The following is a 41,236-nucleotide window of genomic DNA, read 5'->3' as shown; positions in this document are numbered from 1 at the left end:
TCCCGAACCGGCTCGACGGGCGCGGCCGGAGCCGGAGCCGAGGCCGCGGCCGGGGCCGAGTCAGGTCCCGGGGCCCCGCGCACGGCGGCTCGAGCCGCGGCAGGCCCGCCCCCTGGCGGAACGGGAGGAGCGGAGGGACCAGAGGAACCAGGCGGAGCAGACGCAGCGGAACCACCCTGCGCCCCCGCATGAGCATCGGGCCCAGGCACGTATCCCATGGCAGGCCCGGCGCCCGCCCCGGCGAAGTTGACGCCCCGCTCCAACCGGTCGAGCCGGGCCATGACGGACCGCTCGTCGCCGTACGCCGCGGGCAACATCACCCGCGCACAGATCAACTCGAGCTGAAGCCGGGGCGAGGTGGCCCCCCGCATCTCCGTCAGCCCGTCATTGACGAGATCGGCGGCACGGCTCAGCTCGGCCGCGCCGAAGACGCCCGCCTGCGCCTGCATCCGCTCCACGACATCGGCGGGAGCATCGATGAGCCCCTTCTCGGCGGCATCGGGCACGGCCGCCAGAATCACCAGATCCCTGAGCCGCTCCAGCAGATCGGCGACGAATCGCCGTGGATCGTTGCCCCCCTCGATGACCCGGTCCACGATCTCGAAGGCGGCGGCCCCGTCCCCCGCGGCGAAAGCCTCCACGACCGAGTCGAGGAGCGACGCTTCCGTGTACCCCAGCAGGGCGGTCGCCATGGCGTACGTCACGCCGTCCGCACCGGCCGCGGCCAGCAGCTGATCCATGACGGACATGGAGTCACGTACGGACCCGGCCCCGGCCCGCACCACGAGCGGAAGCACCCCGTCCTCGACGGGAATGCCCTCATGTCCGCAGACCTCGCCCAGATACTCCCTCAGGGTCCCCGGCGGCACGAGCCGGAACGGGTAGTGGTGGGTCCGCGACCGGATGGTCCCGATGACCTTCTCGGGCTCGGTCGTGGCGAAGATGAACTTGAGGTGCTCCGGCGGCTCCTCGACCACCTTCAGCAGGGCGTTGAACCCCGCCGAGGTGACCATGTGCGCCTCGTCGATGATGTAGATCTTGTACCGGCTGCCGGCCGGCCCGAAGAAGGCCTTCTCGCGCAGGTCACGGGCGTCGTCCACGCCACCGTGCGAAGCGGCGTCGATCTCGATGACGTCAATGGACCCCGGCCCGTTCCTCGCCAGGTCCCGGCAGGACTGGCACTCACCGCAGGGCGTGGGTGTGGGCCCCTGCTCACAGTTCAGACACCGCGCCAGGATCCGCGCACTGGTCGTCTTCCCGCATCCGCGCGGCCCACTGAACAGGTACGCGTGATTGACCCGGTTGTTGCGCAGCGCCTGCTGCAGCGGGTCAGTGACATGCTCCTGCCCGATGACCTCGGCGAACGACTCCGGGCGATAACGGCGGTACAGCGCGAGAGACGACACACATACGAGGTTATAGGCGCCCACTGACAACAAGGACCGCCCACGGGAACGGACCTCAGGCTCACCGCGACCGAACCCCTGGCTCACCCGGGCTTCCGGCCCCCGAACCCGGCGCCGAACACAAAGCGCCCCCCACGCACCCGCCAGAGCCAACCTACCCTTGCTGCCTTCCGGCCCTGGGGGAGTTCAGTCAGATAGCGCCACGTGAGGGGCTCCGCACAGAGTACCTGATCCGACCGGCACGAACGAGTTCGCGACCACTCCCCGCCGTCATGTAATGTTTCCGGCGGAGGATTCGCCTAGAGGCCTAGGGCGCACGCTTGGAAAGCGTGTTGGGGGCAACCCCTCACGAGTTCGAATCTCGTATCCTCCGCCAGTGCCTCACCGGGCACGATGTCGAAGGGCCCCACCGTTCGCGGTGGGGCCCTTCGACGGTTTCCGTCTCGGTTTCCGTCTCAGTTGGTTTTCCGTCCCAGTCAGCCGTCGGCGTCCGCACCGGCGGGGCTCACATGGGAGCGGAGTGCAGCGCGCGTACCAACTGCGGGGTGAGCAGTTCGCCGGCGCGGTCGGCGAGGACGGCCATTTCGTAGCCGACCAGGCCGACGTCGCATCCTTCGGCGGCGAGGACGCCCAGGCAGCTGCCGTCGCGAATGCGGCCGACCATGAGGAAGCCCCCAAGCATTTCGATCATGACGAGCTTCATGCCGTGGAAACCGTGTGCCGTCGCCGCGTTCTGGGCGAGGCTGGTGATGCCGGAGACGACGGCGGCGAGGTGGTCGGCACGATCTCGGCCGAGGCTGTCCGAGGCGGCCATGAGCAGGCCGTCGGAGGAGACGGCGACGGCATCGGTGACGCCGTCGGTGGTGCGCACGAACTCCGAGACGAGCCAGCCGAAACTCTGGACGGCGGTGGTCACGATGACGCTCCTTGGGGGGTTCTGGCTTCAGCGCGGGCGACACCCGCTCGGAAGCCGTTGAGCAGGGAGGAGACGGCGGGCCTGGCGGGCGGGGGTGAGGCGGAGGAGTCGTCCTCCACGGGGGCGAGCAGACGCCCGGGGAGGGCGAGGAGTGCGGACAGGCCGCCGCCGGTGGTGTCGAAGAGGTGGACTTGGGTGCCTTCACCGAGGCGGTGGGCCAGTCGGCCGATGACGAGGTGGCCGAGGAACCGGGTGGGTGCGGCGAGGAGGGCCTCCTCGCCGGAGTGGGAGAGGCGGGCGCCCGCACGTACTTTGTCGGCTTCGGACATGCCGATGCCGTGGTCGACGACGGCGAAGCAGTACGTGTCGTCCTCGGTGTCGTACCAGCCGTGCACCTCGACCGGTTCGGTCGGGGGCGAGAAATTCAGCCCGTTCTCGATGAGTTCGGCGAGGAGGTGGGCGACATCGGCGACGGCGTGCCCGCGCACCCGCACCGGCTCCACGGTCGCGATCAGGACCCGCCGGTACTGCTCCACCTCGGCGACGGCGGACTGGACGACCTCCAGGCCGTCGGCGGGTGCTGCCGTGGGCCGCGGCGGATTCTGCCCGGCCAGGACCAGCAGGCTTTCGGCATTGCGCCGCATACGGGTGGCGAGGTGGTCGAGTTCGAAGAGCTCGGCGAGAGCGTCCGGGTCGAGTTCCTGCTGTTCCAGGCGGGTGATGAGGCTGAGCTGGCGACGCACGAGGTTCTGGTTGCGGCGGCCGAGATTGGCGAGCGATTCGGTGGTGTTGCGGCGCAGGCCGGCCTGCTGGGCGGCCAGGTGGAGGGCGGTGTGTTCCACCTGGTGCAGGGACGCTGCGACCTCGGCGATCTCGGCCGCGCCGCCCAGCAGCCGTGCATCGGGATTCTCCGGGGCGTCCGCCGGCGCGAGGAGTTCTCCATGGTCCTGCGGGGACTGCTGGATACGGGCGACGGTTGCGGGCAGCCGATGCCGCGCCACGTCGTGGGCGGCCTCGGCGAGCGCGCGGAGCGGGCGCGTGAGGGAACGGGACGCGAAAGCGGCGAGACCCGCGACGAGGGCGGCCATGAGCATTCCCCCGACGAGATCGGCGGCGAGGTTCCGCTCGGCGTCGTGGCTGAGCCGGTCGGCCCGGTCCCGTACGTCGTCACCGACCGACTGCTGGACGGCGTACAGATCGTCGACGAGTACGGTCATCGCGTCCCACCAGGTGCCGACATCGGCGCTCAGCCGGGAGCCGTCGGCGGCGCCTTCCGCCTGTTTCTCGTAGGCGGTGGCGCGTTCGGCGTCCTCGGTTCCGAAGGCTTTCCTCAGGGCCGCGCGCTGAGGTGCGGTGGCGACCTGCCGGAAGCGGGCGAGGGCGGCGACACGTGTGGCGCGTATCTCGCTGAAATCGATGTACGCGCGGCCCTGGAAGGCGCCTTGGGCGAACACGCCGTTGAGGAGTCCGCGTTCGAGAGCGACGGACTCCTTGGCCGCAGCCAGCTCCCGCAACGCGGCCAGCCCGTCGCGCAGTTGACGGTCCGCGCCCGTCGCGGTCTCCGCCACCGGATCGACGGTGTTCAGGGCATCGACGGCGCCTGTGTAGAAAGTGAGGGTCGCGGCCTGGTCGGCTGTGCCTCTGTCGGCGGCGGCCCGGATGTCGGCGAGGCGCCGCAAGTGCCGCTGGACGACGTCCTCGACCGCGCTTTCGCTACGCATTCCACGCAGCGCCGTGTCCACACGCTCGCGCGTGGTGGAGAGCGGTGGACGGAACTCCTCCGCACCGCCCAACAGACCGTTGGTCAAGCCGCGTTCGCGCTGCAGCTGGTGCACCAGGGCCTGGATGCGCAAGCTGAGGCCGACCTCGCCCCGGGTCGTCCGGGCATCGCCGAGGGCCTCGGCGCGGCCGTGTACGGCGAGACCGGCCACCGCCAGCAGCAGGCAGATCGGGACCGCGATGACCACCGCCACCCTGCCCCTGATGCTGCGCCAACCAGGCATCGGCCGTCGGCCAGGAGTCGTTCGGCCCCTGCGGCGCACTGAACTGCCCGTGCCGAAGCCGCCCTTGCCGATTGCGGCAAGCCTGCCGTGCAGCGACCGTACCGGCATCCACACCCTCATGCTGACGAAGCTAGTCCGACCGCCGGAGCGCCCGGTTTCCGACCTGTTAGACCACGTGAGAAGTTCCGTTGCGCCGCTCTCACACCGCAGGGTCAGAGACTGTGACCGCAGATCGGTCCGCGCCCGTCGTAGAGAATGCCCAGCTCCCGGTAGGTGTCCAGCTCACCGGGGGCGAACTCGTAGCGGGCGTCGAGGTCGTCGTAGTAGGTGGCGGGGATCTCGAGCAGGTCCGTGCCGGCCGCACGAAGCCGGCGGGCGGTGTCGGCGATGAGCCGCTTCGGGTGCGGTTCGGTGACGACCGGTTCGATGCCGAGGCAGGACAGGATGCGGGCCGGAATCCCACGCCATGGTGCCCGGGCACGCCGATCGGGTACTGCCGGCAGACGCGGCCCGTGGACGGTGCCGACGACCCGCTGGTCCCGTCGCATCGCGCATCCCGCCGGGCTGAAGAGCCAGGACGCTCCCCGGGGGCGCTGTCGGCCCGCCCCCATCGCAGCCGATGGGGGCGGGCCGTGCGACGTTCCGTCCGTACTGCCCTACGGCCGTGCGGGAGTATCGTTCCGCCGGTCCTTCCCCGGGCCGGAAGCGGAACCGATCCGCTCACGAACCAGCGCGATTGCCACGACGAGCGCCGCCACCAGCAACGACAGCAGCACGGTCGTCCGTCCGCTGCTCTCGCCCTCGGTGTCGGTCAGCATGTACCCGAGGACGAAGACGATCAGCGCGGACGTCGCCCAGGTCAGGTACGGATACAGCCACATCTTCACGACGAGCTTCTCCGGCGTCTCCCGCTGGATGACCCTCCGCAGCCGCAGCTGCGAGAAGCAGATCACCAGCCAGACGAACAGTGCCACGGCGCCGGACGAGTTGACGAGGAAGAGGAAGACCGAGTCCGGGTAGGCGTAGTTGAAGAAGACCGCGACGAACCCGAAGACGACCGAGGCCAGGACCGCCGCGAGCGGCACACCGCGCGAGGTGGTCCGGGCGAACGCCTTCGGCGCGTCCCCTCGCTCGCCGAGCGAGAACGCCATCCGGGAGGCCGTGTAGAGGCCGGAGTTGAGGCAGGACAGCACGGAGGTCAGCACGATGAAGTTCATGATCTGGCCGGCGTGCGCGATCCCGAGGGAGTCCAGCGCGGCGACATAGCTGCCCTTCTCCGTGACGGAGGGGTCGTTCCAGGGAAGCAGGGAGACCACGACGAAGATCGAGCCGAGGTAGAAGACCGCGATCCGCCAGATCACGCTGTTGGTGGCCTTGGTGACCGCCTTCTGCGGATTGTCGGTTTCCCCGGCGGCGAGCGTCACGATCTCGCTGCCCATGAAGGAGAAGACGACCAGCAGCACACCGGTGAGGATGGCGCCCGGCCCGTTGGGCAGGAAGCCGCCGTGGTCGGTGAGGTTGCCCAGCCCGGCCGTATCGCTGTCCGCGCCCGGCAGCACCCCGAAGACGGCGAGCCCGCCGATGACGATGAACGCGGCGATCGCGACGACCTTGATCCCGGCGAACCAGAACTCGAACTCGCCGTAGGAGCCGACCGAGACCAGGTTGGTGGCGGTCAGCACCATCATCACGATCAGCGCCCACGCCCACTGCGGCACGGCCGGCATCCAGCCCTCCAGGATCACCGCACCCGCGGTCGCCTCGACCGCGAGCACGACGACCCAGAAGAACCAGTAGAGCCAGCCGATGGAGAATCCCGCCCAGCGGCCGAGCGCGCGGTCGGCGTGCGCGGAGAAGGAACCCGAGGTCGGGTTGGCGGCGGACATCTCGCCGAGCATCCGCATCACCAGCACCACGAGGGTGCCCACCAAGGCGTAGGAGAGGAGGATGCCGGGGCCTGCGGTGGCGATACCGGAACTGGAACCCACGAAGAGACCGGCGCCGATGACACCGCCGATGGCGATCATCGAGAGATGACGGTCCTTGAGACCGGCCTTGAGACCGTCCGCGGGAGCGGTCTGTTCGCGGGTGTCGGACGACACTTTGTTCTCGCTCGTCGAGCTCATGGACATCCTTGACTAGGGGTTCAAAGATTCGGCGTTCTGACTCGCCCGGCCGGAGCCATGGGGCAGGGCGATGGGAAGGGTGCGGCTGTGCGGGTGCGACGCCGTGGACGCACTGGCCGATACCAGTCCGCTGCGGCAGTTCAGCGGCGGGAGCACACCTGCGTGCTCTTGTGGAGGCAGGCGAGGTGCGGATTCCGCACCATTGGCGATTCTTCGAGAGCGCCCGGGGCAAGCCGGAATGTGGGGCTGCCCGGATGTCTCATGCGCAGCAAGGCTAGGGACGGACTTCGAAATCCGTACATGCTCCACCATGGACAGCGACCGTCCGCTTGTTGTCCGGAGCGGAACTTGCGCACAGGGCGGAGTCCGCGCACCCAGCGTCCATCGCCGGCAGACGGCCACAGCTGATCCCAGACGCCCCCGGACGCTACTTCCGCGATCACCTCGAAGCCGTTCTGCATGCCCTGCCCAAAAAGAGCGCACGCGAGCTGCGCGCCATCCAGGTCCACAGGCGAGCGCGCGCCGGTTGCACTGCCGGATCACAGAAACCCTCGCGCAAGATGGTTACAATGGCGATAGTATCTCTGTCGATACTATCTCCTGCAGGAGTGTCTCCATGCTTCGTTTCATCGGGCGGGACCGCGAGCTGGGCGTGCTCCGCAGCGCCTTGCAAGCGGTTCGCGATGCCGCAGGGTCGGCGAAACCAGGGCAATGCATCCTCATGCGAGGGAGGCGGCGGGTCGGCAAGTCCAGCCTCGTCGAGGAGTTTCTCCGGCGCACCGAGGCGCCGTACCTCTTCTTCACCGCGGCGGGCGGCACGGCGGAGGACGAACTGACGGAGCTGCTCGACGCCGTCGCCAGATCCACCCTGCCGGAGCGGGGACTGTTCTCGGAGGAGACCCCGGAGCAGTGGAACGCGGCATTCAGGCTGCTTGCGGAGGTCCTGCCCGACGACAGCCCGAGCGTGGTCGTCATCGACGAGGTCCCGTATCTCATGGACCGCGTCGACGCCTTCGAGGGCATGCTCCAGCGGGCATGGGACCGCCTGCTCAGCCGCAAGCCCGTACTCCTCCTCCTCGTCGGATCCGACCTGTCGATGATGGAGGCGCTGAACAGCTACGACCGCCCCTTCCATCAGCGCGGCCGGGAAATGGTCGTGGGGCCGCTGAACCCGGCCGACATCGGCGAGATGCTGGGACTTCCGCCGGCGGCCGCCTTTGACGCCGCCCTGATCACGGGCGGTCTCCCGCTGATCTGCGCGGAGTGGCGGGCGGGAGCGGACATCTGGGAGTTCCTCCGCGACTCGCTGGACAACCCGATCTCGGCGCTGCTGGTCTCCGCCGAGCGCTCACTGGCCGCGGAGTTTCCACCGCAGGCGATGAGCAGGGAAGTCCTGCGGGCCATCGGAACCGGGGAGCGAACCTTCACCAACATCGCGCGCGCCGCCGGCGGCATCGCCCACACCACTCTCACCCGAGCCACGGAAGTCCTGACCGAAAAACGGGTGGTGGCAGCGGAGTTGCCACTCTCCCTGCGGCCGTCGAAGGAACGCCGCTACCGAGTGGCCGACCCTTACGTGCGGTTCTGGCTCGCGTTTCTGGATCCGCACATGGCGGAGATCGAGCGGATGCGGGGAGATCTCACTCTGAGCCGGATCAAGGAGCAGTGGACGAGCTGGCGGGGCCGCGCGATCGAGCCCCTGGTCCGGGAATCCCTCGCCCGTCTCCTGCCGGACGGGCGCCTGCCCGCCACACCGGCGATCGGCGGGTACTGGACCCGCAGCAACGACGTCGAAATCGACCTGGTGGGCGCCGACCGGCAGCCGGTGGCCAAGCAGTTGCACTTCCTCGGCTCGGTCAAGTGGCTGGAGAACTCCGCGTTCGACCACCATGACCTGGCCGCGTTGCAGAAGCACCGCGCGGCGATCACCGACGAGCCCGTACCGCTCGTGGCGGTCTCCCGCAACGGGGTCAGCTGTTCCGGGCTCCAAGCGACCTACGGCCCCGAGGAATTGCTGAGCGCCTGGCGCGGGGCGTGAGCAGGGGCTGGGCTCCTGGGAGTCGCCGGCCACCGCCGCCTGACCGTAGGCCGACTTGGGATCATTTCTCGTTGTGCGGTCCGCCGACGTGGCTCAAGAACCGTGCGACTGGCACTGCGGGCACCACACCGTGCTGCGGCCCGCCATGCGGGACCGGCGCAGGGGGGTGCCGCAGCGCGGGCAGGTCGGGACGGGGGCGTCGCGGTGACCGGTGAGCCAGGAGTTCCGCGGTGGGACGCAGCCGGCGGTGACCGCGGAACGCAGGGTGCGGCGCATGTGTGTGTACAGGCGACGGCGGTCGGCCTCGGTGAGATCGCTCGCCCGGCTGGTGGGGCGCAGCTTCGCGCGCCACAGGATCTCGTCCGCGAGCAGATTGCCGAGTCCGGCCAGGACGGTCTGGTCGGTGAGGACGGTCTTGATGCTGCCGCGGTGTGACGAGAGCTCGGCCTCGAACTGCTTGCGGTCCACCGCCATCGCGTCGGGGCCCTGGCGGTCCAGCAGCCGTGCGACCTCGGAGTCGTCGTGGGCCAGCCAGAGGCCCTGGAGCTTGCGCTGGTCGCGGTAGCGGAGCTGACGCTCGCCGCCCACGGTGAACAGGACGCGGTCGTGGGCTTCGACCGTATCGTCGGGATGGGCGCAGAGCAGTTGACCGGTCATGCCGAAGTGCAGCACGAGGGTGGGGCCGCCGGTGTGAGCGAGCAGCCACTTCCCGTGCCGCTCCGGCTCGGTGAAACGCCGGCCTTCCAGGGCGTCGCGCAGCCGCCGCGTGTTCACGCCGTGCAGTACGCCCGTGTCGCGCACGTCGACCCGCCGGATGACCCTGCCCTTCGCGCAGGACTCGAGCACCTTCCGGAATCCCTCGACGTCTGGAAGTTCAGGCATGGTCACCTCCGCGGGAATGGATGGCTCGGACCGTGACGGCCGCGCGGCCGGGGGGCGCGAGTTCGCCGACGCTCACCCGAGCCGACGGTCCAGGTTGTAGGCGGCGCTGATCAGCGCCAGGTGCGTGAAAGCCTGGGGGAAGTTGCCGAGTTGCTCGCCGGTCGGCCCGATCTCCTCCGAGTACAGCCCGACGTGGTTCGCGTAGGTGAGCATCTTCTCGAAGGCCAGCCGTGCCTCGTCGAGCCGCCCGGCCCGGGCGAGCGCCTCCACCCACCAGAAGGAGCACATCGAGAAGGTCGCCTCCTTTCCGGCGAGCCCGTCGGGCGACGCCTCCACGTTGTAGCGGTAGACGAGGCTGTCGGACACCAGTTCCGCGGTGATGGCGTCGAGCGTGGAGACCCAGCGCGGGTCGGTGGGCGCGACCAGCTTGCACAGGGGCATCAGCAGCAGGGAGGCGTCGAGCACGTCGGTGTCGTAGTGCTGGACGAACGCCCGGCGGGCGGGGTGCCAGCCGCGCTCCATGATCTGGTGGTAGATGCTGTCCCGGACCGTCATCCAGCGGGGGAGGTCGGCGGGCAGGCCGCGCTGGCGGGCGATCCGGATCGCCCGCTCGACCGCGACCCAGCTCATCAGCCGGGAGTACGTGTAGTCCCGTCGGCCGCCGCGCGTCTCCCAGATCCCCTCGTCGGGCTGGTCCCAGTGGTCCATCAGCCACTCGAGGTTGCGGGTGAGCTCCATCCAGCCGTCGTGGTAGAGGGGCGTCCCGTACTTGTTGCCGAGGTAGACGGAGTCCATCAGCTCGCCGTAGATGTCGAGCTGCAGCTGGGTGGCCGCCCGGTTGCCGATCCGCACCGGCGCCGAGCCCATGTAGCCCTCCAGGTGCGGGAGTTCCTCCTCGGGCAGGTCCTCGCGCCCGTCGATGCCGTACATGATCTGCAGCGGGCCCGACTCGCGGTCGGCGGTGTAGCGGTAGCGTCCCTCCAGCCATCGCATGAACGCGTCGGCTTCCTCGGTGAACCCGAGCCTGAGCAGCGCGTAGAGCGAGAAGGCGGCGTCGCGCATCCATGTGTAGCGGTAGTCCCAGTTGCGCCCGCCGCCGAGCTCCTCGGGCAGGCTGGTGGTGGGGGCGGCCACGATCGCGCCGGTGGGCTCGTACGTGAGCAGCTTGAGCGTGAGCGCCGAGCGGTGCACCGTCTCACGCCAGCGCCCGCTGTAGCGGGAGCGGCGCAGCCAGCGCCGCCAGAACGACACGGTGGCGTCGAACTCGGCGTCGATGTCGGCATCGGAGTACGGCGTCCGCGTCCCGCCGGACTCGACACGGTCGAGTACGAAGGTGGCCGTCTCCCCGGCCCGCAGGGCGATACGGGTGCGGACGTCGCCGCCGTCCACGATCTCGACCGGGCAGCGCGTCGAGAGGCTGAGCGCCAGGTCGGGAGAGCGGAAGAGCGCGCCGTGCGGGGTGGGCGCGACCTCGTGGCGGGCGCGCGCGTAGTCGAAGCGCGGGGCGACGTCGACGACGAAGCTCATCTGCCCGCGCACGGCGACCACCCGGCGGATCATGCGGTGGCGGTGCGCCGCCTCACCGGTGCGCGGTGGGGGCATGAAGTCCTGCACCTCCCCCACGCCGTCCGGCATCAGGAAGCGGGTGACGAGGATGTTGGTGTCGGGGAGGTAGAGCTGCTTGGAGGTCCAGCCCTCGCAGTCGGGCGAGATGCGGAACAGGCCCCCGCGGTCGGCGTCGAGGATCGCGGCGAAGACGCTCGGCGAGTCGAAGTGCGGGCAGCAGTACCAGTCGATCGTCCCGTCGGTGCCGACGAGTGCGACGGTGTGCAGGTCGCCGATCAGGCCGTGCTCGGCGATGGGCAGGTAGCGCGCCCGCGAGGGCCGGCGCGTCGGCGGCGAGGGCCGGCGCGTCCGCGACGCCCGCCGAGCTCCACCGGACACGCCCCCGGCAACCTGGTCGTCAGGGCCGTCGCGCACCATCGGCGAGTGTCCTCCTCGGCTCAGGGCACGAGCACGAGCTTCCCCTTCACCGCCGAGCGCTCGAGCATCTCGTGCGCGCGACGGGCGTCGGACAGAGGCAGCCGCTCGGCCACGACCGGATGGATCCGGGCCTCACGGAGCAGCTCGAGCAGCGCGCGGAAGTCCTCCCGGAAGCCGTCCGGGTCACGAGGGCCTCCCCCCACGGGAAGCGCTCGGTGGCCGCCGGCCACGGGCAGCACCTGGTGACGGTCGCGCATTTTCTGGATCCGGTAGGCGAGCACCCGCCGACGGGTCGAGAGCAGGCCCCAGAGCCAGAGGGTGGCGGTCGCCGCGTACCACTCAACCCACGCTCGCCGGCTCTTGTGCCCGTGCGAGAGCGTGGCGTAGTGGCCGTACAGGACAAGCCTTCCGCCGGGCCGCAGGGCGCGGAAGGAGCGCAGCGACACCGCGCCGCCGAGCCCGTCGAGCACGACGTCCACGCCTTTCCCGGGGAGCTCGCGCACCCGCGCCAGAAAGTCCTCGCCGCGGTAGTCGATCGCCTCCGCGCCGAGCCGTTCGACGGCGGCGCGGTCGTGTGCCGAAGCGGTCCCGTAGAGGCGGAGCTCGGCCTGCGCCCCGAGTTCGAGGATCGCGGTGCCCACCCTGCCGGCCGCACCGTGCACGAGCACCGTCTCGCCGCTCCTCACCTTGGCCACACGGTGCAGCAGCTGGTAGGCGGTCATGTAGGTGAAGACGAGGCTCATGACCTCCGCCGGGTCGAGGTCCTCGGGCACCTTGACCGCCTCCGCCTCCGGCACGCAGACGCGCTCGGCGTCGGCGCCCCACACCGTCAGCGCGCCGATGCGGTCTCCCTCGCTCAGCCTCGAGCAGCCCGGGCCCAGTTCCTCGACGACGCCGACGAGCTCGTAGCCAGGCGTGAACGGCGGCTTCGGTACGCCGAGATACGTGCCCGCGCGCAGCTGGGCATCGGTGAACGACACTCCGGCGGCCAGGACCCTGACGCACACCTCGCCCAGCCCCGGTCGGGGATCGTCGTCCTCCACGACCCTCAAGACCTCGGGCCCGCCGAAATGATCGACGACAACGCGCTTCACTCCTTCAGGCTATGCGGGGCGCGCCCACCACGCATCGCGTGAATCCCGCGGCCTTCGATCAGTCGCCTGTCTCTCACGGTTCCACGGTCAGTCGCTCGTCTCTCGCGGTGCCTGACGCCCGTCCTGACGCCTGTCCTGTTGGTGGTCGCACCGGACGGCGTGCGGCCACTGGGTGCAGGTTCCGTTCGCGCTCCGCACCAGGAGCCGTCTGCCGTGTGCGAGCACTCCGCTCGGCTGCAGTCCGGTCAGGCTCGCTGTCGTGTACGCGGCGGTCAGGCTGGCGAGGTCGCGGACGATGCCGATGCTGAACAGGGACTGGGTCTCGGCGATGGCCTCGTGATCGCCCGCCCGGATGACGACCCGCAGATCGGGTGCTACGGCTCGTGCGGCCACGGCGACCGCGATGTTGTCCAGGTCGTCGGAGGCGACGGCGGCCATCGCCTGGGCCGTGTGCAGGCCGAGCTTGCGCAGGACGAACTTGTCCCTGGCGTCGGCCATGACGACGGGGATCCCCAGCGCTTTGGCCAGCCGGAGGTTGGGGGCCGCGGGGTCGCGTTCCACCGCGATCACACCGAAGCCGAGGTCCTGCAACCGGGTGCACAGCCGGAGCCCGATCTGTCCGAGCCCGACGACCACGACGTGGCCCGTCCGGGGAAGTGTCCGGGGGCCGATCATGCCGATCGAGCGTGGGGCCAGCAGGCGGTCGACCATTCCGGCGGTGAAGACGGCGGTGAAGGCGATGGTGGTCAGCATGGCGATGCTGGCGAACACCAGGTAGACGGTTGATCCGTGCGGGTTTGCGGGGCCGACGGCCGCCACCGTTCGTACCGCTTCGAAGAGAGCCTCCACCGGCGGCCGGTGATTGAGGGTCACGGACCAGATCCAGTCCGCCAGGAGCACCGCGAACAGCCCCGCAAGGCCGGTCAGCATGATCCGTGAGCTGCCGTCGTGCGGTCGCAACTGGCCCCTGATCTTGCCCAGCAGGGCCTGGTATCTCAGGGAGCGCGGCGGCCGGTACGTTTCGAGGCGCACCTCGCCGTCCTCCCAGCGGGCGCCGACATGCCCGGAGGGTGTCCGGTCGAGTGCCAGCAGGCCGGGATGGAGACAGGCGGCCAGCAGGACGGGTGCGGCGACATCGGCCGACGAGGTGACCTGGCAGTTCGGGACCACGCGCGCGAGTTGCTCGGCAACCGTACGGTCGAAGACCGACACGACCAGGGTGACGTTGGGACGGATGTGCTCGACGGCGAGCGCGTAGCGCAAGGATTCGGCATCGTCGTCGAAAAGGACCGCGACGCCTGCCACTTCCCGGTTCAGGGCCCGGCGCAGATCTTGGTCCGTGGGATGCGTCAGATGGCACACGAGGTGTCCCTCCGACTGGAGGAAACCGCAGACCCTGCGCGCCACGTCGCCGCCGATCACGACGTAGTACCGCTGTGGTGCTTCGTCCCCGGGGGGCGGGGCTTCACCGGCTGTGTCCGGCGCGTGCTCAGAGATCGAAGGCGCAGTCATCGGACCGGTAGGGGTCGCAGTCGAGGCAACGGGGGGTCTGGCAGCCACCGCATCGGACGAACAACCGGCCGCAGTGGCACCTGAGGTCGCCCGGATCACCGGGCTCCTTCTCCATGACCGCTCGGCTACGGGTGAGGGCGGTACGGGGCTCGGGGGAACGACTGCTTGCAGCACTCATGGGTGTCCTCCGGTCGGATGAGAGGCGGCGGCCGGGAAGGCTTGAGGCCCAGGCAGGAGACCGAGAGCCGCACGGGAGTCAGGGCTCGTCCGCTACGGAGAGGGCCGGGCCGGCCGGCGAAGAACGCCGAGGATCGCCCGACGCGGAATCTCGCGTACACCGAACGTAGGGAGCTCTCTCCGGTCGCACCATGGACAGATGTCAGACTCCCGGCCCCGCGGGTTCCGACACATGCTCAAGAACGGCAGCGCCCCGCAGGTGGACGGGACGGTGCCGGCGACGAGTCCCTACTGGTCCTCGTCCCCGAAGGGCAGCGCGTCCAGGTCTCCGTCGAAGCCCTCCGTGGAGAGGAACATCAGGTCCAGGGCATCGGACGGCTTCTCCCCGCGCCTGTCCGAGCCGAGGAGGGCCTGCTCGGCCCAGATGCACTTTCCGGTCGCCGTGTAGCGCGTTCCCCAGCGCTGGGAGAGTGCCGTGATCAGTTGCAGGCCGCGGCCTCCCTCATCGGTGTCCGTGGCGCGGCGGATGCGGGGCATCGTGAGGCTGCCGTCGAAGACCTCGCAGGTCAGCTCGGTGCTGTGCAGCAGACGCAGGCTGACCGGGCCCTTGGCGTGGCGTACGACGTTGCCCACCAGCTCGCTGGCCAGTAGTTCCGTGGTGGGTGTCAGGTCGTCCAGGCCCCAGACGGAGAGTTGCTCGCGGACATGGCGGCGGGCCTGGCCGGCCGCCCTCGGGTCCTCGGCGAGCGGCCAGGAGGCCACCCTGTCGCCGGTCAGGGCGTGGAGGCGGGCGACGAGGAGCGCCGCGTCGTCGGCGGCCTGGTGCTCCGCGGGGAGCAGGCCGCCCGTCAGGGTGTCGCAGAGGTGCTCCAGGTCCGCGCCGGTGCCGTCGTCGTGGGCGGTGCGCAGGAGCCGGGCCAGTTCCGCCATGCCTTCGTCGATGTCGCGCTTCGCCGACTCGACGAGTCCGTCCGTGTAGAGCACGAGCAGGCTTCCCTCGGGCACCGTCAGCTCGACCGTGTCGAACGGCGGCTCCGCCGCGCCCAGCGGCGGGTCGGGGGCCAGCTCCGGGAAGTGCACGGTGCCGTCGGGGTGGACCAGGGCCGGGGGCGGGTGTCCGGCGCGGGCGATGGAGCAGACCTGGGTGGTGGAGTCGTAGAGCGCGTACAGGCAGGTGACGTACGACTCCTCGCCCATGCCGCCGACGATGTGGTTGAGGTGGCTCATGATCTCGTCGGGCGGCAGTTCGAGGTCGGCCAGGGTGTGGACGGCTGTGCGCAGGCGGCCCATGGTGGCCGCCTCGGGCAGGCCGTGCCCCATGACGTCGCCGACGACGAGGGCGACCTGGCCGCTGGAGAGCGGGATGATGTCGTACCAGTCGCCGCCCACGTCCATGCCCTGTCCCGCGGGGAGATAGCGGGCGGCGGCCCTGCACGCGGGCAGCTCGGGCAGGCCCCGGGGGAGCAGGCTGCGCTGGAGTTCGCGGGACCGGGTGTGCTCGGAGTCGTAGAGCCGGGCCCGTTCCAGGGCCTGTGCGACGAGGGCGGTGATCGTCGTGAGCAGGATGCGTTCCTCGTCGGTGAGGCGGCGCGGCTGGTCGAAGGCCACGACACACACCCCGAAGGTGTGGTCGGACGCGGTCAGCGGCAGGAACGCCCACGCCTGCTTGTCGGCGCGTGCGGGCAGGTCGGCGTGGTCGGGTGCGTACTCGGCGTACTCCCGCGGCGAGGACAGGAACACCGGCGTATCGGACGTGATCACGTTCCAGGCCGGGCTGCACGCCGTCTGGGAGCGGCCGTTCACGAGGTCGAGGAAGTCGTCCGAGTAGCCGACGGCTCCGACGTTGCAGAGCCGGTCGCCCTCGATGACCTGTACCAGGAGTCCGGCGGCGGCGAACGGCGGCAGCACCCGCCGGGCGACCGCGTCCACCACATCCTGTGAGGTCGACGCCTTGGCGAGCGCCGCGGTCAGCTCCGCGATCCGGTCCGAGCGCTCGGACGCGGCGCGCTCTGTCGCCCGGCGCTCCTCCTCCAGGCGCCGTCTCTCGGTGACGTCGGCGAAATAGAGGGTGTGGCCGTCGGGCCCCGGGACCATCCGCAGGTGGTAGCGGTGCCCGCCGTCCGACGTGTGCACGTCGAAGCCGGCCGGCTTCCCCTCGGACGCGGCCTTCCGGCAGCGGATCTCCAGGCCGGGTACCTGACGAGCGGACGGCAGATCCCACAGCACGCGCCCGAACAGCTCCTCCTCGGACAGGCCCAGCGCGCGTTCCGCCTCCAGGTTGGCGAAGGTGATCCGCCACTCGTCGTCCACCGCGAGGAAGCCATCGCTCATATGGCGCAGGGCCCGGCTGAGCGCGTCACGGGCGGACCGGGACTCGTTGCTCTCCCACCCCACGCCGATCATTCGCTGGGGCTCGCCCTGCTCGTCGTAGGTCGCCCTGCCACGGGCCTGCGTCCAGCCGTACGTGCCGTCCAGGCGGCGTACCCGGTACTCGGCCTCGAAGACGGAGTGGTCGCGTATGGCCCTCTGCGCCGCGGCCAGCGTCGGCGCCAGGTCGTCGGGGTGGACGATCCTCATCCAGTTCTCGACCTTGCCGGTGAAGTCGTCCCGTCTGGTGCCGTAGAGATCCAGGGCCGCGTCGTCCCAGATCAGGTCGCCGGTCCGGATGTTCCAGTCCCACGAGCCGACACTGACCTCCTTCAGGGCCTGCCGCAGGCGCTCACCGTTCAGCTCCGTCTGTGCGGGTCCGGACGGTGGCGGCGCCTGGACCATGCGCTCCTCGGTCCAGGCGACGACGCTCCGGAGGAAGTCCCACTGCTGCGGGGTCGGCTTGCCCCGTTCGCCCGTCAGGACCGTGAGCGCGCCGATGCTGCGGTCCCCGTTGAGCACCGGTAGCGCGGCCAGACCGGTGCCGGGCCAGGTGATGTCCGCCGCTTCCGCGGTATCCGCGGTATCCGCTGTTTTCGCCGCTTCCGCTGTTTCCGGCGCTTCCGGCGCTTCCGGCGAGGACCCGGCCGGATCGGTGTGCCCGGCGGAGTTCAGGGGCACCCACACGCCACTGCCCTGGTGCAGAGCGCGGGCGGGGGCCAGCGGGCCCTCCTGGTCGATGATCTCCCAGGAGCGGGTGAGGGCGGGAGGGAGCCCGGTCACCGACACCAGGCACAGCGCGGACATGGGGCCGCGCAGATGAATCGTTCCGCCAAGGGCACCCAGCTCTCCCACCGCATGCTGGAGCGCCAGCCGGAAGACCTCACTTTCCGCGACACCGGGATCCACCGTGCCGAGCAAGGCCAGCCGCGCGTTCATATGACGAACTTTAACGTTCCTGCCTCGGCAGAGACCGTCCCTTGCGGGAATCCCGCCGTCCGCTCCGCCCTGCTGCCCACGAGACTCAACCGCCCGGCACCCGCCCGGAACCGAGGCCGAGTTACCTCGGGTTGCCCTGAGGGTTCACCGGGCACGAGGACCGGAGCCCTTGCTGATCGATCGCACCGGGGGCTCGTCCTGAACGTGCGGACCGACGCCTCCGTACGGCCCACTGGCATGGCACTTCTTCCCCGAGAGACACCCCCGACCCGCTGAGGAGCAGCATGGACATCGGCGTATTCATCCCCATCGGCAACAACGGCTGGCTCATATCGAAGAGTTCTCCGCAGTACATGCCGACCTTCGAGCTGAACAAGGCCATCGTGCGGAAGGCCGAGGAGCACGGGCTCGACTTCGCACTGTCGATGATCAAGCTCAAGGGGTTCGGCGGCGAGACGGAGTTCTGGGACCACAACCTCGAGTCGTTCACGCTGATGGCGGGCCTGGCCGCCGCGACGGACCGGATCAAGCTGTACGCCTCCACGCCCATCCTCGCGCTGCCACCGGCGATCGTCGCGCGCATGGCCGTGACGGTCGACTCGATCGCTCCCGGCCGGTTCGGCGTCAACATCGTCACCGGCTGGGCACCCGGCGAGTACTCCCAGATGGGCCTGTGGCCCGGGGACGAGCACTTCGGCAACCGCTACGCCCGGGCCGCCGAGTACGTCACCGTGATGAAGGAGCTGTGGAGCGAGGGCGTCAGCGACTTCAAGGGCGAGTTCTACGAGATGGACGACTGCGTGTTGTCTCCCCGCCCGGAGAACGGGCACATCGACATCGTTGCCGCCGGGCAGAGCGGCACCGGAATGAGGTTCGCCGCCGAGCACGCCGACTACAGCTTCATCCTGGGCAGCGGGGTCAACACCCCGCTCGCGCTCTCGGACTCCACGGCCACGCTCATGCACGAGGCGAAGAAGACCGGCCGCGACGTCGGAGCGCTCTCGCTGTTCATGGTCATCGCGGACGAGACCGACGAGGCCGCCCGGGCCAAGTGGAAGGACTACCACGACAACGCCGATCTCGCGGCGCTGGCGTACATGGCGGGTGAATCGGCCACGGACAAGACCGCCGACGACTCCTCGACCGCCAGGACCATCTCGCTGCCCGAGGGCGCCGTGAACTTCAACATGGGCACGCTCGTCGGCTCGTACGAGACCGTCGCGAGGATGCTCGACGAGGTCGCCGAGGTGTCCGGCACCAAGGGAATCATGCTGGTCTTCGACGACTTCCTCGAAGGCATCGAGAACTTCGGTACGCGCATCCAGCCGCTGATGAGGTCCAGGCCGGACCACTCGACCGTGGCATGAGTCCCCGTCGGGCCCGGACGGGCGGGCAGGGCGGCGGGTCAAGCACCACTTGTGGTCCGCGCAATCTCTCATGCAACAGAGAACAGAGAACTTACTCGACGCCTTTTTCCAGCCGTTGCAATTTTCCGCTTGCGGTAGCGCTCATTCCTCGTTGACGGCTCCTCTTCCCGGGCGTAGGACGCTATAGACAGTTCCTCAAGCACCTGTGGGACAGTGATCCGATTCTGGGAGAGAATTGCATGGCGATCAATCAGAAACAATTGATGCAAGCGGTCTACGACGCGATATTCGACGCGTTGACGACCACGCCTCCGGCAATCGGCGGCGGTCGGCCGATCCTCCCCAAAGCGACGACCTTCATGTCGTTCCAGCTGCCCGGAAATCCCATTGATCCGGCGCAGTTCGCGAATCCCTGGTCGCCGACCAACACGAACGGCTCGATCGCGACGGCGGAGAACTTCGCCACCCTGGTGGATCCTGTCCCGGTCCTCAGCCCGGGCTACGTGGCGAGCGGTTCCAGCATCGACGGCATGTACGGCGAGATCGTCCGCGCGAACGTCAAACCCCCGCCGCCCGACCCGGCCGGCGAGGAGGCGTTCAACAAGGCGTTCAACCTGCTCTACGTCGACGGCGTGGACTACGACGAGAACGGCCTGCCCGTCACCGTCAAGGTGGAGTCCCCGCTGTACCGCAACTACAAGAACAAGATGCTGGCCTACACGGCGGCCCTGACCAGCTACCTCACCAACTACCTCCAGTACGACCTCAGCAAGCCCGAGGACGCCCGGAAGTGGGCGATCCTCGCCCCCGTGCTGCAGGCTCCCGTCGACATGGCCTACAAGGATCTCCAGGCGGCGCGCCCCGGTGTCGTAGAGAACGCGGTGGCCACCCTCGGCCAGTACCAGCAGTCCACCCTGGCGAACATCTTCTCCAGGGCGCGGCAGACGTACGAACAGACACGAAAGGGCAGCCTCGGCAACCCCGGAGTCTTCTGGCATCCTTGCGAGGCGTTCCCGGGAAACTGGTTCACCGAGTCCGGCGCGGCGAATTTCGCCTCGCAGACCATTCAGTCGAACCGTATACGCATCAACGAAAGCTCTCGTTTCTCCCGCTACGGGGCGGGCGGCGGCGTGAATTTCGGGCTCTGGCGGGTCGGTGCCTCTGGCTCCAGCGAAAGGCGCCAATACGACCTCAGCACGTCGACGAGCAATATCACCATTTCCTTCCGCTACGGCAGGGTCGAAGTCCGCCGTCGGTGGCTGGACACGGCGCTTGCCTCCCTGCACGGCTGGAGCACGGCAGGCCGCCGGCCCGGTGATTACTCGACCGGCCAGGTGGACAAGAACGAGGGGGTTTTCCCGCTCCTGACGACGTCCTTCATCGTCGCCCGCGACATCAAGATCAGCGGTAACTGGAGTACCAGCGACCTCCAGCTCGCGTCTCAGTCGACGTCGGCCGGCGCCTCCGTCGGATGGGGACCGTTCTCCCTGTCGGGCAGCTATACCAACAGCTCCTCGACCCGCCGCTTCTCCTCCACCTTCGACGGCACGACGATCACCGTGCCGGGCGCCCAGATCATCGCCTGGCTGAGCAGCGTCGTCCCGTACTCGCCCCCGACCGACGGACCGCCCTCGGACATGGCGACCGAGGCGGAGGCGGCGGAGAGCCGCCGGCAGATCCACCGCAGGAACGTCTACGCCATCCCCTACATGAGGCAGGCCGACAACGGCTTCGAGACGGCGGAGGCCGGGGGCGACTACGGCCTCGCCGAGGACAACGGCCGGAGCCGGTTCCTCGACCTCGACTCCGAGGGAGGAGACGGCGAAGGCGGCACTGTCCGGAGGTCACCGGACGCACCGACCAGCCAGTTCATCAGCGCGGAGAGCTGATCCGCTCCCGCACGTTCCGGGGAACCCCTGTCCCGCCCGGCGACCACCGGGCGGGACAGGTACTGATCCGCCGGCGTCCTCAGGCCGCGGTGTAGCCGAGCTGACGCCTCATGTACGGGGTCATCAGGGTCTTCGCCTTGGCGAGGGTGGTGGTGCGGTTGCCGAGGACCGCGGTCTCGCCGCCCGGCACGGGCAGCACCGTCAGTCCGTTGGCCGGGCCGAAGGGCACGATGATCGGGGTGCGGTGGATCGGCCGGTAGAAGCGCGGCTCCTTGCGGTGCTTGCCTGAACTGTGCAGGTACGAGCGGATGTTGTGGGCGGCGAGGTCCGCCTGGGCGATCGCGACGGGTGTGATCTTGAGCTCGCTGACGTCGTTCACGTCACCGACCGCGAAGACGTCCAGCCGGCCCTCGACCCGGAGCATCCGGTCGACCCTCACGTGGCCGGCCCGGTTCAGCCAGTCGCTGTGCCCGGCCAGTCGCAGCCACAGGGTGTTGGGCGTGGTACCGGTCGCCCAGAAGGAGAGGTCGGCGTCGATGACGCTGCCGCGGGCGTCGCGATAGGTGCCGAAGTCGTTGCCGGGGGACATGAAGGAGTCGAGCCGTACCTCCACGTCGTGGGACTCCAGCCAGGCGCGGGCCTTGTGCCCGGCCCGCGCGCTCCCCGTGTTGTCGAGCAGCGCCGAACCGGAGTGGGCCAGCGTCACCCGGGCGTCCGGCCGGGCCAGGCGGATCTCGGCGCTGAGCTCGACGCCGGAGGGGCCGCCGCCGACGACGAGGACCTGATCGGCGGTGGCGATCTTCTGCTGGTGTGCGGCGAACGACTTGGCCGCCTCCTCGGTGGTGGTGCCGGTGAAGCGGGCCGGTTCGGGGTAGTCGGCGCCGGTGGCGATCACCACCACGTCGTAGGGCAGCCGCTCGCCGGTGGCGAGCACCACCTGCCGCTCGGTGGTGTCGACGCGCACCGCCTTGCCCACGGCCACGCGACCGTTGCGCAGCAGCCGGTCGTACGGAATGAAGGGGGTCGCCGTCCAATCCGCGTGCACGCCTGCGCGCAGGGAGGCGATGCGATGGAAGAAGACCTCCTTGCGATCCACGAGCGTGACCCGCGCCATCCCGTCCAATCGTTTCGCCAGACGGACGCCCGCATAGCCGCCGCCGATCACCACTACATCGCCTACATCGCCGTCACGCACACTCATTCTCCTGTGCCTTGTGGGGGGTGCGAGTGCCGCGGCGGCTGAGCCGCTCCCGGACTCGAATGCCGGGGAGCGTAACGCTTTAAACCTAAAGTTTTAGCTGCGACTTCGTGTGAGTCCTGTGAAGTGACAGCGCGGGCAGGCCCCCGTAGGCCAGGGGCTTTGTCTGTCCCCGTGCCCCTCCGTCAGGCGGAGGGCGCCCCGGTGAGGACCTCCACCTGGCCCGTGTCGAGCGAGTAGTAGGCGCTGACCACGGCCAGGTCGCCCTTCTTCACCAGCGGGCCGAGGTCTTTGTTGGCCCGCAGATCGGCGGAGGTCTGCTTGACGTGGATGCGGATCATCGCGTCGACCGGGTCCTTGGCCTTCTCCTTGACCGTCTCCTCGTACGCCGGCCGCAGGGCGTCGGCGATCGCCTGCAGGTTGCCGGGCAACTCCTTGCCGTCACGCATCGCTTCGTACGCCGCCTTGACGGCGCCGCAGCGCTGATGCCCGAGCACGACGATCAGCGGGGTCCCCGACGTCATCGGCCCGTACTCGACGGAACCGGTGACCACCGGTCCGACCACCTGGCCACCGGTGCGCATCACGAACAGGTCGCCGAGCCCGGTGTCGAAGAGCAGCTCGGGCGGCACCCGGGAGTCGATGCACGAGAGGATCACGCCGAAGGGATTCTGTTCCTCGGCGACGAACTCGCGTCGGCGGGGGTCCCGGTCGGGGTGCTGAAGATTCCCGTCCACCCAGCGCTTGTTGCCGTCCATGAGCCGCGCGAAGGCCGCCCAGGGCGAGTCCGGTCGCTGGCCCGCGGAGGGTGAGGGCGTCTTCGCCGCCCCGGCGGGCGCCGTCTTCTCCGTCCCGGCGCCGTCCGACTTCGACGAACAGCCGGTGAGCAGGGCCGCGGTGGCCGCCAGCCCGCCGGTCAGTATGGCCCTGCGCTGCGGTGGCACAGCACTACGCATGAATCTGTCCCTTCCTGCGACGACTCGTCGGCCCGCTCTCCCGGGGGAGAGCGGGTGGTGCCACTGTGGCGAGACGTCGGTTAGCGCCCGTACAGCGCTGATGAAGCGCGGGAGAAGCGCCGATCCAAAACACGAAGGGGCAAAGCGATGTGACGTTGCGTCACATGACTAGAGGGAGACGGCTACCCCGTTGAACGTCGTGTCGGGCGTCTGAGGGCTGGTGAAGCGGGCGTTGACGAGGTAGAGGCGGTCGCCCCGGCGTGCGACGGTGGTGGGGACGTCGAAGCGGGGGGCGGTGATCGTGCGGCGCAGGCTGGCGGAGCGGACCTCGGCGTCGAGGTCGAACACGCTGATGAGATTCTGCCGGTTCTGCACGACGTACAGAGCCCGGCCGATACGGAGGAGCCCGTCGCCGAACGCGACATTGTCCGCTCCGTTCAGCGCGATCTCGGTGGCGTGCCCCGTCCCGAGGTCGACGCGGTAGAGCTTGCCGGGCGTGCTGCTGACGACGATCAGTCCTCGGCCGTCGGGGGTGGAGACGACGCCGTTCGCGTTGTTCACGTCGGACGTCTGCACCCAGTCGCCGCCGAGAGGCAGAGCACGGACCTCGCCGCGTGCCCGCGCGGTACGCCGTAGAGCACGCTGTCGCGCGAGTCGGTGAACCAGGCGCGGCCGCCGAGCAGGATGACGTCGTTGATGAAGTGCCCGGTCGTCCCGGTCAGTTGGTACGTCGTCACGAGCCGGCCGGTGCGGGAGTCGACGACCCGCGCGGTTCCTCCGCCGCCTCCGGCGATGTAGAGCAGGCCGTCATGGTCCGCCTTCAGCCCGATGGACGCCGTGCCGGTGGCGCCCTCGTGGATGACTCCGCCCTCGCCGGTCCGCAGATCGGTGCGGTAGACGGCGCCGTTGGCGCGCGAGCCCATGTAGGCGTACGGCTTCCGGCCGATGGTGATCCCCTCGGGGAGGAAACCGTTGGGCAGCGGGAACTCGGTCGGCCAGGTGCCGGCCGGGGCGGAGGCGGCGGCGTTCGCCGTGCCGGTGCCGCCCGCCACCGCGGTGAGCGCGGTGAGGACGACACCTCCGAGGAGTTGGCCGAGTTCGACTTCAGGCTTCAACTCACCTGCGAATACCCCTTGTTGTCCCCGCCGCCGAGCCGCAACAGCACCTTGCTGCTCCCGCTCGCCGGGTCCGCCGCGACGGACAGGGCCTCGTGCGCCGCCGCGAGGGGGAAGCGATGGGTGATGAGGGGGGACACGTCGAGGCCCTCGCGCATCGCGCGCAGCGCGTCGTCGATCTCCTCGACGAAGCGGTAGGAGCCGATCCAGGTGATCTCCCGGGTCACCAGGTCGCCGAGGGCGGCGGAGACGGCCGCGCCGGGCAGGTTGCCGACCTGGACGATCGTGCCGCCGCGCGCGGTGGACCGCAGGACGGGGCCGAGGGCGGCAGGGGCACCCGACGCCTCGAAGGTCACTTCCACATCCGTGGGGAGGACCTCGCCCGCGGCGATGTCGACCGTCTCGTCCGCGCCCATCGCCCGTGCGACCGCGAGCGACGGCGGCGACAGGTCCGCCGCGATCACCGCCGCCGCCCCGCCGTACTTCGCCGCCGCCACGACCAGCGAACCGATCGGACCCGCGCCGTTGACCAACACGGTCCTGCCGCGGATGTCCCCGGCCCGGTGGACCGCGTGCATCGCCACCGCCAACGGCTCGGCGAGGGCGCCGTGTTCGGTGCTCACGCCCTCCGGGAGCGGGCGTATCCGGTCCGCGCGGACCACCCGGTACTCGCTGAACCCCCCGTCGGTGTGCGGGTCGAAGGCGGCCGAGCCGAAGTAGCGGACCTCGGGGTAGAGGTTCGTACGGCCGGCGATGCGGTCGGGAAGACGGCCGTCGCCGACGAGTTCGGCGGGATGGACCGTGGCCGGCTGACCGGTCTCCAGGCGGCCGCCGGTTCCCGCACCCACGGCGGCGACGCGACCGGCGACCTCGTGTCCGAGGACCAGGGGGTGCCTGAGCGCGGCCGTCCCGGACGCCCCGTGCTTCCAGTACGCGACGTCGGAGCCGCAGATCCCGCCCCACTCCATGGCGAGGAGGACCTCACCCTCCCCCGGTACGGGACAGGGGCGTACGTCGATCCGGACGTCCTGGGGGCCGTGGACGACGACCGCCCGCATGGCGCGGCCCGCCTCCGGTGTCATACCGCGTCCTCCAGCCGGACCAGGTCCCGTCCACGGGTCTCGGGGGCGAGGAGCGCGGAGACCAGGGTGATCAGCGAGTAGACGACGAGCATCGCCGCGATCGGCCACCAGCTGCCGGTGACGGCGGTGAGCGTCGCCGCGAGGACCGGGCCGATCGCGGTGGCGAGGATGCCGCCTATCTCTTTGGCCAGGGCCAGCTGGGTGAAGCGGGTCCGGGAGCCGAACAGCTCGGCCATCGCGACGCTCTCCAGCGAGAACAGGCCCAGGACACCGATGTTGAGGCCGAGGACCATGCCGAGCGTCAGCGCGAACGTGCTGTCGGACGTGATGAGCAGCATCATCGGGAAGGCGAAGGCGATGGTCAGCAGGGAGAGGCCGATGTACATCGGACGGCGGCCGAAACGGTCGCCGAGCAGGCCGATGAGGGGCACGGTGGCGAAACCCAGCAGGGAGCCGTACACGATGGCGCTGGTCGGGACGGACTTCTCGGCGTCCAGCGTGGAGGCGATGTAACCGACGAGGAAGGTCTGGATCAGGCCCGAGTTGCCGGCCTGGCCGAACCGCAGCCCGAGGGCGAGGAAGAACGCCTTGCCCTTGCGCTGCCGGATGCCCGCCTCCAGGACGCTCTCGCGCTTCTCGTCGGGCTTTCCGCCGGGCTTCGTTTCGGGTGTCGTGTCGCGCTTCACGTCGAGCTTCTCGTGGGACTTCTGGTCCGGGGTCCCCTCGATGACCTGCTCGATCTCGGTACGGGTCATCGCGACCCCGTCCACGACGTCGGCCCGCTCCTCGAAGACGGGGCTCTCCTTGAGGTTCCGGCGCAGCCAGACGGCGAAGAGCATGAGCAGGAAGCTCAGCAGGAACGGCAGACGCCATCCCCAGGCGAGCAGCTGCTCGTCGCTGAGGGTGGCGAGCAGGATCGCCCACAGGCCGGACGCGGCCAGCGTGCCGGAGTTGGTGCCGAGCGACACCAGCGAGGAGATCAGGCCGCGGCGCGGGACGGGGGCGTACTCGGCGAGCATGACGGTGGCCCCGGCGATCTCCGCGCCGGCGCCGAAGCCCTGGATGAGACGGAGCACGACCAGCAGCACCGGAGCGAGGATGCCGATCGTCGCGTACGTCGGCAGGACGCCGATCAGCGTGGTCGACGCGCCCATCAGCAGGATCGTCAGGAACAGCACCTTCTTGCGGCCGATGCGGTCACCCATCCGCCCGAAGTAGACGGCTCCGGCGAGCCGGGCGACGTATCCGACGCCGTACGTCGCCATCGCGGCGATCAGCCCGATCGCCGGGCTGACGTCGGGGAAGAAGATCTTGTTGAAGACGATGGCCGCGGCCAGGGAGTACAGCTGGAAGTCCATGAACTCCATCGCCGTACCGAGCCAGCCGGAGACGGCTGCCCTGGTGAGGTCGCGTGTCGTCCTCCTCACGGCGGTCTCGGGCTCCGCCGTCCTGCTGTCCGACATGGTGAACTCCGTTGTTCGGGGCGGTACTTGGGGAGGGGGATGTGGGGAGGGGGATGTGCGGGGTGGGCTGTAGGGAGGTGAGCCGGGGGGGGGGGGAGGTGGGAACGTCAGATCTCGATGCGGCCGGCCCGCAGGGCGGGCAGCCGCGCGGCGACGGCGGTGACGAGCGTGCCGTCCTCCGCCAGGTCGGCCGCGCCGAGGACACGGAGCAGGCGTCGCACCGTGGCCTTGGAGTCCGTGTCCTTCACGTCTTCGTCCCTGAAGCCTTCGTCCCTGGGGTCTTCCGGTAACCGGCCCCAGCAGGAGGCGAGTTCGGCTGCTGCGGGGTCGGTCGTGCCGAACAGCTGGCCGCCGTCCGCGGCGGGGCGGGTCGCGTTCGCCCAGGCCGCGAGGGCCAGTTCGAGCACCGGAGCCGGTGCGTCGGCCGCGCGCAGCGAGCGGAGTGCGTCGAGCCACCGTTCCGGCAGCTTCAGGGAACCGTCGCAGCCGATCTGCCGGAGCAGGTGCCGCATCCCGGGGTTGGCGAACCGCTCGACCAGGTCGCCCGCGTACGCCGCCGGGTCCGGGCCGCCCGGAGGCAGGGTCGGCGCGACCTCGGCGCACAGCGCTTCGACCAGCCGCTCGCCCCAGCCGGCCGCCATGGTGTCGGCGATGGTCGTACAGCCGGCCGCGGCGCCGAGGTAGGCCAGGGCCGAGTGGGAGCCGTTGAGCATCCGCAGCTTGGTGAGCTGGTACGGCACGACGTCGGGGACGAACAGGGCGCCGTCGAGCTCCCACTCGGGGCGCGGTCCGGCGAAGGAGTCCTCCAGGACCCACTGCCGGTACGGCTCCCCGACGACCGGCATCCGGTCGCGTACGCCGAGCGCGCCGTGGGCCGCCGCCCGGTCGGCGTCGGTGGTCGCGGGCACGATGCGGTCGACGACCGTCGCGGGGAAGGCGACGGAGTTGGTCATCCAGTCGAGCACCGCTTGGCGGTCGGGCCAGGACGAGGCCGCCACGAAGCCGCGGACGACGGTTTCGAGCGCGGCACCGTTGTCCGCCATGTTGTCGCAGGACACGACGGTGAGCGGGGCGCCGCCGGAGCGCATCCGCGCGGCGAGCCCGGCGGCGATCCGCCCGACTACCGTGACGGCGCCTCCCTCGACGGCGCTTCCGGCGCCGCCGCTCCCGCTGGAGGAACTCCGGCAGGCGGCCAGGTCCGCGGCGATCCCCGGTGCCGCGAGGTCCAGCCGACCCGTGTCGGGGCGGCGGTGGTAGCCCTTCTCCGTGATCGTCAGGGTCAGCACCGTGACGTCGGGAGAGGCGAGGAGTGCGTCGACGCGCGCGCCGTCCGGGCCCAGCCCCAGCGCCTCGACGACCGACCCGACCGCGCGGGTGACCGTCCCCGCGGGGCGCCGCTCGGTCAGCGAGTAGAGGCAGTCCTGGGCGCGCAGGGCGGCGACCGCATCGACGGAGCGCGGGGCGACGGCGGCGATACCCCACGGCTCGCCGGAGCGGGCGGCGGCGTGCTCCGTGTAGACGGCCTGGTGCGCGCGGTGGAAGGCGCCGAGGCCGAAGTGGACGACGCGGGGCCGCAGTTCACGGGGGTCGACGGCCGGGCGCCGCTCTACCGCGAGTCCGCCGAGCGCCGCGAGGCTCAGCGAGGAGGACAGCGAAGGGTTCACGGCGCTCACCAGTCGTGCACCGAGCCGTCGAGCCGCCGCGCCACGGGCAGATAGCGGGGCTCGTAGGGGAAGCGCTCGGCCGCCTTCTCGTCGTACTCGACCCCGAGGCCCGGCTCCTCGGAGGGGTGCAGCATGCCGTCGGCGAAGGTCACCCCGCTGCGGAAGACCTCCCCGGTCTCGTCGACGTGCCCCATGTACTCCTGGATGCCGAAGTTGGGGACCGTGATGTCGACGTGCACGGCGGCGGCGAGGCTGACCGGCGAGAGGTCCGTCGCGCCGTGCGAGCCGGTGCGGACCTGGTAGAGGGCGGCCAGGTCGAAGATCCGGCGCAGATGCGTGATCCCGCCGGCGTGCACGACGGTGGTGCGTACGTAGTCGATGAGCTGCTCGGTGATCAGGTGCTGCACGTCCCAGATCGAGGTCAGCACCTCTCCGACGGCGAGGGGTGTCGTCGTGTGCTGCCGGATCAGCCGGAACGCCTCCTGGTTCTCGGCGGGCGTCGGGTCCTCCATCCAGAACAGCTGGGCGTCCTCGACCCGCTTGCCGAAGCGGGCGGCCTCGATCGGGGTGAGCCGGTGGTGCACGTCGTGCAGGAGGTGGAAGCCGAAGCCGAAGCGCTCGCGGACCGCGTCGAGGTAGGTCGGCGCGAACCTGAGATACGCCTCGGTGTCCCAGGGCTGCTCGTCGGGCAGCGTGCTCGCGGCCGGCTCGTAGACCGTGCCCTTGCGCACGCCGTAGGTACCGCCCACGTCCGGGACGGCGGCCTGGGCGCGCACGGCCTTGTAGCCCAGGTCGAGGTAGCGCTGGACGTCGTCGAGCAGGGACGGGACGTCGGTGCCGCTGGCGTGCGAGTAGACCATCACGCCGTCCCGCGAGCGGCCGCCGAGCAGCTGGTAGACGGGCAGGCCCGCGACCTTGCCCTTGATGTCCCACAGGGCCGTGTCGACGGCGGAGATCGCGGTCATGGTGACCGGACCGCGCCGCCAGTACGCGCCCTTGTAGAGGTACTGCCACATGTCCTCGATGCGCGCCGGGTCCTTGCCGATCAGCAGGGGCACGAGGTGGTCCTGGAGGTAGGAGGCGACGGCGAGTTCACGGCCGTTGAGCGTGGCGTCGCCGAGTCCGGTCACCCCGTCCGAGGTCGTGATGCGCAGGGTGACGAAGGTGCGCCCCGGGGAGGCGACGAACACTTCGGCTCGCTCGATCGTGCTCACAGATCCCACTCCTCGGCCGCCGCCCGCTCGCCGCCACTGGTTCCGCCGACTGGTCTATCAGTACTGGTATACAAGCAGCGGTCGGCCAGAGTTGCAATACCTGTGTCAGCAGTGGGCAACGGCCTGTACGGGCCCCCGATACGATGAGTGCATGGCTCGATCGAACCGGCAGCCGAGCCGGGAGCGGACCAGTCGCACCACCGTCTACGAGACGCTGCGCCAGAAGGTCCTCACGCTGGAACTACCCCCGGGCGCCGCCCTGTCCGAGAACGAGCTCGCGGCATCCCTCGGCGTGAGCCGCACACCGGTCAGGGAGAGCCTGATCCTGCTGTCCCAGGAGGGCCTGGTCCAGGTCTTTCCGCAGGTCGGCTCCTTCGTCTCACGCGTCGACCCGGCCAAGGTCGCCGACGCGCAGTTCATCCGCGAGGCCGTGGAGCTGGCCGCCCTGGAGGACCTTCCCGCCGGCCTCGCCCCCGAGCTGGTCCAGGAACTGCGCGCCAATCTGGAGGAGCAGCGCCGTCCCGACCTGGGTCTGGAGGAGTTCTTCGCGCTCGACGAGGCCTTCCACCAGGGGCTTCTGCGCCTGAGCGGACACGGGAACGCCTGGGCGACCGTGGTCGCGGCGAAGGGCCACCTCGACCGGGCCCGTCGCCTCGGCCTCTACGAGAACGCCTCGCCGGCCCGCTTCGCAGCCCAGCACTCAGAGATCTTCGACGCGGTGCTCGGCGGGAACGCCGCACTGGCCCGCACGGCCATGCGCACCCATCTGCGCGCGGTGTTCGACGACGTCGAGCGCATCCGGGCACGCTCACCGGAACTCTTCGCCACGAACTCCCAGACGGTGCCGGTGCGGCGGAACGTCGTGGTCTGGGAATAGTGGTCGCGAAGAGTGGCCTGGGAATAGTGGTCGGGGAACAGTGGTCGGGGAACAGGCGCGGATCCATCGCCGAGAGTCAGACGCCGCAATCGAAGAGGACACCGCATGACACCCGACAAGCAGGCCTTCCCCTCCGTCTGGACCCGGCCCCGCAAAGAGCGGCGGGAGCAGCCCGTGCTGAGCCGGGGTCAGATCGTGAAGGCGGCCCTGGAGTTGCTGGACGCGGAGGGGCTAGAGGCCCTGAGTATGCGGAAGTTGGGGGCTCGGCTGAATGCGGGGGCGACGTCCATGTACTCGCACGTGGCCAACAAGGACGAGCTGATCGAGCTCGTCGTGGACGAGGTCTTCGGGGAGATCGAGATCCCGGGCGAGGGCGAGTCCGTGGAGTGGCGGGCGGCCGTCCGGCGGTGTGCCCGGAGTCTGCGGGCCGCTTTCCTGCGGCATCCATGGGTGGCCTCCGTGCTCGGCGAGGCCGGACTGGCCTATCTGGGGCCGAACATGATGCGGTTCTCCGACGCCATGCTCGGTGTGTTCGAGGACGCGGGCTTCAGCCTGGAACAGGCCGATCAGGCGGTGACCACCGTCGGCGCGTACACGATGGGCGTCGCGATCACCGAGGCCGCCTGGCTCACCACGGTCAACCGCAGCGGACAGAGCGAACAGGAGTGGATGGAGCGGCTGCTGCCGGCGGCCGAGGAGGCCGCACGCGACGCCTATCCGCGACTCCAGAGGCTGTACGCCGCCCAGCGTGCGCGCGGGGCGAAGGGCGGCGCCCTGGACGACAGCTTCGACGACGGGCTGGCGTCCGTTCTCGACGGGCTGGAGGCCCGACGGAAGGCCGGGGGCGCCTGAGCCCAGCTGCCCCCGCTCTGGTGCCTGCTCAGGTGCCTGATCAGGTGCCTGATCAGCTGTCGGCTCAGGTGCCCGCTCAGGGGGCGATCTTCACCGTTTTCGACTCCGTCACCTGGTCGATGTCCGTCGTACGGACGGTGACCTTCATCGTCCAGGTGCCGGAGAGCGGGAGGTTGAGGGAGTCCGTGCCCCAATAGCCGCCCTGGTCGGTGAGTTCGGCGTCGATAGGGCCGATCTTCCGGGAGGGCAGGGTGAAGGTGAGGCGGATTTCGGGGACCGTCGAGACACCTCCGTCGGCTGCCATGACCAGCGCCTCGACCCTGTTCTCGCCCACGCGGCCCGGCTCCAGCACGATCTGGACCTTGCCGCGGCCGTTGGGGGTGCCGACGTCGAAGGGAACCACGGTCGTTGACGTCACGGGCGGGTCGGCGGCCGCCGTGGCGGCCGTCCGCGTCTCGGTGGCCGCCCGGCCCGGCTCGGTGCCGGTCAGGACCGTCGTGACCACCAACACCAGTACGCCCACGACGACTTCGGTCAGCACCGAGCGGCGCAGCTCCTGACGGCGGGCCGGCGTCTCAGGGGCGCCGCTGGACTCATGGGGCCCGTCGGGCTCATGAGACTCGTTTGGTTCATGGGACTCGTCGGGCTCATCGGCATCGACCGCGCCGCCCGTACTGGCCCCTGCCGACGCCGCTGCCCCCACCGTCTCCAACTCCCGCACGCGCGGCTGCGTTTCCGCACCCAGTCCGAGCCGTCCGGTCGTCCACTGCCGCGAGTACGCCGCCGCTCCCAGCAACAGCACCACCACGCCCACCTTGGCGACCAGGAGCCGGCCGTACTGCGTACCGACCAGCGCTTCCCACGAGCCGAGGCCACGCCAGGACTGGTAGACGCCCGTGGCCACCAGCACCGCCACCGAGGTGAACGCCAGTCGGGAGAAGCGGGCCACCGGCGGTGCCAGGAGCGGGATCTCGGGGCGGTGAAGGGTGATGAGCAGTGCGGCGAGGCCGCCCAGCCAGACCGCCATCGCCAGCAGGTGCAGCACGGAGGAGGTCATCGCCACGGGGACCTGGATCCCGGCGGACGCGTGCTCGGCGACGGCCCAGGTACCCGCCAGGGCCACGGCGAGGAGAGAGCCCGACACGAGGACGGCGGGCTTCGGACGCTCCTCCGGCCGATGCTCGCTCCTGCCCAGTCGTACGAGGAAGACCGTCGCCGCCCCGAGCACGACCAGCCTCGCCAGCAGCGCCCAACCGGGCCTGCTGTTCAGCGTGTTCTGGAGGAGGGAGGGGTCGAAGGCGGTCGTGGGGCCGGTTCCGCGGGCGTACGGGCCACGCAGGAACAGCAGGGCCACCGTGGACGCGAGCAGCGTCCAGCAGCCGATGCGGAAGAGTTTCCGCAGCGGTTCGGCGGAGGGCGGCCGGCAGGCGAGCAGGAAGGCGGCCGCGCCGATGAGCAGGGCCGCGGCGGCGTACGCGGCGTACCGGGCGATGCCGTAGAGCACGCCCGTGGCGGGGTTCACCGCGGGCCCGACCGCCACCGCGGCGGTCTCGGAGGGCTTGCCGATGGAGAAGGTGAAGGCGCCCGCGATGGGGTGGCTGTCCGCCGAGACCACGCGCCAGGCCACGGTGAACGTGCCGTCGGGCAGGTCGTCGCCGAGCCGTACGCGCGCGGTGTCGGAGCGGCCGGCCGCGTGGGCCGCTCCGCCCACGCTCACATCGCGGTTCTCGGGATCCAGGATCCGGATCGAGTCGTCGGAGAGGCCGACCGACTCGGTGAAGGTCAAAGTGACCTGCTTCGGGGCGGTCTTGACGACCGAATCCTCACGGGGGTCGGTGTCGCGCAGGGCGGAATGCGCGGACGCGGTTCCGGCGCCGCCGAGCAGGAACAGAGTGCCCAGCAGCACGACGAGGGCCACTGCCCGGCGCGGCGCCGACATCCGCGGTATTCGGCCCACGTCGCGTCTCCGTTCTCCGTCGTCGTGCTCTGCCCTGTTGATACGGATGTACACGGCACCTTGCTCAACACCGCGCAGGTAGGGACGCTCCCTCTCACCACGTCGGTCGCGCCGACACCCCGCCGTCCACGACCAGGTCGTGTCCCGTGATCCACGAGGCCATGGGTGAGGCGAGGAACACGCAGGCGTCGCCGACGTCCTCCGGGCGCCCGAGCCGTCCGGTGGGTACGGCCCGCTGCCAGCGCCGTACACCGTCCGGCCACGCCTGAGCCAGGCCGGCGCGGTCGATCAACCCCGGCGAGACGGTGTTGACGCGGATCCCGTACGGACCGTACTCCAGGGCCGCCGACCGTGCGTGCATGACGACGGCCGCCTTGGACGCGGAGTAGTGGGCGTGCAGCGGCGCGGGGTGCGTGGCCTCGATGGACGCGATGTGGGTGATGCTCCCGCCGTTACCGCCCCCGCTGCCGTCGCCGCCGTCGCTCGGCCGCATCACCTCCGCGGCCGCCTGCGTACACGCGAAGACGCTCGACAGGTTCGCGTCGACCACGGCCCGCCAGTCGGCCACGGTCATCCCGGGCAGCTCCTGGGTCGGTTGTACGCCCGCGTTGTCCACCAGCGCCGTCAGAGTGCCGCCGCCCCAGTCGGCCGCTTCCCGCACCAGGCGGTGGCACTCTGCCTCGACGGTCAGATCGGCGTGCAGGGCGACCGCGCTGCCGCCCAGGTCCTCGACGAGACCGACCACTTCGCGCGCCCCGTCCGCGTCCGTGCGGTAGTGAACGGCCACCGCCGCCCCCGCCTGCGCGAACCGCAGCACGATCCCCCGCCCGAGGCCGCCCGAGGCCCCGGTCACCAGCGCCACCTGCCCCGCGAGCAACCCGCTCACGACCGGCCCCGTCTCGACCGGCCCGGTCGCGGTCGGCCCCGCACCGTCGGCCCGGTCTCGGCCCGCCCGGTCACGGCCGGCTCAGCGCGGCGATCCGCGCGGCCTCCGCCGGGTAGCGGGCGGTCAACTCGGCGGCGTCCCCGTGCTCGTAACCGCCGTAGGTGAAGCCCGGCGCCATCGTGCAGCCGAAGAACGACCAGGCCCCGCCCGGGACGACATGCGCCCCCATCCAGGTGCCCGCGGGCACGGTGTACTGCACGTGCTGCCGCCCGTCGAGCACATCGGGGCCGAGCACGACCGTTCGGGACGTACCGTCCGGGGCCAGCAGCAGCACCTCCAGTGGATCGCCCAGGTAGAAGTGCCACACCTCGTCGGCCGGGAGCCGGTGCAGCGCCGAGAAGTCGCCGGGCTCCGAGGTCAGGAGCGCGACGATCGCCGTTCCCTCGGGACGGCCGTCGGGGCGTTCGGGGCCCTCCCAGGTCTGACGGAAGCGCCCGCCCTCCCGGGGAATCGGCTCCAACTGATAGCGAGCGACCAGGGCTTCGGGACTGATGTCATGGACCACCCACCGACCATGCCCCACGAGGGCCCGCCGACGCATCCCGAAGGAGGCAGGTGGGGGCGGGTTTCCTCACGCCGTCGAGCCTCCGGTCGGGTCTGGACGGTCCGATGCCCACCACGATCGCTCTGGTCGGGGTGGGGAGGCCGAGGGAGCGGCGCGCCTCCTCGGCCAGGCCCTCGTTGACCCCGGCGACGTGCGCCCGGACCCGGGCGGGCGTGCACGGGCGTCCGGGGCGATCATCGGTATATGGACGTGACCCTTCACCTCGCTCAGCAGCCCGAAGCCGATGAACTTCTCGGGCGCAGTCCGCTCGCCGCACTGGTCGGAATGCTGCTGGACCAGCAGGTTCCGATGGAGTGGGCGTTCGCGGGCCCGTACACGATCGCCCGGCGGATGAGCGCGGACGATCTCGACGCGCACGAGATCGCGGCGTACGCCCCCGAGGCCTTCGCCGCGCTCCTCTCCACCAAGCCGGCCGTGCACCGCTACCCGGGCTCCATGGCCAACCGGATCCAGCAGCTGTGCCAGTACCTCGTGGAGCACTACGACGGAAACGCGGCCGCGCTCTGGGAGGACGTGGGGACCGGTGAGGAACTCCTCAAGCGCCTCAACGCCCTCCCCGGCTTCGGCACCCAGAAGTCCCAGATCTTCCTCGCCCTCCTGGGGAAACAGCTCGGCGTGCGGCCGGAGGGCTGGCGCGAGGCGGCGGGCCCGTACGGCGAGCCGCAGTCGTTCCGCTCGGTCGCGGACATCACCGGGCCCGAGTCCCTGGCGAAGGTCAGGGCGCACAAACAAGAGATGAAGGCGGCCGCGAAGGCGGCGAAGACCGCCAGGGCCACGAAGTCCACGAAGGCCTCCGGGAAATAGCCGGGAAACAGAGGGCGAGCGCGCTCCGTCACGCCGCTTTCAGTCGCGTGGCCCACCCGAGTGGCAGGGCTGCCGCGCCCGGTCGGAGCATGGGGCATGGCCGAGGTACCGAGTGGGTCCCCGTGGGGGTCGGAGTTCGACGACCGACGGGTCCACGCGACGCGGGCCACCCACCGGCCCGACGGGCCCATGGGTCCGGAAGGACCTCTGCACCGTCTCGCGCGGAGCGCCTGGCAGGCGGTGCTGGGGGCCGGGATCGCGGCCCTCGCGCTGGGCATCGTGGCACTGGTCTGGCCCGAGGCGACGCTGCTCGCGGCGGGCGTGCTCTTCGGGCTCTATCTGCTCTTCAACGGCGTACTGCAGCTGGTCGCCGCCTTCGGTACGCACACGACGACTTCCCTGCGCGTCATGGCCTTCATCAGTGGCGGGTTGTCGATTCTGCTGGGCCTGTTCTGCTTCCGCGGGGCGATGCGGTCGATCCTGCTGCTGGCGTTGTGGATCGGCATCGGCTGGCTCTTCCGCGGCGTCACCCAGACCCTGGCCGCCGCGTCCGACCCCGCCATGCCCGCCCGCGCCTGGCAGATCCTCCTCGGTGTCATCAGCTTCTTCGCCGGCGTCGTCCTGGTCGTGTCGCCCTTCGAGTCGGTCGCCGTCCTGACCGTCGTCGGCGGCTGCTGGCTCCTCGCCCTGGGGATCACGGAGATCATCACGGCCGTACGCATGCGCGAGCGCGCGCGATACGTCCCGCGATCCTTCTGACGCCCACCGCAGGGGGCGCCCCGTCAGCGGCGCGCCCGGGGGCGAATCCCCCGTCATTTCGACCCCCGATCCGGCCCTCATGCCGGTCATTTCACCCTCTTCTCCCTGTTTGTCCGGCACGAACGCCCGCCCCGAGTGCGCCCGAGCACGCCCGATCGCGCCCAGGCGCGCTCGAAGAATGAACCATGTGGCCGGATTTACAACGAATTTCCGAGGTCGCACTACGCCGCCATGGCTGCGCCCGGAAGGTCATGACCGGTAGGCTTTCCGTGTGATCTTCAAGCGCATCGGAAACGGCCGGCCGTACCCCGACCACGGCCGGGAAAGCACCCGGCAGTGGGCGGACGTCGCGCCGCGCCCGGTCCGCCTCGATCAGCTCGTGACGACCAAGGGGCAGCTCGACCTCGAAACGCTGCTCGCCGAGGACTCCACGTTCTACGGCGACCTCTTCGCGCACGTGGTGAAGTGGCGGGGCGACCTGTATCTGGAGGACGGCCTGCACAGAGCCGTCCGCGCCGCGCTCCAGCAGCGCCAGGTGCTGCACGCCCGCGTCCTCGAACTCGACTGACTGACGGGCACTCACCCACGCGTTGACCCTTTCGGGTTGGACTGAGCGCCGGGCAATGATCATCTAGTAGGAATCATCGCCCTGGCGCACTACGCTGCGCTCATGAGCATGCTGACTCCCCCTGGCATGGGCGGCAAGTACAAGATCACGGGGGGCAAGTACCCACGGATGCGCCGAAACCGTGGGCGCCGCAGGCTCGCCCTCGCGGTCGTGGCCTCCGTCGCCGTGCTCGGTCTGCTCGGCTGGGGCACGCTGCAGCTCATCGACGTGTTCACGGGCGGCGCCGAGGCCGGCGCCGCGGACTCGGCAGCGGGCTGCAAGGCCTCCCCGTCCCCGTCCGCCTCCGCGACGCAGCCGGTCAAGGCCCTGACCAGGCCCGGCCAGATCACCGTCAACGTCCTCAACGCCACGCCCCGCAGCGGCCTCGCCAAGGCCACCGCGGACGAGCTCAAGAAGCGCGGCTTCAAGATCGGCGAGGTGGGCAACGCGACGAAGGAGTACGACAAGAAGGTCAAGGGCCCCGGACTGCTGCTCGGCGCCAAGACGGCCGCCGAGACCGCGCTGCCCGTACTCGCCACCCAGCTGGCGGGCGCCGAGCTGAAGACCGACGCCCGTACGAAGCCCGCCGAGGTCGACCTCGTCCTCGGCACCGGCTTCAAGAAGCTGGCGAAGAAAGAGGACGCCGACAAGGCCCTGACCACCCTGGCCAAGCCGGCGCCGGCACCCTCACCGACGAAGAAGGGCTGCTAGGCCCTGTCGGCCTGGGGCCTGGCGAGCCGCTACTCGGCAGCCCCGTACATCCGGTCCCCCGCGTCTCCGAGGCCCGGCACGATGTAACCGCTGTCGTTGAGCCGCTGGTCGACGGACGCCGTCACGACCGTCACCGGCGTGCCCGCGAGCTCGCGCTCCATGACCTCGACACCCTCGGGCGCCGCCAGCAGCACCACGGCCGTGACGTCGTCGGCGCCGCGCTTGATCAGCTCCTGGATCGCCGCGACGAGGGTGCCGCCCGTGGCGAGCATCGGGTCGAGTACGTACACCTGGCGGCCGGAGAGATCCTCGGGCATGCGCGTCGCGTACGTGGACGCCTCGAGCGTCTCCTCGTTGCGGATCATGCCCAGGAAGCCCACCTCGGCGGTCGGCAGCAGACGCATCATGCCGTCGAGCATGCCCAGGCCCGCCCGCAGGATCGGTACGACGAGAGGGCGCGGGTGGGACAGCTTGACGCCCGTGGTCCCGGACACCGGGGTCACGATGTCGACCTGCTCGGTGCGCACGTCGCGGGTCGCCTCGTAGGCGAGCAGGGTGACCAGTTCGTCGGCGAGCCGCCGGAAGGTCGGGGAGTCGGTGCGCTGGTCGCGCAGCGTGGTGAGCTTATGAGCGACCAGGGGGTGGTCGACGACGTGGAGACGCATGCGCACCAGGGTATCCGGGGCCCTGGCCGCCCACACCGCCCTTGTGGGGCCGGGCTTCGCCCCACACCCGGCAAACCCGACTCTGGCATCAAACCACCCGGCAGAGGGAAGGTGGGAGGGACGGACTGGGGTGGTGGCCTATGGGGAACCGCGAACGGGAACTGAAACGGGACCTGAAAACGGACGTGCCTCCCCGGCGGGGAACCGCGGGCCGGGCCGCGCCGCCGGAGACCGCCGCCGGACGCCCTCCGATGGAAACGGCCGCGGGAGGCCGGTCGGGCCGGTCACCGCAGGGAGTCGTCGAAGGGTCCCGGCCTTCCCCGTCCCCGCCGTCCCCGCCGTCCCCGCCGTCCCCGCCGTCCCCGCCGGAGAATGACGTCGAACGTCGTCGGCGGCGGGCCCAGTTCCTGCGGGATCTCACGGAGGCGCGCGAACTGCGCGACCGGGTGCAGCCGCGCCGAGCCAAGGCGGCCCGGTTACGCCACGCCCTGCGTATGCGCACGTTCCGCTGGTAGCGGTGGCCCGGCGCCGAACGGCCACTGGAGGGGCGTACGGGTCGGCGCCGGACAGCCGTGTGCGCGGCGGAGCCGTCCTCGGCGTACGATCCCGCTGACGGCGGGCGCCGGGCGCCCAGGTGAGGTACCACGGCGACGTGACACACACCCCCGCTCGTACGGATTGCGAAGACGCGAGCGGGACACAGCGAGCCGAAGACCTCTCCTGAACGCTCTGTTTCTGCCACGATTCCGAGTGGGCGGGGCTCGGAGCAGCCCTCCCCGCCCGCAACCTCCGCCGGGGGGACCCCCAACCGGCACGCCTATGACCAGTGGGAGAGTCACGGTGTACTTCGCCGCACTGCTCGCGCGCACCGAAGACGGGTGGGAAGCGAGCGACACAGAGCTCGACGATGTGGAGACCCTGTCGGATCTGGCCGACCTGGCCCGCGAGGCCTCGGCCGACGAGGACACGGTTCTCGTACTCATCGAGCAGGAGGACGCATGGTTCGGCGTCGTCCGCGTGGACGGCGAGGAGGACCCTCGTATCTACGTCTCGGACGCCGCTGCCGCTGCCCGCAGTTCGTATGGCGAGATCCTGCTCACGGACGAACTGCTCGGAAGGGAGCCCGACGACGACGTCGCCGACCTGGACTCCCTCGACCTCGACGGCACGGAGGACGGTGAACCCGAGAACGACGACGACGCCGACGACGAGGACGGCGGCGCCACCGCGGGCGACGCCGTGCCGTCCGGACCCATCGGAGACCGCGAGGTCCTCGCCGACCTCGGCGTGACCGAGAAGGAACTGCTGGCCCTGGACAGCACCGACGCGCTCAACGAGATCGCCGACGTCCTGGGCGCGGCGGAGGTCCTGGAGACCGTCCGCTGAGCACTCAGGAACAGCTGGATCCCATACGCGACCGCTGGCGGGCGGCGATGCGGCTCGCCCTGGACGAGGCCGGACTGGCCGTCCGGGGCGGGGACGTCCCCGTCGGCGCCGTCATGCTGTCCCCGGACGGGACGACGGTGCTCGCCACGGGCCACAACGAACGCGAGGCGACCGGCGATCCCACGGCGCACGCCGAGGTGCTCGCCCTGCGCCGGGCCGCCGCGGAGCTCGGATCGTGGCGGCTCACCGGGTGCACACTCGTCGTCACGCTGGAGCCCTGCACGATGTGCGCGGGCGCGATCGTGCAGTCGCGCGTGGACCGCCTCGTCTACGGCGCCCGCGACGAGAAAGCCGGCGCGGCGGGCTCCCTCTGGGACGTCGTACGCGACCGCCGCCTCAACCACCGCCCCGAAGTGATCGGCGGCGTACTCGACGAGGAGTGCGCCCAGTTGCTCACCGACTTCTTCCACGACCGCTGAACCACGGACCGCTGAACCACGACGGTGGGATGGGCCGCTCGACCGCTGGACCGTCGGCCGGATACGGATTTCAGACCACGGCCCATCGTGGGCTAGGATCTCTCCCGGTAGCGTGTCCGAGCGGCCGAAGGAGCTCGCCTCGAAAGCGAGTGTGGCGCAAGTCACCGAGGGTTCAAATCCCTCCGCTACCGCTTCAGAAGGGCCCCGTCGACAGACGGGGCCCTTCGTGCGTTCCCCTCGGCGACCGGGCCGTCGTTCACAGGAGCGATGGGGGCACAAGTGGCCGAGATACACTCACCGCCGGCAGCAGGAGTCCCAGAAAGCACAAGCAGGACAGCAGGCACAGGGGAGGCCGCGGTGGCGGTGAATTCGAAGAAGATCGCCATCTATGTGCTCGTGGTCTTCGTGGTCTATGTGATCGTCACCGACCCGGCCAAGGCCGCCGACTACGTGCAGATAGGGTTCGAGGGCATTTCGAACGCCGCCCAAGCCGTCGGCGACTTCATGACGTGGATCGCCGACGGGGCCCCGAACTGATCGGCGGCCGCCGCATCTCCTGGGAGTGCCCGTGATCCGCCACCTGGTCCTCTTCAAGCTCAACGAGGGCGTCGAGCGCGACGACCCGCGGGTCGTCGCGGGGGTCGCGGCCTTCCGGGCTCTGGGCGGGCAGATCCCGGAGCTGAAGTTCTGGGAGTGCGACTGGAACATCACCGACCGCCCCATCGCGTACGACTTCGCCATCAACTCGGCGGTGGAGGACACGGACGCGCTGAAGCGCTACCTCGAGCACCCCGCACACCAGGCCGGCGTCGCGCTGTGGCGCGAATTCGCCACGTGGGTGATCGCCGACTACGAGTTCTGAGCCGCGCGGAGCCGCGGTGCACCTTATGCCCACACTTGTCACCAACACGACTCTTTGCGGTGCTTGCACACAGTGCACATGTCTTGTGATGCTATGACCGCTTTTGACGGATGAGTTGACGGATGGGTTGCTCATGAAGAGGTGGCGTTGACCGTGTCGGCCAGTACTGCGCCGCCCAAGGAAGAGGCCCCGGCGTCCACCTCGGCCCCGGCGCTCGCTCCCACCCCCGCCACCACCACTGCCCCTCATCCCGCACGAGCCCCAAGTCCCGCCGCCACCCCGAGTTCCACTGCCGCCCCGAGTCCCACCGCCGCCCCAGGCGCCGCCGCCCCAGGCCCCGCCGCCGCCCCAGGCCCCGCCGCCGCCCCAGGCCCC

33 protein-coding genes, 2 tRNA genes, 1 other RNA gene and 1 pseudogene are annotated in these 41,236 nt (G+C 70.3%); 15 read left to right on the top strand and 22 right to left on the bottom strand.

Going from position 1 to position 41,236, the window contains the following annotated elements; all coding sequences use genetic code 11:
* The coding region (locus tag FE633_RS41500; RefSeq protein WP_138050335.1) for a DNA polymerase III subunit gamma and tau at positions 1-1,406 on the bottom strand (1,406 nt) is incomplete at its 3' end.
* Between the two features lie 118 nt (positions 1,407-1,524).
* Positions 1,525-1,623: signal recognition particle sRNA small type (ffs, locus tag FE633_RS41495), an RNA gene on the bottom strand.
* A gap of 71 nt (positions 1,624-1,694) precedes the next feature.
* On the opposite strand from ffs, the gene FE633_RS41490 reads away from it, so the two are divergent.
* A tRNA-Ser gene (locus FE633_RS41490) sits at positions 1,695-1,782 on the top strand.
* 129 nt (positions 1,783-1,911) lie between these two features.
* Here the strand turns inward: FE633_RS41490 and FE633_RS41485 are convergent.
* The 4 genes from FE633_RS41485 to FE633_RS41470 all read right to left on the bottom strand — a co-directional run bounded on the left by FE633_RS41485 (position 1,912) and on the right by FE633_RS41470 (position 6,451).
* A complete protein-coding gene (locus FE633_RS41485; protein ID WP_138050334.1) occupies positions 1,912-2,322 on the bottom strand; it encodes a roadblock/LC7 domain-containing protein in 411 nt (136 codons plus the stop codon).
* Entirely contained in the window at positions 2,319-4,295 is a 1,977-nt protein-coding gene (locus FE633_RS41480) for a sensor histidine kinase (protein WP_246114068.1), read from the bottom strand. The genes FE633_RS41485 and FE633_RS41480 overlap by 4 nt, the downstream gene beginning before the upstream one ends.
* Positions 4,296-4,537: 242 nt before the next feature.
* A complete protein-coding gene (locus FE633_RS41475; RefSeq protein ID WP_138050333.1) occupies positions 4,538-4,873 on the bottom strand; it encodes a VOC family protein in 336 nt (111 codons plus the stop codon).
* A 108-nt stretch (positions 4,874-4,981) separates the two neighbouring features.
* Entirely contained in the window at positions 4,982-6,451 is a 1,470-nt protein-coding gene (locus FE633_RS41470) for an amino acid permease (protein WP_138050332.1), read from the bottom strand.
* Positions 6,452-7,067: 616 nt separating this feature from the next.
* On the opposite strand from FE633_RS41470, the gene FE633_RS41465 reads away from it, so the two are divergent.
* Entirely contained in the window at positions 7,068-8,489 is a 1,422-nt protein-coding gene (locus FE633_RS41465; RefSeq protein ID WP_138050331.1) for an ATP-binding protein, read from the top strand.
* A gap of 93 nt (positions 8,490-8,582) precedes the next feature.
* Here the strand turns inward: FE633_RS41465 and FE633_RS41460 are convergent, their stop codons facing one another.
* The 5 genes from FE633_RS41460 to FE633_RS41440 form a co-directional block, all read right to left on the bottom strand.
* Positions 8,583-9,371, bottom strand: a complete 789-nt coding sequence (locus FE633_RS41460) for an Fpg/Nei family DNA glycosylase (RefSeq protein ID WP_138050330.1) — start codon at positions 9,369-9,371, stop codon at positions 8,583-8,585.
* A gap of 72 nt (positions 9,372-9,443) precedes the next feature.
* Positions 9,444-11,354, bottom strand: a complete 1,911-nt coding sequence (locus FE633_RS41455; protein WP_138050329.1) for a glycoside hydrolase family 15 protein — start codon at positions 11,352-11,354, stop codon at positions 9,444-9,446.
* A 20-nt stretch (positions 11,355-11,374) separates the two neighbouring features.
* Positions 11,375-12,448: a medium chain dehydrogenase/reductase family protein gene (locus FE633_RS41450; RefSeq protein WP_138050328.1), complete on the bottom strand. Its 1,074-nt coding sequence runs from the start codon at positions 12,446-12,448 to the stop codon at positions 11,375-11,377.
* An 87-nt stretch (positions 12,449-12,535) separates the two neighbouring features.
* Positions 12,536-13,960 carry an NAD-binding protein gene (locus FE633_RS41445; RefSeq protein ID WP_246114067.1) on the bottom strand — a complete coding sequence of 475 codons (1,425 nt, stop codon included), beginning with the start codon at positions 13,958-13,960 and terminating at the stop codon, positions 12,536-12,538.
* Between the two features lie 465 nt (positions 13,961-14,425).
* On the bottom strand, positions 14,426-17,443 hold the full coding sequence (locus FE633_RS41440; protein WP_138050327.1) for a SpoIIE family protein phosphatase: 3,018 nt from the start codon (positions 17,441-17,443) through the stop codon (positions 14,426-14,428).
* Positions 17,444-17,727: 284 nt separating this feature from the next.
* Here FE633_RS41440 and rutA point away from each other — a divergent pair, with 284 nt between their 5' ends.
* Positions 17,728-18,810 carry a pyrimidine utilization protein A gene (gene rutA / locus FE633_RS41435; protein ID WP_138050326.1) on the top strand — a complete coding sequence of 361 codons (1,083 nt, stop codon included), beginning with the start codon at positions 17,728-17,730 and terminating at the stop codon, positions 18,808-18,810.
* 239 nt (positions 18,811-19,049) lie between these two features.
* Positions 19,050-20,699, top strand: a complete 1,650-nt coding sequence (locus FE633_RS41430) for a hypothetical protein (protein WP_138050325.1) — start codon at positions 19,050-19,052, stop codon at positions 20,697-20,699.
* Between the two features lie 79 nt (positions 20,700-20,778).
* Here the strand turns inward: FE633_RS41430 and FE633_RS41425 are convergent, their stop codons facing one another.
* From FE633_RS41425 to manD, 7 genes and pseudogenes are all read right to left on the bottom strand, one after another.
* On the bottom strand, positions 20,779-21,900 hold the full coding sequence (locus tag FE633_RS41425) for an NAD(P)/FAD-dependent oxidoreductase (protein WP_138050324.1): 1,122 nt from the start codon (positions 21,898-21,900) through the stop codon (positions 20,779-20,781).
* Between the two features lie 182 nt (positions 21,901-22,082).
* Positions 22,083-22,853 carry a carbonic anhydrase gene (locus tag FE633_RS41420; RefSeq protein ID WP_171060338.1) on the bottom strand — a complete coding sequence of 257 codons (771 nt, stop codon included), beginning with the start codon at positions 22,851-22,853 and terminating at the stop codon, positions 22,083-22,085.
* A gap of 168 nt (positions 22,854-23,021) precedes the next feature.
* Positions 23,022-23,968: pseudogene (locus FE633_RS41415) on the bottom strand (SMP-30/gluconolactonase/LRE family protein).
* On the bottom strand, positions 23,965-25,050 hold the full coding sequence (locus FE633_RS41410; protein ID WP_246114065.1) for an L-idonate 5-dehydrogenase: 1,086 nt from the start codon (positions 25,048-25,050) through the stop codon (positions 23,965-23,967). The pseudogene FE633_RS41415 and the gene FE633_RS41410 overlap by 4 nt, the downstream one beginning before the upstream one ends.
* On the bottom strand, positions 25,047-26,513 hold the full coding sequence (locus tag FE633_RS41405) for an MFS transporter (protein ID WP_138050323.1): 1,467 nt from the start codon (positions 26,511-26,513) through the stop codon (positions 25,047-25,049). The genes FE633_RS41410 and FE633_RS41405 overlap by 4 nt, the downstream gene beginning before the upstream one ends.
* 107 nt (positions 26,514-26,620) lie before the next feature.
* Positions 26,621-28,177 (bottom strand): mannitol dehydrogenase family protein, encoded by a 1,557-nt coding sequence (locus FE633_RS41400; protein ID WP_212747340.1) that lies wholly within the window; start codon positions 28,175-28,177, stop codon positions 26,621-26,623.
* A gap of 5 nt (positions 28,178-28,182) precedes the next feature.
* The gene (gene manD / locus FE633_RS41395; RefSeq protein WP_138050322.1) at positions 28,183-29,391 is read right to left on the bottom strand and encodes a D-mannonate dehydratase ManD; all 1,209 of its coding nucleotides are present in this window, start codon (positions 29,389-29,391) and stop codon (positions 28,183-28,185) included.
* Positions 29,392-29,542: 151 nt separating this feature from the next.
* Here manD and FE633_RS41390 point away from each other — a divergent pair, with 151 nt between their 5' ends.
* The gene (locus FE633_RS41390; protein WP_138050321.1) at positions 29,543-30,268 is read left to right on the top strand and encodes a GntR family transcriptional regulator; all 726 of its coding nucleotides are present in this window, start codon (positions 29,543-29,545) and stop codon (positions 30,266-30,268) included.
* A 105-nt stretch (positions 30,269-30,373) separates the two neighbouring features.
* Complete coding sequence (locus tag FE633_RS41385) at positions 30,374-31,120, top strand: TetR/AcrR family transcriptional regulator (protein WP_138050320.1); 747 nt, start codon at positions 30,374-30,376, stop codon at positions 31,118-31,120.
* A gap of 76 nt (positions 31,121-31,196) precedes the next feature.
* Here FE633_RS41385 and FE633_RS41380 read toward each other — a convergent pair whose 3' ends face one another.
* The 3 genes from FE633_RS41380 to FE633_RS41370 all read right to left on the bottom strand — a co-directional run bounded on the left by FE633_RS41380 (position 31,197) and on the right by FE633_RS41370 (position 34,564).
* Positions 31,197-33,059, bottom strand: a complete 1,863-nt coding sequence (locus FE633_RS41380; protein WP_246114070.1) for a copper resistance CopC/CopD family protein — start codon at positions 33,057-33,059, stop codon at positions 31,197-31,199.
* Between the two features lie 112 nt (positions 33,060-33,171).
* On the bottom strand, positions 33,172-33,963 hold the full coding sequence (locus FE633_RS41375) for an SDR family NAD(P)-dependent oxidoreductase (RefSeq protein WP_138050319.1): 792 nt from the start codon (positions 33,961-33,963) through the stop codon (positions 33,172-33,174).
* 70 nt (positions 33,964-34,033) lie between these two features.
* A complete protein-coding gene (locus FE633_RS41370; protein ID WP_138050318.1) occupies positions 34,034-34,564 on the bottom strand; it encodes a cupin domain-containing protein in 531 nt (176 codons plus the stop codon).
* Between the two features lie 207 nt (positions 34,565-34,771).
* On the opposite strand from FE633_RS41370, the gene FE633_RS41365 reads away from it, so the two are divergent.
* From FE633_RS41365 to FE633_RS41350, 4 genes are all read left to right on the top strand, one after another.
* Positions 34,772-35,392 (top strand): HhH-GPD-type base excision DNA repair protein, encoded by a 621-nt coding sequence (locus FE633_RS41365; protein ID WP_138050317.1) that lies wholly within the window; start codon positions 34,772-34,774, stop codon positions 35,390-35,392.
* Between the two features lie 96 nt (positions 35,393-35,488).
* Complete coding sequence (locus FE633_RS41360) at positions 35,489-36,151, top strand: HdeD family acid-resistance protein (RefSeq protein WP_138050316.1); 663 nt, start codon at positions 35,489-35,491, stop codon at positions 36,149-36,151.
* A gap of 271 nt (positions 36,152-36,422) precedes the next feature.
* Positions 36,423-36,719 (top strand): type II toxin-antitoxin system VapB family antitoxin, encoded by a 297-nt coding sequence (locus FE633_RS41355; protein WP_003949502.1) that lies wholly within the window; start codon positions 36,423-36,425, stop codon positions 36,717-36,719.
* A 102-nt stretch (positions 36,720-36,821) separates the two neighbouring features.
* The gene (locus tag FE633_RS41350) at positions 36,822-37,469 is read left to right on the top strand and encodes a LytR C-terminal domain-containing protein (protein ID WP_246114064.1); all 648 of its coding nucleotides are present in this window, start codon (positions 36,822-36,824) and stop codon (positions 37,467-37,469) included.
* 29 nt (positions 37,470-37,498) lie between these two features.
* Here FE633_RS41350 and upp read toward each other — a convergent pair whose 3' ends face one another.
* Positions 37,499-38,134, bottom strand: a complete 636-nt coding sequence (gene upp / locus FE633_RS41345; RefSeq protein ID WP_138050315.1) for a uracil phosphoribosyltransferase — start codon at positions 38,132-38,134, stop codon at positions 37,499-37,501.
* An 840-nt stretch (positions 38,135-38,974) separates the two neighbouring features.
* On the opposite strand from upp, the gene FE633_RS41335 reads away from it, so the two are divergent.
* The 5 genes from FE633_RS41335 to FE633_RS41315 all read left to right on the top strand — a co-directional run bounded on the left by FE633_RS41335 (position 38,975) and on the right by FE633_RS41315 (position 40,861).
* Positions 38,975-39,520 (top strand): tRNA adenosine deaminase-associated protein, encoded by a 546-nt coding sequence (locus tag FE633_RS41335; protein WP_138050336.1) that lies wholly within the window; start codon positions 38,975-38,977, stop codon positions 39,518-39,520.
* A 47-nt stretch (positions 39,521-39,567) separates the two neighbouring features.
* Positions 39,568-39,999, top strand: a complete 432-nt coding sequence (gene tadA / locus FE633_RS41330) for a tRNA adenosine(34) deaminase TadA (protein WP_138050313.1) — start codon at positions 39,568-39,570, stop codon at positions 39,997-39,999.
* Positions 40,000-40,105: 106 nt separating this feature from the next.
* A tRNA-Ser gene (locus tag FE633_RS41325) sits at positions 40,106-40,190 on the top strand.
* Between the two features lie 166 nt (positions 40,191-40,356).
* The gene (locus FE633_RS41320; RefSeq protein WP_138050312.1) at positions 40,357-40,536 is read left to right on the top strand and encodes a hypothetical protein; all 180 of its coding nucleotides are present in this window, start codon (positions 40,357-40,359) and stop codon (positions 40,534-40,536) included.
* A gap of 31 nt (positions 40,537-40,567) precedes the next feature.
* Entirely contained in the window at positions 40,568-40,861 is a 294-nt protein-coding gene (locus tag FE633_RS41315) for a Dabb family protein (protein WP_138050311.1), read from the top strand.
* Positions 40,862-41,236 lie beyond the last annotated feature (375 nt).

The organism is Streptomyces montanus (assembly GCF_005786655.1).
Classification (GTDB): Bacteria; Actinomycetota; Actinomycetes; order Streptomycetales; family Streptomycetaceae; genus Streptomyces; species Streptomyces sporangiiformans.
The sequence above is the reverse complement of the archived record's forward strand: the minus strand, read 5'-3'. Positions and strand labels throughout refer to the sequence as shown.

Coding starts and splice junctions, on each gene's coding strand:
- FE633_RS41455 (WP_138050329.1), bottom strand. CDS start 11,354: ATGGTGCGCGACGGCCCTGACGACCAGGTTGCCGGGGGCGTGTCCGGT.
- rutA (WP_138050326.1), top strand. CDS start 17,728: ATGGACATCGGCGTATTCATCCCCATCGGCAACAACGGCTGGCTCATA.
- FE633_RS41440 (WP_138050327.1), bottom strand. CDS start 17,443: ATGAACGCGCGGCTGGCCTTGCTCGGCACGGTGGATCCCGGTGTCGCG.
- FE633_RS41365 (WP_138050317.1), top strand. CDS start 34,772: ATGGACGTGACCCTTCACCTCGCTCAGCAGCCCGAAGCCGATGAACTT.
- FE633_RS41370 (WP_138050318.1), bottom strand. CDS start 34,564: ATGCGTCGGCGGGCCCTCGTGGGGCATGGTCGGTGGGTGGTCCATGAC.
- FE633_RS41420 (WP_171060338.1), bottom strand. CDS start 22,853: ATGCGTAGTGCTGTGCCACCGCAGCGCAGGGCCATACTGACCGGCGGG.
- FE633_RS41460 (WP_138050330.1), bottom strand. CDS start 9,371: ATGCCTGAACTTCCAGACGTCGAGGGATTCCGGAAGGTGCTCGAGTCC.
- tadA (WP_138050313.1), top strand. CDS start 39,568: ATGCGGCTCGCCCTGGACGAGGCCGGACTGGCCGTCCGGGGCGGGGAC.
- FE633_RS41425 (WP_138050324.1), bottom strand. CDS start 21,900: ATGAGTGTGCGTGACGGCGATGTAGGCGATGTAGTGGTGATCGGCGGC.
- FE633_RS41465 (WP_138050331.1), top strand. CDS start 7,068: ATGCTTCGTTTCATCGGGCGGGACCGCGAGCTGGGCGTGCTCCGCAGC.
- FE633_RS41470 (WP_138050332.1), bottom strand. CDS start 6,451: ATGAGCTCGACGAGCGAGAACAAAGTGTCGTCCGACACCCGCGAACAG.
- FE633_RS41385 (WP_138050320.1), top strand. CDS start 30,374: ATGACACCCGACAAGCAGGCCTTCCCCTCCGTCTGGACCCGGCCCCGC.
- FE633_RS41350 (WP_246114064.1), top strand. CDS start 36,822: ATGAGCATGCTGACTCCCCCTGGCATGGGCGGCAAGTACAAGATCACG.
- FE633_RS41430 (WP_138050325.1), top strand. CDS start 19,050: ATGGCGATCAATCAGAAACAATTGATGCAAGCGGTCTACGACGCGATA.
- FE633_RS41410 (WP_246114065.1), bottom strand. CDS start 25,050: ATGACACCGGAGGCGGGCCGCGCCATGCGGGCGGTCGTCGTCCACGGC.
- FE633_RS41390 (WP_138050321.1), top strand. CDS start 29,543: ATGGCTCGATCGAACCGGCAGCCGAGCCGGGAGCGGACCAGTCGCACC.
- FE633_RS41475 (WP_138050333.1), bottom strand. CDS start 4,873: ATGCGACGGGACCAGCGGGTCGTCGGCACCGTCCACGGGCCGCGTCTG.
- FE633_RS41380 (WP_246114070.1), bottom strand. CDS start 33,059: ATGTCGGCGCCGCGCCGGGCAGTGGCCCTCGTCGTGCTGCTGGGCACT.
- FE633_RS41445 (WP_246114067.1), bottom strand. CDS start 13,960: ATGACTGCGCCTTCGATCTCTGAGCACGCGCCGGACACAGCCGGTGAA.
- upp (WP_138050315.1), bottom strand. CDS start 38,134: ATGCGTCTCCACGTCGTCGACCACCCCCTGGTCGCTCATAAGCTCACC.
- FE633_RS41405 (WP_138050323.1), bottom strand. CDS start 26,513: ATGTCGGACAGCAGGACGGCGGAGCCCGAGACCGCCGTGAGGAGGACG.
- FE633_RS41360 (WP_138050316.1), top strand. CDS start 35,489: ATGGCCGAGGTACCGAGTGGGTCCCCGTGGGGGTCGGAGTTCGACGAC.